The organism is Nocardioides astragali (genome assembly GCF_024436375.1).
GTDB lineage: Bacteria > Actinomycetota > Actinomycetes > Propionibacteriales > Nocardioidaceae > Nocardioides > Nocardioides astragali.
This window is the reverse complement of record NZ_JAFMZM010000002.1, coordinates 282,122-339,792: the sequence shown is the minus strand read 5'-3', so window position 1 is coordinate 339,792 and position 57,671 is coordinate 282,122. Positions and strand designations below refer to the sequence as shown.

Here is a 57,671-nt window from a genome sequence, read left to right as displayed (position 1 = left end):
GCTTTGCCGCGGCCGGGGCGGTGACGTCCTCGACGTATGTCGGCTCGAGCTGGTCCTTGCAGTGCTTGACGACCTGGTGGATCTCGGCCTCGGTGACCCACGACCCCTGCACGCGTACGGGCTTGCTGGCGCCCATCGGCAGGAAGAGTCCGTCGCCCTGACCGACCAGCTTCTCGGCGCCCGGCTGGTCGAGGATGACCCGGCTGTCGCCGAGCGAGCTCGTGGCGAAGGCGAGCCGGGACGGCACGTTGGCCTTGATCAGTCCGGTGACGACATCCACCGAGGGACGCTGGGTGGCGAGCACCAGGTGGATGCCGGCCGCACGGGCCAGCTGGGTGATGCGCACGACCGAGTCCTCGACGTCGCGCGGCGAGACCATCATCAGGTCGGCGAGCTCGTCGACGATGACGAGGAGGTAGGGGTAGGGCACCAGCGTGCGCTCGCTGCCCGCGGGCACCTCGACCTTGCCCGCCCGCACCGCCTTGTTGAAGTCGTCGATGTGGCGGAAGCCGAAGTTGGCAAGGTCGTCGTAGCGCATGTCCATCTCGCGCACGACCCAGGCCAGCGCCTCCGCGGCCTTCTTGGGGTTGGTGATGATCGGCGTGATCAGGTGCGGCACGCCCTCGTAGGCGTTGAGCTCGACCCGCTTGGGGTCGACCATGATCATCCGCACCTCGTCGGGCGTCGAGCGCATCAGGATCGAGGTGATGAGCGAGTTGATGAACGACGACTTGCCCGAGCCGGTGGCGCCGGCCACCAGCAGGTGCGGCATCTTCGCCATGTTGGCGACCACGAAGCCGCCCTCGACGTCCTTGCCGAGCCCCGCGACCATCGGGTGGTGGTCGGCGCGTGCCGTGCTGGACCGGAGCACGTCGCCGAGGGAGACGATCTCCTTGTCGACGTTGGGGATCTCGATGCCGATCGCGGACTTGCCGGGGATCGGGCTGAGGATCCGGACGTCGGCGGAGGCGACGGCGTAGGCGATGTTCTTGGACAGCGCGGTGACCTTCTCGACCTTCACCGCCGGGCCGAGCTCGACCTCGTAGCGGGTCACCGTCGGGCCCCGGGTGTAGCCCGTGACGGTCGCGTCGATGCCGAACTCCTCCATGACCTGCATGAGGCGCTCGACGACGGCGTCGCTCGCCTTCGAGCGGGCCTTGTGCACCGACCCGGGCTTGAGCACCTCGTTGCCGGGCAGGGAGTAGGTGATGTCGCCGGACAGCGCGAGCTGCTCGACGCGCTGCGGCAGCGGAGTGTGCGGCGGCGGCTCGACGGCACCGGTGTCGGCGCCCGCGTCCGGGGCAGGAACCGCCGGGGTGACCTCGGTGGGCGCGTCGGAGAATAGGTCGATGCCGTAGTCCGGCTCCTCCGCCGATCCTGCCGCGTCCTTCTTCTTGCGCCGCTTCTTCAGCTCACGCTCCGACAGCACCGGGCTGTCGTAGGCCGGGTCGCCCATCTCCGGGTCGATGTCGTCCTCGAGCATCGAGCGGCGGCGGGTGCGCACCGGCTTGGTGGCCTCGTCCGCCTCGGGTCCGGCGTCCGGGGCGGAGCGGCCCAGTGCCTTGTCGCGCAGTGCGGCCAGCCGGACCGGGATCTGGTAGACGGGCGTTGCGGTGATGATCAGCACGCCGAAGATCGCCAGCAGCGACAGCAGGGGCACCACGACGTACGACGTCTGCATGAGGTCGAGCAGCAGGCTCGAGGTGACGTAGCCGACCGCCCCACCGGCCTCCTGGAGGTTGCTGGCGTCGCCCAGCACGGGCTGCGGGTTGCCGTTGGCGATGTGCACGATGCCCAGCAGGCCGAGGCTGAAGGCGGCCCAGCCGATGACCTGGCGTCCGGCCGGGCCGTTGCGCTCCGGGTCGCGCAGGGTGCGCCACCCGGCGTAGACGAGGAACAGCGGCACCAGCCAGCCGACCTTGCCGACGGCGCCCGCGGTGACCGAGCGCGCGAAGTCCATGACCCCGCCGGGCAGCTGCCACCAGACGGCTGCGGCGACCACGGTGGCGACGCCGAAGATGAACAGCCCGACCCCGTCACGACGGTGCTCGGGATCGAGGTCGCGCGCCGACTGGCCGATCGACCGGGCGAGCGCGCCGAGGGCGTGGGCGATGCCCAGCCACACCGCGGCGATCCCACGTCCCACGGCACCGAAGGCGCGCGAGACCGGGCCCGGCCCGTTGCGCACGGCACGAGGTGCCGGACGCGCTGCGGGTCGGCGCTTGGACGCGCCTGATCGGCTCCGGCCCTTCGCAGTGCTCGTGCGCGGGGTGGGGCGCTTGCTGGTACTCCGTGATCGGGTGCTCGAACCCTTGGTGCTGGACGTGCTCGAGCTCCGCGACCCCGGCGGGGAAGACGTACGGGTCGCCATGCTCCGAACCCTACGGCTCCGTCCCACCAGTCACATGCATCACAGGGTGCGTGTCGCCGCGGGCTGGGTGGCGCGAGCTCAGCCCGCCGCGTCCCGCGGGGTGCGCAGGGGCAGGGTGAACCGGAAGGTGCTCCCCTTGCCGAGCTCGGACGTCAGCGACAGCGCACCCCCGTGGGACTCCGCGATGCGTTGCGCGATCGGCAGTCCGAGGCCCGTGCCCGGGACCGAGAGGGCGTTGGGGTTGGTGGAGCGGTGGAACGCCGAGAACACGTGCGCCTGGTCGGTGAGGGAGATCCCGATGCCGGTGTCGGTGACCTCGACGCTGACCTCGTCGTCGGCGACCGTCATCGACACCGTCACGGAGCCGTCCTCGGGCGTGTACTTCACGGCGTTGTCGACCATGTTGTCGATGACCCGGGCCAGCTCCTCGGGGTCGCCGAAGACCACCACCGGTGCCGCCCCGGCAGGAACGAAGCCCAGCCGTACGCCGGCCTGCTTGGCGCGGATGCTGAGCAGGTCCACGCTGGCCTCGCACAGCTCGGCGAGGTCGACGGCGCGGCGTACGGTCTCGCGCCGGCCCTGGATCCGGGAGTAGTGGAGCAGGTTGGCCACGAGATTGTTGAGGCGCAGGGCGTTGCGGATGATCGCGTCGAGCGACGTCAGGTCCGGGTGTCGGTCGGCGATCAGCTCGGCATGGCCCAGGATCGCCGTCAGCGGCGTCTTCAGCTCGTGGGAGATGGTCGCGATCAGCTCGCTGCGGTAGCGCGCCAGCTCGCGGAGCTCCTGGACCAGCCTCTGCTCGGTCTCGAGGACGCGCGAGGCACGGACGATCTGGCCCAGCAGCCGTCCCACCTCGAGGACGGCGTCGGCCTCCCCCTGCGTGAGGGGGCGGGAGTTGTAGGCGAACCCGAGCACGGCGTAGCCGACGAGCTCCTCCTGGGAGAGCAGCGGGCACACGACCACCCGCTCGGCCCGCACGCCGCGCATCAGCTGCTGCAGCCGCGCGAAGCTGCGCGGGAGCTGCGGCGAGTCCGGGTCGTCGACGCCGAGCTCGATGAGGAAGGGCAGGCCGTCGAGCTTCCCCAGCTCCTCGCGGAGCTCGGGCAGGTCGTGGTCGGGGACGAACGGGCGCGGCGTGCCGACGCCGAGGTGACTGCCCTGCGCGTCGCTGGGGTACGTGCGCAGCCACGCCTGGGTGGTGCCGAGGGACTCGGACACCGCTGCGACAGCGGTGGTCAGCGCCCGGATGAGGCCGTTCTGGGTGCCGGAGCCCGCCACCGTGGTGAGCATGCGGTCGAGGCGTACGCGGTCGGTCAGGCGCTCCCGCTCGCGAGCGTTGGACAGCGCCACTCCGGCCTGCACCGCGAACATCTCCAGCAGCTCGCGGTCGGCCTCGTTGGGCACCCGGGAGTCGGGGGGCAGGTCGACGGCCATGTTGCCGAGCAGCTCACCGCCGGCGGAGTAGAGGGGGGCGTACAGAGCGTGCTGGGGGTGCCACGCGTCGGGATCCGGGTCGGGCTCGAAGTCCGGGATCCAGGCCGCACGCAGTCGCTCCTCCGACATCCGGCCCGCCGGGACGAAGCGGAGGATGCCCCACTTGTCGGCCTCGCGGAACTCGTCGAGGATCTGCTCGGCCGGGGTCCGGCGGTGCAGGATCTGTGCGACGACCTCGGGAGGCCCGGCGACGTTGGTCATCACCAGCGTGTCGCCCTCGAGGCGCGCGATGGCAGCGACGCCGTAGCCGAGGACGTCGACGACGCCGTGCGCGATCTCCTCGAGGATGTCCTCGGTGTCGGTGGAGGAGTTGACGCGGCGCATCAGCTCGGCCAGACGACTCAACGCGCCCTGGTTGCGCGGCATCTCCACCTCCCCTCAGCCTCCCGCCAGGGCAGCCCTGGTCGTTCGATCCCCACGTCGATCCCCAAGTCGACCCCAGCTCGACTCCCGAGGCTGACTGTAGGGGTGTCAGGCCTCGATCACCACAGGAATGATCATCGGGCGACGACGGTGTGCTCGGTTGACCCAACGCCCCACCACGCGTCGTACGGTCTGCTGCAGCTGGTAGGAGTCGGTGGCGCCGTCCGCGACCGCCTCGTTGATCGCGTCGATGATCGGCTGGCGGATGTCGGCGAAGGTGGTCTCGTCCTCGGCGAAGCCCCTGGCATGGATCTCCGGCCCTGAGACGACCTTGCCGGTCACCGAGTCCACGACCACGATCACCGACAGGAAGCCCTCCTCCCCGAGGATGCGCCGGTCCTTCATCGAGGCCTCACTGATGTCGCCGATGGTCGTGCCGTCGACGAAGACGTAGCCGACCTCGACCTTGCCGACGATCTTGGCAACGCCGTCGACGAGGTCGACGACGACGCCGTCCTCGGCGAGCACGACGTTCTGGACGCCCGTGGCCCGAGCGAGGTCGGCGTTGGCGCGCATGTGGCGGATCTCGCCGTGCACCGGCATCACGTTGCGGGGCTTGACGATGTTGTAGCAGTAGAGCAGCTCGCCGGCGCTGGCGTGGCCGGAGACGTGCACGAGCGAGTTGCCCTTGTGCACGACGTTGGCGCCCAGCCGCGACAGGCCGTTGATCACCCGATAGACGGCGTTCTCGTTGCCGGGGATGAGTGAGCTGGCCAGGACGACGGTGTCGCCCTCCTCGAGGTGGACGAAGTGGTGGTTGCGCTGGGACATGCGGCTGAGGGCGGCCAGTGGCTCGCCCTGCGAGCCGGTCGAGACCAGCACCTGCTTCTCCGGCGGGAGGTCGGCCAGCTCCTTGGCCTCCACCATCACGCCCGGGGGGACCGTGAGGTAGCCGAGCTCCTGGGCGATCGCCATGTTGCGCACCATCGAACGACCGACGTAGCCGACCTTGCGCCCGTGGGCGACGGCCGCGTCGAGCACCTGCTGCACGCGGTGCACGTGGGACGCGAAGCACGCCACGATGATCCGTTGCTGGCTCTTGGCGAACACCCGGTCGAGGACCGGTGAGATGTCCTTCTCCGACGTGGTGAAGCCGGGCACCTCGGCGTTGGTGGAGTCGGTGAGGAAGAGGTCGACGCCCTCGTCACCGAGCCGGGCGAACTCGTTGAGGTCGGTGATCCGCCCGTCGAGCGGCAGCTGGTCCATCTTGAAGTCGCCGGTGTGCAGCACGACTCCGGCGCCGGTGCGGATCACGACTGCGAGCGCGTCGGGGATGGAGTGGTTGACCGCGATGAACTCGAGCACGAACGGCCCGAAGGTGATGGTCTGCCCCTCGGCGACCTCGTAGTGGACGGTCTCCTTGAGCCGGTGCTCGCGCAGCTTGGACCCGAGCAGGGCCAGGGTCAGCTTGGAGCCGACGAGGGGGATGTCGCCCCGCTCGCGCAGGAGGTACGGCGTCGCGCCGATGTGGTCCTCGTGCCCGTGGGTGAGGACCAGCGCCTCGACGGCGTCGAGGCGGTCGCGGATCGGGTCGAAGTCCGGGAGGATCAGGTCGACACCAGGGTGGTGGTCCTCGGGGAAGAGCACTCCGCAGTCGACGATCAGCAACCTGCCGTCGTACTCGAAGACGGTCATGTTGCGACCGACCTCGCCCAGTCCGCCGAGCGGGATGACCCGGAGGCCTCCGGCCGGGAGGGGGGCGGGCGCGCTCAGGTCGGGATGGGGATGACTCAAGGGTTTCCTCGGTTCGTGGGACTGTCTGGATGTGGGTCTGGAGCTCTGGATCGTGGGATCTAGAGGAGGCCGGCAGCGGCCAGGCCGCTGCGCAGGGCGGCGACCTCGTCGTCGTCCAGCGCTACCAGGGGGCCGCGGACGCGGCGGTTGTCGAGCACGCCCAGCAGCTCGAGGGCTGCCTTGGCGGTGGTGGCTCCGTAGTTGGGGACGCCCATGACGGCGTCGAAGGCGGGGACCAGCGAGGTGTGGATCCGCAGTGCCTCGGCGTGGTCACCGCGCACCCACGCGGCGATCATCGCCGCGAGCTGGTCGCCGGCGGCGTGGGCGACGACCGAGACGAGCCCGACGCCGCCGTAGGCGAGGTAGCCGAGGGTGGCCACGTCGTCGCCGGAGTAGACGGCGTAGCCCATGTCGACGAGCTGCGCGGTGCGCGGGATGAGACCGGTGGCCTCCTTGACCGCGACCACGTGGTCGTAGGCGCGCATCGTCTCGTAGGTCTCGAGCTCGATCAGGGTGGCGGTGCGGCCGGGGACGTCGTACAGCATCACCGGCAGTTCGGTCGCCTCGACGACGGAGGTGAAGTGGTGGCGCACCCCGACCTGGCCTGGCTTGTTGTAGTAGGGGGTGACCAGCAGCACCGCGTCGACGCCGATCTTCTCCGCCTGACGCGCGAGCTCGACGGAGTGGGCGGTCGCGTTGGTGCCGACGCCGGCGAGGACCATCGCGCGGTCGCCCACCGCGTCCTGGACTGCGCGCAGGATCTCGCCGTCCTCCGGGACGGACGTGGTCGGGCTCTCCCCCGTCGTGCCGCTGACGACGACGCCCTCGCTGCCGTGGTCGACGAGGTGCGTGGCGATCGCCGCAGTGCCCTCGAGGTCGACGGTGCCGTCCTCGTGGAACGCGGTGGCCATCGCCGTGAGGAGACGGCCGAACGGGACGTTGGAGCTCATGGCCGCAAGGTTATCGCTCCCCCGCGGTCGGTTCGTCGGCGGCGAGCCGCATGCTGGTGTCGATAGTGTGAGCCATGGCCTACGACGAGGTGCTGGCGCAGCGCATCCACGACCTGCTCGACGGAGAGGCGGGGGTGACGTCGAAGAAGATGTTCGGCGGGCTCGGCTTCATGCTCGACGGCCACATGGCGGTAGCGGCCAGCAGCGACGGCTCCCTGATGGTGCGGGCCGACCCGGACGACGCCGCTTCCTGGGTTTCCGAGCACGTACGACCCATGGAGATGCGCGGGCGGCCGATGCACGGCTGGTTGCTCGTCGACACGGAGGCGCTCGGGACCGACGAGCAGCTCCAGCTCTGGGTCGACCGCGGCACCGGCTACGTCCGGACGCTCCCGGCCAAGCCGTGACAATCGACCTCGTCCTGCCCGACTGGCTCACCGACGCCCACCGGGCGACCCTGGTCGAGCTCGCGGAGCGCAACGCCGCTGCCCATGGTGACGACCTCCTCGGCATCGTGCTGAGCGGCTCGGTCGGACGGGACTGCGCCACTGAGCGCTCGGACCTCGACGTGCTGGTGGTGCTGCGGGACGAGGCCGCTTCGGCACGTACGACGGACCGCTCTCCCGATGTCGACGAGATCCCCGAGCGGTGGAGCGACCTGCTGAAGGTCGCGCCCTTCGGCACCGAGGACTGGTGGTACCGCTGGTCGTTCGCCTGGGCGCCGGTGTTGCTGGACCGCACCGGAGGTGAGCTCGCCGATGCCGTACAACGCCAGGCGAGGCTGGCCCCCGACGAGGCCGACGAGCTGCTCATCGACCACGACCGGCTCGAAGGGTGGGTCAACTTCGCCTATCGGGCGCTCAAGAACGACCGAGACGGGCGGGCCCTGGAGGCGCGTCTCGACGCCGCCGAGTCGGTGCCGTGGCTGCTCGACGTGGTGTTCGCCACCGCCGGGCGGGTCCGGCCCTACAACAAGTACCTGCCGTGGGAGCTGCGCACGCACCCTCTCGACGGCTGGCCGGGTGACGAGCTGCTCGACCTTGTGGTGAGGTTGCTCGACGGCGACGCCTCCGCGGTCCGGGAGGCCTTCCCGCGCGTCCGCGACGCGTGTGCGGCGTACGACGCCGGGCGGGGGCACTCGCGCACCACCGACAGCATCCGGGGTTGGGGCTCCGAGCTGGAGATCTTCGCCCAGCGGTCCTAGCGCACCACGAGCCGGAACCGGTGGCGGACCGACGGACCGTCTCCGGAGAGCACGGCCGCAAAGGCACTGATACCCGATCGGCGGACCGTCCCGTTGATGACGATGCGGTCGCCGCGGACTCGCCACGTCAGCCCCTGCGGCAGGCGCCGGTCCACGCGGGCCTCGGCCACCGGACCGTGGAACCGGATGACGGCGCGGTACCTCACCCCGGCGCGGGCCTTCGGCAGTCGCGTCGTCACGAAGGACATCACCTCCGGCGCTTCGGGTGTGGCGGTCACCGTGGGGGTGGGGGTCGGGGTGGTTGTTGGCGTCGGGGTGGTTGTCGGCGTCGGGGTGGTTGTCGGCGTCGGGGTGGGGGTCGGGGTCGGGGTCGGGGTGGGTGGCGGTGTCGTGGCCGCGGTCGTCAGGCTCAGGGCGTACGCACCGAAGGATCCGTAGTCGCTGTAGCGACCGGCCTCCGTGGGACTGCCGAAGCCGGTGCCGTCGACGACCGCGGTGTAGGTGGCGACCGTGGAGGGCAGCTCGGCGGTCCAGGTGGCGTCCATCGAGGCGTCGGTGGCGACGTCGGCGACCGCATCGACCGTCGCGACCTCGAGGCCGAGCCAGTTGTAGACCGTGAGGCGGACGTCGAGGTTGGAGTAGCCGCCGGGGCCGGCCACCGTGAGGGTGGTGGGTCCGCTCGCGGTGAAGGTGAACGCGTCGGTGTCGGCGCGCGACGTGATGGTGCCGGGCGTCGGAGTGCCTGCGCTGATCCGCGTGGCTCCGAGCGGGGAGTCGGCGTGGTCGTCGGCAACGACGGGCGCCGTCCTCGCGATGATCGCGACGTCGTCCTCGCGGTTGTTGGCGCCGAGGTACTCCCCGCGCGACCAGTGGGAGGCGCGCTTGTTGTAGGACGCCCCCATGATCGGTCCCCATCCCTTGGCACCGGAGTAGTAGCTCGCCCCGCCGGTGATGCCGTCGTGGTTCAGCCCGAAGGTGTGGCCGACCTCGTGGCTGATGACCTGTCCGACGTTGTAGCCGCCGGTGCCGGAGCCGTTGGTGAAGACCCACGCCGGCTGGTAGGCCGTGGCGCCGACGTCACCGAAGACGTCGACGTACGCCACTCCGCCGCACGAGCAGCCAGCGCCCACGGAGTTGGTCGGCGTGATGACGACAGGCATGCCGTAGGTGTGGTCGAGGATGCTGGTGCGGGTGAGTGCCGAGGGATCGGGCCTACGGGTGGTCACGTTGACGTCGAACGCGGCGAAGTCCTCGGCCACGACCTTCCAGGCCAGGAAGATCTGGGCCCGCTCGGTCTCGCTGAACGTCGAGCGGTCGGCGTCGATCGAGTAGGCCGGCGACACGATCTCGCCGTTGCTCCACTGCGTGTTGGTGTAGCTCGCTCCGTCGAAGTCGAGGTAGACGGTGCGGTTGGAGCCGGGCCGGGAGGAGAGGTCGAAGACGTCGGCCGGCACCTGCTCCGCGGGCAGCGAGCTGACCGCGTCCTGCTGGGCCGCCGGGACGGCCCGGTCGACGACGAACACCTGGCCGCAGTCGTCGAGCCAGGAGGTCCCGTCCTCGGCGAGGTGGGAGAGCTCCTCACGCGTGAGGTCGTTCTGCTCGCGCACGGTCGCGGCGCTGACGCCGGCGTCGAGCGCGGCGTCGAGGCGTACGGGCTCCGTCAGGGCGTTCCCGGCGCACTCGAGATCGGCGGACGCCGTCCCGCGTGCCTCGGCCGGGACGTACGAGACCAGCGCGGTCAGGCCGACAGCAGCGACCATCACCACGCGCGCAGGCGCGGCGGAGCGGGGCGACCGGAGGGGCACGGCGAGGGGTTCCTTAGGACAGGGATCGAGACATCCGAGGAGGACGACAGTCCTTGATACCCCGTGTCGCGCCCGCTCGTGGGCACAATCCGACTATCCGTGGGTGGCCGCGGCCAGGATCACCGGCAGGACGTGGTGCTCGAGCATCGGCGCGAGGTCGTCGGGGTGGTCGCGCAGCGGGGTCCACCGGATCTCCGCGATCTCGGCCGAGGCGACGGGCTCGGCGTCGGACTCGACCCAGAACACCGTGGAGTGGAGCGTGTGGCCGGGCTCGTTGGCCGCCTCGGACAGGAACTCGCCGAGCAGGGTGGCCGACTCGATCGCGAGACCCACCTCCTCGTACGTCTCGCGCAGCGCGGCGTCGCGGGGCGACTCCCCCGGCTCGAGCTTCCCGCCCACGAGCATGAAGCGCTCGGTGCCGCGCTTGCGGACCGTCAGGACGCACTCGTCGCGCACCAGCGCCACGGCTGCGACGACGATGTCTGCGGTGGGCATCTGCATGGGGCGAGCCTTTCACGCTGGGGGTTCGTCCGGGCTCGGCCGGGCTCGGCGCTGGCTACGGCGCTGGCTACGGTGGGGTGACCGAGGCAGGAGGTGGGCGGGCGTGCGAACTCGGGCGGCTCGGGCGGCGGATGCGGCTGTGCTCGGTCATCTCATGGTGGACTCGTGGCTGGCCGCCCACCGTGGTCAGATGCCCGACGCGGCGTGGCAGAAGCGGGCGGCGGAGTGGACCCCGGACGTCTCTGCTCGCGGCTGGTCGCGCGTGCTGGCCGCCCAGGCCACGACGCCGGCGCGTGACGACGTCCTGCTGGTGGCCGAGGACGATCGCGACGCGATCATCGGTCTCGTCTACGGCGTGGTCGCCGACGACGTTCCCGGTGGCACGACCGGGGAGGTTGCTGCCCTCTACGTCGCCCCGGACCGCCAGCGTGAGGGCGTCGGCGCCTCGTTGTTGCGCGCCGTCGCTGGAGAGCTCGGCGACCTGGGCGTCGTCACGCTCCGCCTGAGTGTCCTGACCGCGAACCTGCCTGCCCGGAGCTTCTACGAGTCGATGGGCGGTCTCGAGGTCGGGCACGGCACCACCGACGAGGAGGGTCACCTCCTGCCCACCACGGCGTACGAGTGGGCTGACGTGTCGGTGCTTCGGGCAACCTGAGGGACGTCCGATCCCGCCATGGCGTGTCGCCAGGGGCTGGCCGCGGGCGTCAAGGACCCAGGTCCGCGCGATGCTCCTCGATCCACCGGATCTCCTCCAGATCACGATCCTCTGCACCGTCCGCGACCCACGTCCGCTGGGGCTCGATCCCGCGATCGGCCATCTCGCGCCGTTGCCTGATCACGGACCGGATCCTCTCGGTGACGGCGTCCACCACGTCGAAGTCCGGAAGGTCGCCGTATGCGGCGACGAAGGCGCGCACGCGTGCCCGCCGATCGGGGACGACCGGGAAGTGGTGCCAGTGGGTGGCGTGCTGGTCGGGGCGCAGGGGTGCGAACCAGCGCAGCGCGTACGCCACGTCGTCCAGGCGCGGGCCGGGGTGAAGGTAGTCCCAGTCGATCAACCCGACGACCTCATTGTCGCGCCAGATGAAGTTCCACGGGCCTGGGTCTCCGTGGCAGTACACCGTGTCGTCGCAGGCGATCGCAGGCGCACCCCACACCGCGTCCGGCGGTGGGGTCCAGTCCGCGCCCACGTCGTGGATGACTCGCAGCAGGCGCGCGGCTGACGTCAGACCCCGGTCCGTGTGCTGGTGGAACCACCCCTCGCCACCGCCCGCTCCTGGGATGAGGCGGAGCCGCTCGATGCCGCCGCGGACACCGAGGGGCTCAGGAACACTGTCCAGGCCCTTGGCTCTCAGGTGCCGCAGGAAGCTGTGCACGGTCTCGGTGCCCGGACCTGCCGGGCGAGACACGACGTCGGGACCGACCACGACGGGCCGATGCCGCGCGTTGGCCTCGGCCGCGCGGTCGGCCGCGTCGAAGGGACCCTCCTCGGCGTCGTCCCTCGCGTCGTCGCTCGCCTCGCCCCTCGCCTGGTCCCTCGCCTCGTCCATGGACGCACCTTCGTGCGTCGTCGGCGCGCGAGCAACGGGTTTGCGGCCGGTCAGTCCGTGCCTGTGGCCCGATCACCGGGTGGTGTCGGGCTGTGGGGCGGTCAGGTTCGTCGACGCTTGGGTGGTGGTGCGGGGCGCAGGGTGTGGGGGTCGGTGGTGATCTGGGTGCCGGTGGGCAGGGTCCACTCGTACGACCCATCAGCCAGGCGTCGGTAGGCGAACCGGCCGAACGTCTTGGCCCGGTGGTGCCGCCGGCACAGCGGGGCGAGGTTGTCGGGATGCGTCTGGCCGGGCGGGCCGCCCTGGTCCATCGGGACGTATTCGTCGACGTGGTCGAGATCGCAGACCTCCGCCCGGCGCCCGCAGCGCGGGTAGACACACGTCTCGTCGCGCAGCCGGACGGCCTCGGCCATCCGCGCCGGCGGGTCGTGCTGGTCCACCGCCGGCATCGCATGGATGTCGAGGACGGGCTTGATGGTCACCGTGCCCGCGGTCAGCAGCCACGAGTGCAACCGGGCCGTCAGGACGGGGCCGAGCTTGGGTGAGCGGGCGACCCCGTCGCGACGCAGCAACCCGCTCCCGTCGGGGTCGGTGTCGGTGTCGAGGAGGTCGCGGTCGGTGACGTGGAACACGACCACCGCCTCACCACCAGCCGTGCCGCCGTCCCGCCCGCCGCCACCAGACCAGCCGCGGAACGGGGTGGGGGTGGCGTAGGCGGCGTCCTCGGCGACACAGACCGCGGGGTCGTGGTCCGGGTCGAGGGGTCGGTCGGGGTCGGCGATGTCGGCAGCGGCCAGCAGGTCGAGGGCCTGCTGCGGGTCCGCGAGCACCCCCACCGCGTGCGCACGCCGGACACCGAGGTCCCCGGGATGACCCAGCGCGCGCATGGTGGCGGCCATCGTGGACACCGTCGAGTCGAACGCGGCCGCATCCGCGGTGTCGAGGGTCATGAACACCTCCGACGAGCCGGGCGCACCTTCCTCGTGGTGCACCTCCACCCGACGCGCCGCCAACGCCTGATCGTGGTCCGCGATGGCCCGGTCCGGGTCGGCGTACAGGCGGGCCTCGTGGACCAGCACCCCCACCCGGTGCGGGTTCAGCCGCCGTGGCCGCCACGACAGCAGCCGGTCCGCATGCGCTGCTGCGTCCACGTCCAGGTCGCGGGACTGCCGGGCGGCCTCCCGCCCCAGGTGGACCGGGACCCGCAGCTCCTTGACCAAGGCCCAGGTGCGTGGCAGCCGGTGGGCCAGGTCGAGCACGTCGCCGACCAGGGACAGGGTCGCCTCGTGCGAGATGTCGAGGACCGCGGCGAGCTCCGTCACCGCGAACTCCGCCACCGCTGGCGTCCCGTCACCCGCGATCGGGGTGGCCCGCTCCCCGAACAACGCCGCCGCCGACCCAGGCGTGTGGATGATGTCCGACCTCCAGCCCGCGGCGTCGTCCTCACCAGCCGGGACGTGGGCGTGCGCCCACACCAACGCAGCCTCCAGCACCTCCACCTCCGCCCGCCGGCGGACGGTCATCGCATCCCGCGCACGGTCCAGCACCGAACGCGTGCCGGCCGGGCTGTTGAGCGCCGGGGTGGTGGTGGACATGCATCCATCCTCCCAGAGCCCACCGACACTCCGACCTGCGCCAACGCATCTGTGGAGAAGTGTTCTCGAACAAGATCACGAACCCGGGAACCGGTTTCGTGACGGTCGCTGCGCGACCTCCTCAACCAACAAACCCGGCCTGCGCGACTGTCGAGATGCAGCAGAGATTGACGAGCCGCCCGCCGCGAACTTTGCAGAGATCCCCGAATTCGGCCGACGTCGTCAAGGCGTAGCAGGGAGGGGACGTTCCAGTCGCGGATCGCCCATCGACACATGTGTGCGGACATGCGGCGTGACGAGTCTGAGCGAGACGCCGCTAGTGCGCACTTTTCACATTGCCGCCCGGCGTCGCGTCTGACGCGGCATATCCAACGACGCCCCGCGTTGGCTCCGCGCCGGAGGGTGCTCTAATGCCCCTCATGGACTCCGTCGTACTCATGGGCGACCCGGCCGTCGCTCGTGTCCCAGTCGAAGAGTGCGACGAACCACTGGTCAACGCCGGCGATCTATTCGCAATGTCAGATCTCAAGAAGCAGGACGAACCACATCGCAGTCGGTTGCGCGCGGGAGTCATGGAGCGCCTCCGAGCAGCACAGACCCACCTGCCCGACGGGTTCCGACTCTGCTTGGTCGAAGGACTTCGCACATCGGACCTGCAAGCCTCCTACTTCAACAGTTACCGGGACCAGCTGATCGCTAACGAGCCCCACCTCTCTCAGCAAGAGAGCTATCTCAAAGCCAGCCGTTACGTCTCCCCGCCCGAGATTGCGCCCCATGTCAGCGGCGCGGCCATCGACCTCACCCTCTGCGACCCGGACGGCAACGAGCTTGACCTCGGGTCGCCGATCAATGCCTCACCCGAGGACTCCGACGGCGCCTGCTACTTCGATGCTCCGGTGAATGCCGAGGCTAGGCGGCACCGATCGATCCTGCGTGACGTACTCGTCGAAGTGGGAATGGTCAACTACCCCACTGAGTGGTGGCACTGGTCCTACGGCGACCGCTACTGGGCGCTGATGACCGGACGAGCCGCGGCGCTCTACGGGCCTACCACGACGCCCTGAGACCGGCCTCAACCGGCGGCAGCTCCTGCGGAGCGGGTCGACCGGCTGGGCGATGCCATTCGTCCGATCACGCCCTCATGAGCCCCGCGCGGGGATGAGCTCGCGTCGCGGGCGGCGGTGGACGGGGGTCGCATGTCACCGCATGTGGATCGGCTTGCGGCACGTCCGCCCTGCCTGCGGGCTGCCAATCGTTTGCGACCTGGACGGCGCGGACGGTGTACGGAACGTTTGCGCCGACGCGATTTCGAAGCTCCCTACGCGAGAATCACTCCAGATAGGTGAGCGTCCGCACCCGGTGCCACCCCTGCTGCGCAGCACGGGTCAGGTCCTCGCCGGTGACCACGACGCCGGTATGTATGGCCGCCATCGCGTAGCCGACGAAGCCACTCCCTCCCTCGTCGTCATCACCGTCAGCATTGAGGTTGACCCAAGCCGAGTCGAACATCGGGCGCAACTCGGGAGGTACGGACTCCTTCTCCTGCTCCTTGACATACTTGTACTCGTCAGCGTCGAAGACGACCACGCCGTCGCGAGCGCAACCGAACCGCTCATGGGCCTGGATGTCAGAGCGCGTGACCGCGGCAGCGCCTCCGAGCGCTGAGAGTGCGGCCAGCACTCGCGGGCTGGGATCGGCGTATCCAGTGAGTTCGAACGCGACAACACCACCCTCGACCTCGGCCAATGCGTACCCGGAGTAGTCCACGTCCTCCAGGTCCGGATACGGCGCGAGGTCGGCTTCGGCTTCCGCGCCGAGAAGTCGAAGCACGTCCGCACGTGTGCCACTCCGGACAAGCAGCACGGTCAGCGACTCGCCGTCGATTCCGGCGTCCTCGAACATCGCCTCGTAGCGAGAGGGGTCGCGATCCATGCAGGGAGGCTAGCGCCGCCATGCGAGGCGGCGTGGTGCAGCCACGCCGTGAGCCGTGCCAACGCACGCACATGCCGCGAGTCGGGCAGATGGGATGGCGCCCTGAGGAGTTGACGCCCGGTACGAAGCGGATGGAGTCAGGTACCGACGAACCACCCGAGCCGGCCATGCTCGTCATCCAGTATGTGGGAGAACCTGAACTCCTCATCGACGGTTGTCACGAGCGGGTTCAGGGCCCTGAGCGAACTTGGTCACCCGAGCCACTTCCCCCGAGTGGACATCCGCATGTGCCACGATCCGCGCGCCGGGCTGACCAGTCGCGGATCGCCATGCGGTCACGAGGATCTGCGGCGCGAGATTGAGGGCGTCGGGTGCAGACGGGTGCGGGCGGTGGTGCCTCTGCGGTGAAGTTGGGCCGTGCGGGGTACAGATCAGGGAAGCGCCGGCGGCGCCGTCCGGGGCGCGCCTGAGCACGGAGGAGGTCGCGCCATGTCTATGCGATCGACGCAAACCCCAGAGTCCCCAGTCCCGTCGGGTGGTCCGCCTCGCATGACAGCGAGGTCGATGGCGATCTGGGGGACGGTCGCGGTCGTCGGCGCCGTCTGCTGGGCCGTCCTGGCGCTTTCTCGCGGGGAGGAGGTCTCGGCGCTGTGGATCCTCTTCGCTGCCCTGGCCTCCTATGCCATCGCCTACCGCTTCTACGCCCGTTTCATCGCCTACCGGGTGCTCGGTGTCGACGACACTCGGGCCACACCGGCGGAGAGGTACGACAACGGCCGTGATTTCGACGTCACCCATCGTCACGTGTTGTTCGGGCACCACTTCGCCGCGATCGCCGGGGCGGGTCCCCTGGTCGGTCCGGTGCTTGCGGCCCAGATGGGCTATCTGCCCGGCACGATCTGGATCATCGTCGGCGTCATCCTGGCTGGTGCCGTCCAGGACATGGTCGTGCTGTTCTTCTCGATGCGCCGCGACGGCAAGAGCCTGGGTCAGATGGTACGCGAGGAGATCGGCGTGGTGGGCGGCATCGCCGCACTCATCGCGGTCTTCGCGATCATGATCATCATCCTGGCGGTGCTCGCGCTGGTGGTCGTCAACGCCTTGGCTGAGTCGCCCTGGGGCGTCTTCTCGATCGGCCTGACCATCCCCATCGCCCTGTTCATGGGCTACTACCTGCGAGTGCTGCGCCCCGGCCGAGTCTCGGAGGTCACCGCCATCGGGGTTGGGTTGTTGCTGCTCGCCATCATCGGCGGGGGTTACGTCGAGCAGATGGGTCTCGAGGAGGCCCTGACTCTCTCGAAGGAGCAGCTGACCCTCGGGCTGGTCCTCTACGGCTTCATCGCCTCGATCCTGCCGGTCTGGATGCTGCTCACCCCCCGTGACTACCTGTCCACGTTCATGAAGATCGGCGTGATCGTGCTGCTCGCCGTCGGCCTTGTGCTCGCGGCCCCGGTCCTGCAGCAGGAGGCGGTGACGGACTTCGCGCGCGAGGGAACTGGGCCAGTGTTCGCCGGCAAGCTCTTCCCGTTCGTGTTCATCACCATCGCATGCGGCGCGCTGTCAGGCTTCCACGCGCTGATCTCCTCCGGCACCACCCCCAAGATGGTGGCCAAGGAGAGCCAGGTCCGGATGATCGGCTACGGCGGCATGCTGATGGAGTCGTTCGTGGCTATCAGCGCACTCATCGCGGCCTCGGTGATCGACCCGGGCCTCTACTTCGCCATGAACAGCCCCGCCGGTGCCACCGGCGGCGACCCGACCACGGCCGCGGAGTTCATCGCCGGACTGGGATTCACGATCACGCCAGATCAGCTGACCGCGGCCGCCGCAGCGGTCGAGGAGCAGACGCTCATCTCCCGCACCGGCGGGGCTCCGACACTGGCGTTCGGCATGTCCCAGGTCTTCACCGAGGCATTCGGCGGCGGACTCGCCGCGTTCTGGTACCACTTCGCGATCATGTTCGAGGCGCTCTTCATCCTGACCGCGGTCGACGCCGGCACGCGGGTGGGCCGCTTCATGCTCCAGGACACCATCGGCAACGTCTGGCCCAAATACGCCGACCTCTCCTGGAAACCCGCCTCCTGGTCGGCCAGCGCCGTGGTGGTCGGCCTGTGGGGCTACATGCTCTACGTCGGGGTGACCGACCCCCTCGGCGGCATCAACCAGCTCTTCCCGCTCTTCGGCATCGCCAACCAACTGCTCGCCGCGATCGCCTTGACGCTGTGCGTGACCTTGCTGATCAAGCACGGCAAGGTGAAATGGGTGTGGGTGCCCGGCGTCGGCCTCGCCTGGGACCTCATCACCACCATGACCGCCAGCTACCAGAAGGTCTTCTCCGACAACCCCGCCATCGGCTACTTCACCCAGCGTGAGCGCTACTCCGACGCCCTGGACGCCGGGGAGGTGCTGGCGCCGGCGACCAGCACCGACCAGATGGAGCAGGTGGTGTTCAACTCCACCCTCAACGGCACCTTGCAGGCCTTGTTCGCGTTGCTCGTGATCGTGGTGGTGGCCAATGCGTTCCTCATCTGGGTCAAGGCCGTCCGCGCCGGTGGACTGCCCACCACCGAGGTGCCGTGGCACGAGTCGCACCTGGTCGCCCCGTCCGACTTCGTCGCGACACCTGCTGAGAAGGAGGCCGTCCGGGAGTGGGAGGCCGCCGGGCACGGCCCCGGATACGGAGGTCACTGATGAACGGCATCACGAGGATCGCGCGCACGCTGCACTGGTACGTCCGACAGTTCACGGGCGAGGCCAAGTGGGACGAGTACGTCGCGGAGTGCGCGACGACCGGTGAACGGCCCATGACCCGGCGCGAGTTCGAACACCGACGGGACCATCAGCGCGAGCACTCACCGCGCGCACAATGCTGCTGAGCGGTACCGCCGCGACGGCGCCCCCGCAAGGAGTGCGGGTGTTGTGACGGCGACGCCTGCGGCGGAGAGATGTTTCATGCTCCGGCCCAGTGGTGAGAGTCCCGGCGGGGGTCTGAGGACGCGTTACTCTGCCGACATGGAGCCCGTGCCCACGATGCCCACGGTCCGGGTCGCCGCAGTGCAGGCGATGCCGGTGGTGCTCGACCTGGAAGCCAGCCTCGACAAGGCGCTCGGCCTCCTCGCGGATGCGGCCGGGCAGGGCGCCCAGCTGGTCGTGTTCCCCGAGACGTTCCTCTCGCTCTACCCCTCGTACGCTTGGGCTCACCTGACGGGCGGCGACGGCAACGCGCTGTGGGAGCGGCTCTGGGTGAGCTCGGTCGAGGTCCCTGGCCCCGTCGTCGACCGGATCGCCGCCGCGTGCCGGGAGCACGATGTCCTCTGCGCCATAGGCGTCAACGAGCGCGAGCTCGAGCGCCCCGGGACCCTTTACAACACGCTGTTGTTGGTGGGTCCGGACGGCCTGCTCAACAAGCACCGCAAGCTCATGCCGACCCACCACGAGCGGCTCTTCCACGGCCTCGGCGCGGGCGACGACCTCCGTGTCACCGAGACACATCTGGGTCGGCTCGGTGGGCTGATCTGTTGGGAGAACCGGATGCCCCTGGCCCGGTGGGCCGTCTACCAGGGCGGCCCGCAGATCTGGCTCGCTCCAACAGCGGACGACTCCGACGGATGGCAGGCCACGATCAGGCACATCGCCATCGAGTCTGGCGCCTTCGTCGTCTCAGTGCCCCAGTTCATCCAGCGCGCTGCATTCGGCGACGACTTCCCCTGGCCGCTCCCGGACACCGACGTCCTCGGCCGGGGTGGCGCAGCCATCGTCGCCCCGGCGTCCGGCGAGGTCATCGCGGGGCCGTTGTACGACGCCGAGGGCATCGTCGTCGCCGACTGCGACCTCCGCCAAACGCTCTACGCCAAGCGCTGGTTCGACGCCGCGGGCCACTACAGCCGCGCCGACGTCCTGTGGCCGAAGTCGCCGCACTGACGCCAGCCGACCATCAACCAAACGTCGTGGACTGCACGGCCCGCTTGCTAGACAGACCTCCGGCCTTGATGCCTGCAAGAGGCGCTTTGGCGGCGGAATGACGCTTCTATTGCGACAGCCGCGGACAGTCGGCAGCCACGTGCTGGGCGGTGCCGGCGTCGGTCCGCGGCAGCGAATCGGGGAGCCGAGTGCATTACGGACGAGGTGAAGCGCGAAGGACATGGAGTTGTGTGTCCCCGCTCGTCTCCCAGACGAACGCGACGTGCCCGCACTCTCCGATTGCTGCGCGGAACAGTTCCGGGGGGTCGTCGGTCCGGGTCAGCCGGACCGGCCGAGTCCAAAGCTTCTGTCCTATGGGCTTGTAGCGGGCCCATACCTGGGCGACCCGCCCTTGCGCGCCCCATCCGACGACCGCGGCCCCTCGCCGGTTTACCTCGACCGCTACTGCGAGCCCCCACTTACGGGTCCTGGAGACGTCGCTAGCGAGGACGAACGGCTCGCGCCATCGGCCGTCAGGCGTGCTCCATCGCCCCATCAGATCAGCACCGTTCCACCCCGCTATGAGTGCTCGTCCTTTCCCGTCCATGCCGACCGCCTCCTCGAAGCCGACACTGCTCCACTGCCGCACCGGTGAACGCCAGTGACCGGCAGGCGACATCCGGGAGGCGAACAGTGGCCCGGAAGCCACGCCATCGAGGTCGAGGGGGCCATGGAGTGCCACCGCGGCCCCTCCGGCGCTGACCGTCATTGTGAAGATGTCGGTGCCGGGGCCGCTCAGTTCCTGCGCCTTCCCCCACTTGCCTGCTGGGCTGCGTCGGATGGCCCGTACGCCGTGCTCGCCGCCATACCTGCCGACCACCACGACCCGGCCTGCGTCGTCGATGCCGACTTCGAAGTTGGGGGATATGTCAGCAGAGGCTGGCACGCGCTGTGGCGCGGTCCATGTAGCGCCTGCGCCGTGGCGGTAAACGGCATTCAGGTTGCTTGAGGAGTCGAGCCACATCAGTACGGCGGCGCCTGACGCGTTCACCGCCAGGTGCGCTTCGTACAGCAACTCTTGCTGGGTCACCTCCGCAGAGGAGCTTGACCACTCCCCGCCAGGGACCCGATCGGGGAGTTGCAGGTCGACGACCTCGTTCGAGGACCCGCTGTTGTCCGACAGGCGCACGAACTCTTGGACCATCGTCGTCTGCACGTCCGACGCGTCGATGCCGATGTGAACACCGCCCATCGGTGAGTGCGGGTTCTGCTTTCCGTGCGCTGGGTCCTGAGGGTCGCCGAAAGCCGGGGGGTCATCAGCAGTGCGGACGACATCGTCGGCGGACGCAAAGGCGACGGTTGCCGTCCCCGCCCGGCTGACCACGACGTCCGGAGTCATCCACGGGAGATCATTGACGCTCGCGGAAGCCGTGCTCTGCTCGTGCATCGTCCACGAGCTCATCGGCCCCGATGGACACGGCACGGGGTCCTCACGTTTGAGTTCCAGCGCCGTCTCCCCCGAAGCGGTCTCCTCCGGCGCGGCGAGGTCCCCACCTCGCTTCGCCGGCTGACGCGAAGAGCCACCCGAATCACAACTCACGAGGAACACAAGAAGCATGCAGACCACGAGCCCAATCGAAGGGGCGGGCCGCGTAACCATCCTCGTTCCCCCTATCGCGTACCGAGGGCGTCATGAGTGCCGATTGGAAGCCACTCGAACTCGCGGGTCAGAGACTCATGCTCCGCCTGAGGCGGGTCGCTGTCTAGCAAACCCCGATGTAAGCCCGCGTTGTTCTCGTCTAGAGACGTCCCGTCATCGACTGAACGTTTGACTGGGCCACAAGCGGCGGAATGACCGCACCCTCAATCGGCGCGTCGGCCCTACTTTCGGCTCGTCCGAGAGAACGTTCGGGTGGGCTCGCCTGAGACGAACTAATCCGAGCCTCAAGGCCCGGTCGCCGGAGCGCACCGCCGCAAGGCCGCGCCAATGCAGGCATCAATATCACCTGGACCCGGTTTGCGCGCTGCGCCGAGGAGTGACAGCGCGCGAGGCGGTGCCGTCGCACGGCCTGTTCCGGCGCCCGTGACAGCACTACGCTGCCAGGGGTGAGGCTCAACGGTGGACTCGCGTTCGTGGCGGTCGCCGTCGTGCTCTCCGGCTGCGCCGGGAACAACGGTGATCGGGAACACGACGCGACCTCGTCAACCACCCCGTCGACCTCGCCCGACGAGCCTGGGACGAAGACGTCCGCATGCGAGGACAAGCGGGGCGACGGCGGCCCGATGGACCTTCTCTTGACCACCCTCGCCGTGGGCGAAGACGTGGTGGTGACCGCCGAGCTGGCGGAGGCCATTCCCCGCGACGACACCGTCGACGTCGGAGTCATGTTACTGAGCCAGGACTGGAACACGAGCCAGTACCTGGTCGGCAGGTGGGTCAACGGCCGTGCCCTTGGGCCTCGCAACCGAGGCAGGCTGACCAGCGGGCGCATCCCACCCGCGAGAGTGCTCGTCGAGGGGTCCACGGTCACCCTCACGTACCCGCCGTCGGTGCTCGACGGTCTCGGCGAGAACTGGACGTGGGGCGCCTGGACCGGCGCGGACAGCATTTTCCGCGACGCCAGCGGCAACAACGTCGACGCGTGCCCCGGTCCGTTAGGCGCCATGGAACGGCAACCGTTCTGACCCTTCAGCAGTCCCGGCAGCGAACGGCGCCGCCCCCCGACCGCTGACGCCACCGCCCTGAGGTCAACCGGCGGGCTGGGTGTCCAGGTGGCGGCGGATCTGTCACGGCGCCCCTGGTCGCCACTACGGGTTCAGCATCATCATGCCGTGCCCATCTGGCCCTCACCTCCGGCTTTGGCGATGAGGAGCCGGCGCCAGCGGAGGGTTCACTGCACGTAGGTGCACGGTGGACGTCGAGTCTGGCTCTGGACGGATCGCGGCAGACTCGGATGTCCCCGCCATGCGGCGGATAGACGCGGGTGAGTTCAGGCTGACAAAACGCGAGGTCTGGTCGGAACTACTCATCTTCAATGTCGACCAGAAGGCCTGTTCAGTCAGACTCCTCGATGCGCTGGGTCGCCCACCCATCTAGGCGCGTGATCTCGAGCGACGCGAGATCGACCGTTGCTGCGGTGTCTTCGGGCACCGGCGTCCAGCCGTCGGGGTCGATGCCACTGGAGATGACGTGCACGGCGTCCGGGGTGCGCCGGAAGTCCATCGCGAAGTAGTCGTCGGTGTGTCGATAGGGGATCTCCTCTGTGGAGGAGAAGAGGTTGCGTAGCCCATCTACGGGCGCCGATGCCTTGCTGTTGATGTGGACCCCGAACATGTGCGCGGGGGTCATCAGCAGCGCGTTCAGGCTCGCCTCGGGGAACTCGCTGGTGAGTACGCCGAGCGCCTGGCTTAGGCCTTTGGTGTCGTCGCCTTGCTCGGCGATGCATTGCTTGACGAATCGGAAGTACCGCTCGCTGTCGGTGTCGCCGCGGAGCGCGGCGCGAGCCTCCTGGGTAAGCAGGCCTTCCAGCCGGTCGATAGGCGCGATGTGCCCGTTGTGCCCGAATGCGTATCCGCCATCGACGAACGGGTGGGTGTTCAGCGGTGTCACTGGTAAGCCCGGTGTCGCCCACCGCAGATGCACGATGCCAGCCCGGCCGAGCCGCTGACGGGCAAGCTGCGTGTACGCCGCGTCGGCGATGGCCGATTCGGCCGAGGTCACGCTGCGGATGGTGTGGGAATCCGCGTCCAGCCAGGCCATGCCCCAGCCGTCGCCGTGCACGGCGGTGAGTGCGGTGAACGCGTCGAAATGCTCCTGCCCGAGCAACTCGAACACCGACGTCGGTCGGCGGGCGACAAAGCCGAGCAGTCGACACACGGTGGACCGGCCCCTTCGTGATGGCCTCCGAGCCGCCTCGCGGCCCAGGTCCAGGGTCCCGCGCACGGTGTGCGCAATCAACTCCGATAATCAGCGGATGGTCCGGCGCTCAGCCGGACACGAGCGCACTCGTATCCCGCGCCGACAGGCGGCGGATAGACGCATGTCCGTTGTCTGCGACGGGCGGCCGTCGGTGCCTCACTCGGTTGTCACGAAGTTCCACGGCGTAGCGACCCGCGTCGCACCGTGGGTCAAGAGGTGCAGTTGTCCTAGTAGCCGATACGTGCTCCACGCAGCCCGATACTGCACCTCATCGTCCTGCCAGCCGATGACGTGAATCTGGCGCCTGGCCCACTCGAGCGCCGACTGGAGGTCGTTCACCTTGCCAGCCAGTGCACCACCCTCCAGTGCTATCTCGATCGCATCAATGACTCCGCGGCCCACCGGATGTGATGAGACATCAATATGGAATTGACGCCCCCGCTGGCTCCACGACATGAGAACGTGACGCGCCCCCGATCGCTCGTCTCCATGCCAACGCATGGGATCGCGCGGAGTGACGTGGCTCCGCGGCGGAAACCGAAGTCCGCCGGCCTTCTCGAAGCGCCTCGACGCTGCGTATTCGGTGCAGATGCTCAGGTGCGCAGTTCGCTCGGCCTCTAGAAGATTGATCGCCGGTGAGAGGATCCGGGGGTCGCGCCACTCGCTCTGGAGTTGATCCGTCAAGTACGACCACGTGGCGTTGAAGCCGATCGGCTGCGCGAGTTGGATGCAGGACCCGAGCGCGTGCAAGCGGTAACCATCAGGAAGCGAAGCGTCGCGAACGCGTCGTGCTTCACGATCGAACCCCATCTATTGAGCGTAGGACACTCAAGCGACCGGAGGCCGCCTTGCACGTGAGCCATGCGGCTCGCGTATGTCCCGCTCGCGGCGCTAAGACGCAGTCGTCGCCGCAGATCCAGGCGTCGACCGTGCCATGCTCGGCTCGTGGAAGCCGATCCCCGAGACTCTGCTCGAACGGCCTTGGATGCGCTACGGCGGGACGGATCACCCGTGGTTCGGGCCGACGATATCGAGGCGATCGTGACGGTGGGGTGGCGACGATGGAACTCCTTCGAGCGGCGCAACGGCAAGCGGTCCTCCGGCATCGAAGTGCGCGTTGAAGATCTGGCGAAGGGACTCCGTGACAAATTTGAGCGACAGCCCAGTCTCACTGGCCCGCTCATCGAGGACTACCGCCACCTCGCCCGAACCCTCGCGACCGCGTTCGGGAATCCGCACTGATCTCGGAGTGAGCGAACGCCGCGCCGCGCGCCGACAAGCCGCGGAATATCGCACCGCTCGCATCGGGGTGAGTCCCTGGGAGTGGTGAAACTCTGGCCGCTGCGTTCGGCCGGATCGTGTCGGCCCCGACGTAGGCGGGCCACCGCGTGAGGATTTTGAGAACCGACCAAGAACTCACGAAAGGCTTTACCACGATGGCCCTGATCCAGTCGGCCCTGCGCGAGCTCGTCGAGGCCCTCAAGGGCGGTGACGGCGGAGACACAACTGGCATGAGCCCGTCACGAGTTCCCGCCGGCATTCCGCCCGAGCGCCGGTTCAGCGCCACGAGCCGCCGTATCTCAGCACTCACCTTGTCGAGATGCAGGGAACTCGCGAACGCGTCCTGCGCCCGTCGTGACTGAGCCAGTGCAGATTCGTGCATCGAGTCCTAGGACATCAGGTCGCAGATAGAGCTCGCGTGCCCGTTCATCGCCGTGATGGCCTGCAGTTCGTCGAGAGTCAGGTTCCCGCTGGCCAGCACCAAACCGGTTCCCTCCAACAGCGTCACCCACCGACCGGTGCCCCGAATGGCGTTGCCAGCCGCATCGAAGAAGCTGGGGCCAGCGATCGCGAAAATTCGAGAGGCGCCGGTGTCGTCGCGGGTCCACATGACGAACAACTGACCCGCGGCGAATCCGCGCGTCGGGTTCCCCGCTGCGTCGACGAACGTGAGGCTGTGGGTGTTCCCGCTGAGGGTTGCGGTCAGCGGGAAGGCGCAGATATCTGGGAAGGGGATCACGACCTCGAAGGGGCCGCTGCGGGTGATGATCGGCTCAGACGCCGATGAGGGTGAGGCGAGGCCCAGGACCGCCGCCAACGTCATGGCCAGAACACCTAGAGAACGACGCATTGGACTCTCCAGACGGCCGTCTGACACTCAACCTGCTGTTGAGTGTGCGGTGCCAGGCCAATAACCTTGGCGTCGGAGTTGCGCACATGCAACCCCACTTTTGAGTAATTGCTGAACTCCACTGCTGACCGGCCCCGGGCAGCCTTTATGGCGACGCGTACAGCGAACCCGGCGCGACCGTGCCGCACTGCCAGCGCAGCCCAGCGCACGCCGCGTCACTCTGGGCGCAATGCAGCGGGGTCTGGGACGCGTCCGCCGAACCTTCACGCAACTGGAACGCCTACCGGTTGAGACTCAGGTCGCTCGGCGCCGTGATACCCAGCCGTCCCGTACGCCCCGTCCGGAAAGCTTCCCGGTGAAGGGGCGACACGGGCTGGCGGGATGGGTTTCGTGGGGGTTGCTGCGCGACCTCCTCAACCAACAAACCGCGCTGCGCGACCCTCAACCAACAGGACCAGGCCCGCGAGCTCAGCCGAGAGCCGCCACGAGCGCGGCGTACGTCCCGTCCTCGTCCCCCTCGACGGACGCGACCACGACGGCCGAGGGCCGTGAGACGACGAGGGAGGCGAGCCGCTGCTCGTAGTCGGCGAGCAGGGCGTCCCCACCGGCCTCCTCGACCAGCCGGCGCACGTCCTCGTGCCAGGGGTCGTCACCGGTGCGTCGACGGAAGCGCTCCCCCACCGACCCGGCCGGGTCGCGCAGCACCACGTGGGAGAAGGCGGCGCCGGCGTCGAGCGCCACCGAGGCGAAGGAGTCCAGCCCGGTGGGGTTGGCGATGAGCTGCGGCAGCACCACGTCGCCCGAGGCGAGGTAGCCGCCGATGAGCCCTTGGGCAGCCGGCCGCACCGCCGCGCCCGTCGCGACGAACGACTCCCGCCAGCCTCCGACCCAGGTCCGGAGCAGGTCGATGTCGCACACCAGCGTGCCGGGGTGCTCGTTCGCCCAGCGGCGGGCCAGCGTCGACTTCCCGACACCCGGCGCACCGTTGAGCAGGATCAGCCGGGTCACCGTCCCAGCGCCCGGCGTACGGCCTCGAGAGCCTCATCGTCGGCCAGGCCGAGCGCGCGCACGGAGGCGACGTACGACGACGCGGCCGTCCGCACGGAGCGCTCCACACCGCGACCGGCGACGAACGTGCCCGCCCGTCCACGCGTCTCGACGACGCCGAGCGCCTCGAGCTCCTTGTAGGCCCGGGCGACGGTGTTGGCGGCGAGGTCCAGCGAGGACGCGAGGGCCCGCACCGGAGGCAACCGGAATCCGGGCTCCAGCGAGCCGGACTCGACCTGCGCCCTGATCCCCTCCCGCACCTGCTCGAAGGGCGGGACCCCGGAGGACGGGTCGACGGACAGGTTCATGCGGCGGGGTCCATCCGCTCGAGCCACACCCACTGGCAGCCCTCCCCCACCTCGCGGCGCACCTCGACCCACTCGTCCACGGGGTACTCGGGATAGAAGGCGTCACCCTCGGGCACCATGTCGACCTCGGTGAGCACCTGGTGCGTGGCGCTAGGCAGCGCGAGGGCGTAGATCTCGCCGCCACCGGCGACCATCACGTCGCCCGGCAGCCCGGACGCGAGCGCGAAGGCCTCCTCGAGCGAGTGCGCGACCAGCACGCCCTCGAACCCGGGGTCGAACGACTCGTCGCGGGTCACCACGACCGTCGCGCGACCCGGCAGCGGGCGACCGATGGAGTCCCACGTGCGCCGTCCCATGACGAGGGTGTGCCCGAGGGTCTCCCGCTTGAAGTGCGCGAAGTCGTGGGGCAGGTGCCACGGGATCTCACCCTCGTTGCCGATCACCCGGTTGCGGGCGTGGGCGGCGACGAGCACGACCCGCTGGTCGGGGCGCAGGGCGCTCATACAGCCCCCTCAGACCGCAATGGGCGCCTTGATGCCCGGGTGCGGGTCGTAGCCCTCGACCGTGATGTCCTCGAGGTCGAAGCCGTCGATCTCGGTGATGTCGGGGTTGAGCACCAGCCGCGGCAGCGCCCGCGGCTCCCGGGAGAGCTGGAGCCGGGCCTGCTCCACGTGGTTGAGGTAGAGGTGGGCGTCACCCATGGTGTGCACGAACTCCCCCACCTCCAGGCCGGTGACCTGGGCGACCATGTGGGTGAGCAACGCGTAGGACGCGATGTTGAACGGCACGCCCAGGAACGTGTCGGCCGAGCGCTGGTAGAGCTGGCAGCTGAGCCTGCCCGGGCCGGTCTCGGACGGCGCGACGTAGAACTGGAAGAGCGTGTGGCACGGCGGGAGTGCCATGTCGTCGACGTCGGCGACGTTCCACGCCGAGACGATGTGGCGACGCGAGTCGGGGTTGGTGCGGATGCGGTCGACCAGTCGCGCGACCTGGTCGACGTGCCGCCCGTCCGGGGTCGGCCACGAGCGCCACTGGTAGCCGTAGACCGGGCCGAGGTCGCCGTTGTCGTCGGCCCACTCGTCCCAGATCGTGATCCCGCGGTCCTGCAGCCACTTCACGTTGGTGTCGCCGCGCAGGAACCACAGGAGCTCACCGAAGACGGACCGCGTGTGCACCTTCTTGGTGGTCACCAGCGGGAAGCCCTCGGAGAGGTCGAAGCGCATCTGGTGTCCGAAGACGCTCAACGTGCCGGTGCCGGTGCGGTCGGTCTTCTCCACGCCTTCGTCGAGGATCCGCTGGAGGAGGTCGAGGTAGGCGCGCACGGGACGACTCTACGACCTCGGGACGCGCGCCTCGGCCACGACGCACGCGACGTCGAAGACGAGCTCCGAGTCGGGGTCGGCGCCGTCGCGCCACGGCTCGCCCAGCGCGTCGTACGCCGCTCGCAGGCGGTCCTGCACGTCCTCGGACTGGGCACGCCACAGGACACCGAAGTTGCCGACCGAGGTGAGCCCCGACCAGAGCGCGTCGGGGGCGATGCGCCACTGCCACGCGTTCGTGCCGGCCGTCGTCACGGCGAGCCCGGTCTGGCTGAGGATGCCGGCGAGCCCCTCGGCCGACCGCTCGAAGTCCCGCTCCGGTGGCAGCCGGGGAACAGGCGCGCGCACTGCCCCGACCTCGTCCAGGAGGCCGTTCCACATCAGCGCCTGAGGTGGCGGCGTACTGCCCCAGATGGTCGCCCGCAGCACGCCACCGGGCGCGGCGACGCGGGCCAGCTCACGTGCGCCGGCGCGCGGGTCGTCGACGTGGTTGAGCACGAAGCTGGCGATGACGACGTCGAAACCGTCGTCGGCGAAGGGGAGCTCGGGCAGCCCGGCCCCGATGACCTCCTCGCCGAGCAGCGACTCGGCGAGGGCGGCCATCTCCGGATCCGGCTCGACGCCGATCGCCTCGGCCCCCGCGTCGCGTGCCGCGCGCACGAGCGCGCCGGTGCCGCACCCGACGTCCAGCAGGCGGCCGCCGTGCGGGAGCCCGTCCAGCAGGCTCGGGATCGCGCCCGCACACAGTCCCGCGAAGCTCTGCGCATAGGCCTGCGCCACACCGGTCCACAACGCTTCCGCCACGACGCGCGACCCTAGGGCATCCGGACCGACAGGGATCACCGCAGCCTGATCGTGCCGTCCGCCTCGAAGATCGTGCGCGGCTGCCCGCAGGAGAAGTCAGCGGTGCACACCACGATGGCGCGACGGCCGGACTCCGACAGGCGCACACCGTCCAGCACACTCTCGCGACGCGAGGAGTCGAGCAGGTGGACCCAGCCGCCGCCGGGCACGGGGGCGCTCTGGACGACGACGTCGTACGGCCCGAGCGCCAGGAAGGGCGGCGGGTCCGCAGGATCGTCGAGTGTGGCGGGTGCGTCGTCCACCTCGTGCACGTCACCGTCCGAGTCCACCTGCACCACCTGGCCCGAGCTGAGCCGGGCCGCAGCACCGGAGCCCCAGGCCGCGAACTCCACGACCGCCGGCAGCTCGACGACCACCTCCTCGAGGTGCAGCTCGCCCTCGGCGTACCAGATCACCGGCAGCGGGTTCGCCTCCTCCCGGACCTCGTGGGGTGCTGGCCGGGCGGCCCACCACGCCCACCCGGCGGCGAGTGCCACCGCCACGGCCAGCCAGGCGAGTCCGCGGAACGCGGAGCGGCGTCGACGCGCGGAGCGCCTCTCCTCGGCCCTCGCCAGCCACACCTCCGGCGCGTCGCGGGGATCGAAGGGACGTACGCCGTGCGGCACCGCCTCGCCAGGGCGCGTGGGCAGCCCGGCGCGCTCGCGCACCTCGGCCCACAGGCTGACGTCGACCTGTTCGTCGCGGACCCGCCGCGACCACGAGCGGCGGCTCGCCAGCAGCGTCTCCGCCACCGCCAGCCGGGCGTCGTCAGCCGGCACCCCCTCGCCCTCGAGCCCGCCGACGAGGTCGCCCCAGCGGGCGTCGAGGTATCGACCGAAGTCCGAGTCGGTCGCCCTTCCCTCTGTCCGCCCCATCTCCCACCTCGCTCGACTGGTGCTTCGGAGCGGGCCGGCGGGCGGACGGGCCTAGGCGCTGAGCGACATCGGTCCGTAGACCTGCCGCTCGTGCTCGAAGAGCGTCACCGCGGCCACGCCCTGCTCGGCCAGCTCGGCCCAGATCTCGCCCACCCACGACTCGGCGTCGCCCTGCGTGCCGAAGCGCTGGTCGGCGTACTCCGCGACCGCCACCTGCACCCCCTCCGCGTCCTCGAGGCGCCACCACCACGGGCGCTCGGACGCCGACGGCGGACGGAACGTCGGGGGCTGTCCGGGAAGCACGTCAGGACTCCTTCACCGACGGGTCGACGAAGGGCGGCTTCACGAGCTGGAAGATCTCGCGTCGGCCTCGGATGTCGACCCCGACCTGCGCGTCCTCGGCGACCATCACCGGGATCAGCGCCAGGCCGATGCCCTTCTTGAGGGTCGGCGAGAACGTGCCGGACGTGATGTCGGCCAGCGGTACGTCGTGGGTGAGGGTCACGCCCATGCCCGGGCGCGGGATGCCGCGGTCGACCGCGACCAGGCCGCGCAGGCGACGCTTCGGACCCTCCTCCTTGACCTTCATCACCGCGTCGCGGCCCCAGAAGGCGTCCTTCTTCCAGCCCACGGCCCACGACAGGCCCGCCTCGACCGGGTTGGTGTCGAGGCTGATGTCCTGGCCGTGGAGCGGATAGCCCATCTCCGTGCGCAGCGTGTCGCGGGCGCCGAGGCCACAGGCCGTGATGCCGTGCTCCTCGCCGGCGGCCATCAGCTCGTCCCAGAGCTGGCCGGCGACGTCGTTGGCGACCACGAGCTCGTAGCCGCGCTCGCCCGTGTACCCCGTGCGGCAGACGACGACCCCGGTGTCGCCCGGCCCGAAGGCGGCCTCCACGAAGGACATGTACTCGTGCCCGGCGGGCAGGCCGACCTTCTGGAGCACCTCGTCGGAGCGGGTGCCCTGGACGGCGAGGACGGCGTAGTCCTCGTGGTGGCTGACGACCTTCACGCCCTCGGGAGCAGCGGCCTGCAGGCGCTCCACGACCTCGGCGGTGTTGGCCGCGTTGGGGATCAGCAGCACGTGCTCGTCGTCGTGCCAGTAGGCGATGAGGTCGTCGACGATGCCGCCCGACTCGTCGAGGCAGAGGGTGTACTGCGCCTTGCCGGGGCGGATCTTGGCCAGGTCGTTGGAGAGCGTCGCGTTGACGAAGTCGACGGCGCCGGGACCCGACACCATCACCTTGCCGAGGTGGCTGACGTCGAAGATGCCGACGGCCTCGCGTACGGCGGTGTGCTCCTTGACGACGCCGGTCGCGTACTCCAGCGGCATCGACCAGCCGCCGAACTCGGCGAACTTGGCACCGAGGGCCTCGTGACGGTCATGGAGGGGCGACTGCTTGAGCGTTGCGGCCATGCGGCGAACCTACCTCAGCCGGGGCCCCGGAACGCCTCGCCTAGCATGCGCAGGTGACCACGTACTCCCTGCGCAGCGCCAGCCCCGCCAAGACCCGTGCCGACGCCGTGGTGGTGGGGGTCGTCGCAGGCGACAAGGGCCCGCGACTGTGCGATGCCGCCGACGACGTCAGCAAGGCCTACGGCCGCAAGCTGCGGCCGTTCCTGTCGACCATGGGCGTGACCGGCAAGGCCGGGGAGGCGGTCAGGACGCCGACGCGCGGCGAGGTCAACGCACCCCTGCTGGTCTTCGTCGGCCTCGGCGACGATCCCACCGACCCCGTCGCCGTACGACGTGCCGCCGGCGTCGCGGCCCGCAACGTCCCCAACGCGGCCTCGGTCGCCCTCGCCCTGCCGACCGAGACCCCCGCGCTCGTCGCCGCCGTCGTCGAGGGCCACCGCCTCGGCGGCTACACCTTCACGACCTACAAGTCGGCGAAGAGCGAGACCACGGAGCCCGCCGACGTCGTCGTCCTGAGCGCGATCGCCCGCCGCGCCGAGGCGCTCGAGGCGCTGGAGCGCGCGGAGGTCGTGGCCGACGCGGTCGAGCTGTGCCGCGACTGGGTGAACACACCGCCCCAGGACTGCACTCCCCCGCTGCTCGCGGAGCTGGTGACGGCCGCCCACAAGCAGGTCACCAAGGGACGCGGCGCCCCCAAGGTCAAGCTCGAGGTGTTCGACCACGAGCAGCTGGCAGACATGGGGTGCGGCGGCATCCTGAGCGTCGGCGACTCCTCGGCGTCACCGTCGCGGCTCGTGCGGCTCACCTGGGAGCCGAAGGACGCGGTCGCCCATCTCGCGCTGGTGGGCAAGGGCGTCACCTTCGACTCCGGCGGCCTCACCATCAAGCCGTCGTCGAGCATGCAGAACATGAAGGGCGACATGGCCGGCGCGGCCAGCGTCGTCGTCGCCACCTTCGCCATCGCCCGCCTCGGCCTCCCCGTCAAGGTGACCGCCATCGCCCCGATGGCCGAGAACATGGTCTCGGCCACCTCCACGCGCCCCGGCGACGTGATCACCATGCACGACGGCACCACCGTCGAGATCGCCAACACCGACGCCGAGGGCCGGATGCTCCTCGGTGACGCGCTGTCCCTGGCGGTCGACGAGAAGCCCGACGTCGTGGTCGACATCGCGACGCTGACCGGTCACATGCAGCTCGCACTCGGTGACAAGGTCGGCGCCGTGATGGGCACCGACGACCAGGTGTCCGCCGTCCTCGCGGCCGGTGTCGCGGCGGGCGAGCAGCAGTGGCCGATGCCGATCCCCGAGGAGATGTCGGAGCGGATCACCGGCTCCAAGGTCGCCGACCTGCTGCAGCACGACTGGGTGCGCTGGGGCGGCGGTCTCTACGCCGCGGCGTTCCTGCGCGAGTTCACCGGCGGCCTGCCTTGGGCCCACCTCGACATCGCCGGCAAGGAGATCAACACCGGCGGCCCCTACGGGCACGTCACCTCGGGCGCGACCGGGTTCGGGGTCGCCACGTTGATCGAGTACGCCCGGGCGCTCGCCGACGCCTGACGGCTACAGGCCCTGGGCCTTCTTGCGCGCGTTGTAGTCGCGCATCCGCTGCGGCACGCCCACCAGTGCGGCGTCGTACGACGGCACCCTGTTGCGGTTGGCGAAGTCGTGGGCCCACTTCACGCTCGGCACGCGCCGTCGTGTCCACTCCCCGTCGTGGGCGACCAGCAGGAGGGTGACGTCGCTGACCGCGGTCCGCGGCTCGACGAAGCCCTCGACGCCCTGGCGGGTCGCGACGAACTTCTCGAGGTGGCGGACGTCCTCGCCGTCGGACGCGCGGACCCTGGTGGAGCCGGTGCGCGCGGCGTCCTGCGCCGGACGGCTGGTGCGGCCCTTGCGCCGGAAACGATCGAACATACCCATGGCGGACATTGTGCCGGGGCACCCCTCACCGCGCCCATCATTCGAGCCGTCCGGTCCACCTGACCCGGTGTGGACAGCCTCACAAAGAGTGCAAAGATGGGCGAGGCCTCACGTCCGGGTGAGCGTCCGGATGAGCGAACGAGTGGGTGGAGGAAATCAGTGGCGGACGGTGAGTTCGACGTCCTCGTCCTCGGGGCTGGTTCAGGTGGTTATGCCTGTGCCCTGCGGGCGGCCCAGCTGGGCCTGAAGGTCGGGCTGGTCGAGAAAGGCAACCTGGGCGGCACCTGCCTCCACGTCGGTTGCATCCCGACCAAGGCACTCCTGCACGCCGCGGAGGTCGCCGACTCGGCGCGGGAGGCCAGTCAGTTCGGCGTCTCGGCCACCCTCGACGGCATCGACATGGCAGGCGTCAACGCCTACAAGGACAAGGTCGTCGACCGGCTCTTCAAGGGCCTCACCGGCCTGATCAAGTCGCGTGGCATCACCGTCATCCAGGGCACCGGCGTCCTCACCGGCCCCCGGACGGTCACCGTCGACGGCACCGACTACACCGGCCAGAGCGTCGTCCTCGCGTCCGGTTCCTACAGCCGTACGCTTCCCGGCCTGGAGGTCGACGGCACGAAGGTCATCACCTCCGAGCACGCCCTGCGCCTCGACCGCGTGCCGGCCTCGGCCATCGTGCTGGGCGGCGGCGTCATCGGCTGCGAGTTCGCCAGCGTCTGGAAGTCCTTCGGCGCCGACGTCACGATCATCGAGGCCCTCCCCCGACTCGTCGCGGTCGAGGACGAGGCCTCCTCCAAGGCGCTCGAGCGGGCCTTCCGCAAGCGCAAGATCAACCTCCTGACCGGGACCCCCTTCCAGAGCGTCAAGACCACCGACACCGGGGTGGCGGTCACCGTCGAGGGCGGCGACGTCATCGAGGCCGAGGTGCTGCTCGTCGCCGTCGGGCGCGGGCCGTCCACCGACGACCTGGGCTACGCCGAGCAGGGCATCGAGATGGACCGCGGGTTCGTGCTCGCCGACGAGCGCTGCCGCACCAACGTCGAGGGCGTGTACGCCGTCGGCGACATCGTGCCCGGCCTCCAGCTCGCGCACCGCGGTTTCCAGCAGGGCATCTTCGTGGCCGAGGACATCGCCGGCCTCGACCCCCGCCCGGTCGACGAGGCCGGCATCCCGCGGGTGACGTACTCCCACCCCGAGATCGCCTCGGTCGGCCTCGACGAGGCCACCGCCCGCAAGCTCCACGGTGACGCGGTCACCACGGTCACCTACGACCTCGGCGGCAACGGCAAGAGCCAGATCCTGCAGACCCAGGGGTTCGTCAAGCTCGTCGGCCTCACCGACGGTCCGGTCCTCGGCGTCCACATGGTGGGAGATCGCGTCGGCGAGCTCATCGGCGAGGCCCAGCTCATCTACAACTGGGAGGCACACGCCGACGACGTCGCGCCGCTCGTGCACGCCCACCCCACCCAGAACGAAGCGCTCGGCGAGGCCCACCTGGCCCTCGCCGGCAAGCCGCTCCACGCACACTCCTGACCAGACCGAACAACCCCGAGCTACACCCACCCCACGCGAGCGAAGGAACCACATGGCCTCCGAAGTCACCCTCCCCGCACTCGGCGAGTCCGTCACCGAGGGCACCGTCACCCGCTGGCTCAAGCAGGTCGGTGACGCGGTTGCCGTCGACGAGCCGTTGCTGGAGGTCTCCACCGACAAGGTCGACACCGAGATCCCCTCCCCTGTCGCGGGCACGCTGCTCGAGATCAAGGCCAACGAGGACGACACCGTCGAGGTCGGCGCCGTCCTGGGCGTGATCGGCGAGCAGGGCGAGTCCGGTGGTGACGCCTCCGGGTCCGCCGAGGCCGAGGCGCAGCCCCAGGCCGAGGAGGAGCCGGCCCAGCAGGAGGAGCAGGCTCCCGAGGAGACCGCCGACGCCGCTCCCGAGCCGGAGCAGGAGGAGGCCCCCGCCCAGGAGCAGCCCGCCGCGGCGCAGGCCCCGAGCGACGCCTCCACCGAGTCCGGCGGTGGTTCCGCGGGCGGGTCCGGTGGTGGGTCCAGCACGCCCGTCACCCTGCCCGCGCTCGGCGAGTCCGTCACCGAGGGCACCGTCACCCGCTGGCTCAAGAAGGTCGGCGACGAGGTCGCGGTCGACGAGCCGCTGCTCGAGGTCTCCACCGACAAGGTCGACACCGAGATCCCCTCCCCCGTCGCCGGCACACTGCTCGAGATCAAGGCCGAGGAGGACGAGACCGTCGAGGTCGGCGCCGAGCTGGCGATCATCGGGTCCGGCCAGGCCGCACCCGCCCAGTCGCAGCCCGAGCCGGAGCCCGAGGCCAAGCAGGAGCCCGAGCCGGAGGCCGAGCAGGAGGCCGAGCAGGAGCCGGCCCCCGAGCCGGAGCCCGCGGCCGCGCAGCAGCCCGAGGCCACGCCCGCACCCCAGGCAGCGCCGCAGCAGGCAGCGCCCGAGCAGGCAGCGCCCGAGCAGGCAGCGCCCGCCGCAGCCGCCGCTCCCGCTGCGAGCGAGGGCGGGCGGGACCAGACGGCGTACGTCACCCCGCTGGTGCGCAAGATGGCCGACCAGCACGGTGTCGACCTCGGCGCGGTGCAGGGCACCGGCGTCGGTGGCCGGATCCGCAAGCAGGACGTCCTCGACGCCGCCGCCCGGGCCCAGGCCCAGGCCGCACCCGCCGCCGCTCCGGCGGCGGCCGCACCTGCTGCCGCGTCCGCGCCGGCGGCTGCGTCGACCACTCCGTCGCCGCTGCGTGGCACCACCGAGCCGCTCTCGCGCCTGCGCAAGGTCATCGCCACCCGCATGGTCGAGTCGCTCACCGAGGCCGCCCAGCTGACGCAGGTGATGGAGGTCGACGTGACGTCGATCGCCCGCCTGCGTGAGGCGTCCAAGGCGGACTTCCTGGCCCGCGAGGGCGTGAAGCTGACCTACCTGCCGTTCTTCGCCAAGGCCGCCATCGACGCGCTCAAGCTGCACCCCAAGCTCAACGCCGCGATCGACGCCGAGAAGGGCGAGGTGACCTACTTCGACCGCGAGAACATCGCGTTCGCCGTGGACACCCCGAAGGGGCTGCTGACGCCGGTCGTCAAGGAGGCCGGTGACCTCTCGATCGCCGGCCTGGCGAAGAAGATCGCCGACGTCGCCGAGCGCACCCGCACCAACAAGATCACCCCCGACGAGCTGTCCGGCGGCACGTTCACGATCACCAACCTCGGCAGCTTCGGGGCGCTCTTCGACACCCCGATCATCAACAAGCCGCAGGTCGCCATCCTCGGCCCCGGTGCCGTCGTGAAGCGTCCCGTCGTGATCGACGACCCCAACCTGGGCGAGACGATCGCGGTGCGCCACATGGTCTACGTCTCGCTGACCTACGACCACCGCCTGGTCGACGGCGCCGACGCCGGCCGGTTCCTGCAGGAGGTCAAGAAGCGCCTCGAGTCGGGCCAGTTCGAGGTCTGAGCCCAGTCCCGACCCGACGTCGTACGACGCCCCGTCCGCCACGAGCGGGCGGGGCGTCGGCACGCCCGCGACCCCCCGAAAACCCGAGGCGGAGTGTCCGTGCCACCACCTAGCCTGAAGGCACCGTGACGATCACCGACACCATCCGCTCCACCGACGCGACCATCCCTCCGACGTCGGGACTGCCGGCGCACCGCCAGCCGGTCGACTGGCGCCGGGTGCGCCGTCCGCTGACCTACCTCTGCTTCTCGATGTCGCTGATGGGCGCGATCGCGGCCTCCCTCGGCTCGATGGTCGCCGGCCGGCTCGCCGAGGACCCCACCGAGGCGCTCCTGCTCCTCCTGGGCCTGTGCGTGGTCGGCGGCGCGATCATCGACACCGTCGCCAAGACCATCTGGGCCACGATCTGCGACCGCGCCGAGGGCCAGCTGCGCTCCGACCTCCTCGACGCCGCGATGGCGCAGCCGCTGTCCGAGCTCTCCGAGCAGGCCGTCGGCGAGGTGCTCGACCGCATCGACGACGACACCTGGGAGGTCGGCCAGCTGATGCGCTGGGGCGTGTGGCAGGCCGCCCGCACCTTCCTCGCCTCCGGTCCGCTGTGGGTCGTCGCCAGCCTGACCTGGTGGCCCGCGGTCTTCCTCTTCCCGCTCACCGCCCTGGCCACCTACCTCGTCGTACGCCGGCTCCTGCCGCAGGTCGCGCAGAAGAAGGTCATCGAGGAGGCTGCCTGGACCGACCACGCCGCCTCGACCGAGGAGGGCGTGGCCGCGCGCGACGACCTCCGTACGTCGCTGGGGCAGGCCCACGTCCTGCGCCGCAACGCCCACCTCGCATCCATCGTCCACCGGACGCTCGACGCCGTCCTCGCGGTCGAGGTGCGGATCACCCGTCGCAGCGGTGGACTCCTCCACGGCGCGCTGGCCGGCGTCGGCGTGCTCGGCGTCGCGCTGGTGCTCTCCGGCGACCTGACGACCGCCCGGCTCGTCACGCTCTTCCTCGTGACGACGATGTTCGTCGGTGGCGTCGACATGCTCGCCCGCCACCTCCCCGACCTGCAGGAGGGCTTCGGCGCGGTGCTGCGCCTGCGCAGCATGCTCGCCTCACCCGCCGAGCCGGTCGGCGGGCGACCGGTCCCCGAGGGTCCGCTCGACGTGGAGTTCCGCCACCTCGACTTCTCCTACGGCACCGGCACCTTCGCCCTGCGCGACGTCGACCTGTTGCTCTCCGCCGGTCACACCTGTGCCCTCGTCGGTCGCACGGGTTCGGGCAAGTCGACCCTGGCCTCGCTCCTCTCCCGCGCCGTCGAGCCGCCGAGGGGCACCGTGTTCCTCGGCGAAGTCGACGTGCTCGACCTCGACCTCCAGCAGCTGCGGTCCGCAGTCGGCGTGGTCACCCAGCGCACCGAGGTGCTGGCCGGCACGCTGGCCGACAACATCACCCTCTTCGACGACGTCCCCCGCGACACCGTCGAGGCTGCCGTCGCGGAGCTCGGTCTCACCGACTGGGTGGCCGGCCTGCCGCTGGGGCTCGACACCGTCCTCGGCCCCGGTGGCACCAGCCTCTCCGCCGGCGAGGAGCAGCTCGTCGCCTTCGCCCGGCTGCTCGTGCGCGACGTGAGCGTCGTGGTGCTCGACGAGGCCACCGCCCGGATGGACCCGGTGACCGAGGCCCGCGTGGTCCGGGCCGCCGACCGACTCATCTCCGGACGCACCGGCATCCTGGTCGCCCACCGGCTGTCCACGACCGAGCGCGCCGAGCTCGTCGCCGTCCTCGAGTCGGGACGGGTCGTCCAGCAGGGTCCGCGCCACCGCCTCGCGTCCGCGGACGGACCCTTCCGCGAACTGCTCGACGCCGCTGCGCACGAGCCGGTCGTGGAGGAGCACCACCACGACGACTCCGCGATCGGGTCCGTGCGGCGCAGCACCGCTCCCCCGCCCCCGCCCGAGCTCGCGCCCACGCCGAGCCTGGCCCGACAGGTGCTCCACACGATCAGCATCCAGCCCCAGTGGGGCCTGCTCGGCGCGTTCTTGTTCCTCATCGCCTCGCTCACCGGTGCCTTCGGCGCCGTGACCGGGTGGGTGTGGGGACACATCGTCACCGATCTCCAGCAGGGTGAGCGCCCGGAGCTGCTCGTCCTCGCCCTCGTCGCGTCGCTGGTGGCCGGTCCGTTGCTGCTCGCCCAGGCCTTCCGCACCTACCCCCACTGGTGGGTCGAGGTACGCCTGCGGGTCCGAGCCTCCGTGCTGCACGGCCAGACCTCCCAGCGACGGCTCGTCCGTACGCCCCCCGGCGAGGTCGTCGCCCGCACCATGGACGCCGACCGGCTGGCCCGCTACACCGACCGTTGGGTCGACTTCGTCAACGGCCTGATCGTCGCCGCGATGACGGCGATCATCGCCCAGACGTGGGTCGCCGGGGCGGTCCTGCTGACCGTCATGGTGGTCTCGGCGCTGGCCTCGACCCTGGGCCGCCGGGTCGCGGGACGCTCGGCTGCCGCCGCGTCCACCGCACGCGCCCGCTTCGGCCAGTCGCTCGTCTCCGCGCTCGAGTCGGTGCGCACCGTCAAGCTCGCAGCCGCGACTCCCCAGGTGCACGCCCACCTGCGCCAGGTCGACGGCGGCCGCGTCGACGCGGCCGTGCGCGAGCACCGGGTCCAGGCCCTGCTCGACGGCGTGCCCATCGTCATGGTCCAGCTCGGCGTCGTCGCCGCCTGGGCCGGCCTGCTCACGGGCCAGTGGGGACTCGCCACCGCCCTGCTGGTGGCCAACGCCGTCAGCGGGTTCGACTGGTTCGGCCGCGTCGCGGGGTCCGTGGTCACCGAGGCCCCCGGCACCCGCGCCTGGATGAACGCCACGAGCCGGCTGGCCGGCGGTGGCGACCTGATGGACCTCCCGCCCGGCGTCGACCTCGTCCACGGCACCGGTCCCGAGCCCGATGAGCCCCAGCGCGACTCGCTGCGCACGCTGAGGCTGCGCGAGCTCTCGGCGGTGCACGACGACGGCACGCTCGGCGTCCAGGAGATCGACCTCGAGGTGCACGCCGGCGAGCTGGTCCTGCTGCTGGGCCAGGTGGGCTCGGGCAAGTCGAGCCTCCTCGGGGCGCTGGCCGGGCTGGTCAGCACCACCGGCGACATCCTCTGGAACGACGAGGTCGTCGCCGACCCGCAGACCACGATGCGCCCCGCCCGCGTGGCGCACGTCGCCCAGGTACCCCGGGTGCTGTCCGGGTCCTTCACCGGCAACGTCGCCCTCGACCACCCGCACCGGTCCGTCGTGCCGGCTCTCGAGTCGGCTCGCATGGGTCGCGACGTCGCCGAGGCCGGCGGGCCCGACGCCCTCGTGGGCCACCGCGGCGTACGCCTCTCCGGAGGTCAGGTGCAACGCCTGGCCCTGGCTCGCGCCCTGGCCAGCGAGAGCGACGTCCTGCTCGCGGACGACGTCTCCTCCGCGCTCGACGCCACGACCGAGGTCGAGCTGTGGAAGGCGCTCCGCGAGCGCGGAGCCGCGGTCATCGGCGCGACCAGCAAGTCCGCGGCGCTCGCCCAGGCCGACCGGGTGGTGGTCCTCGACGCGGGCCGCGTCGTCGACCAGGGACCGTGGCACGAGCTGTCGCTGCGCTGGGGGCACCTGGCCGGCTGACCGCCCGCGGGGACGGCGGCCGTCGCTTGGCCGTCGTGCTTGGGTGGGGGCATGCGTGTCGTGATAGCCGGAGCCTCGGGCTTCCTCGGGACCCACTTGACCGCACAGCTGCGCTCGCACGGGCACGAGGTCACCCCGCTCGTACGTCGTGAGGCGCGTGAGGCGCGCGAGTCACGCTGGGATCCCTACGCGGGCGTGCTCGACCAGACCGTCGTCGACTCGGCTGACGTCGTCGTCAACGTCGCGGGCTCGCCGCTCTTCGGCAACCCACACTCCTCCCGTTACCGGCAACAGCTCTTCGAGAGCCGCATCGTGACGACGCGGGTGCTGAGCGAGGCGGTCGCGCGGGCCGGTGGACGCCCAGCCCTGCTCGCCAACAACGGCACGTCCTACTACGGCGACCACGGCTCGGACGTTCTCACCGAGGACTGCGAGAGCCGGGGCGACGCGCTGCTCACACGCCTGGCCCGGGAGTGGCAGGCGGCGACCGCGCCGGCGTCGGAGGCGGGTGCGCGCGTCTGCGTCCTGCGGACCGCGCCCGTGCTCGACCGGGCCTCCGTCACCCTCAAGCTCCTCAAGGGGCTGTTCTGGTGCGGCTTGGGGGCGCGGCTCGGTGACGGGCGTCAGTACTTCCCCCTCATCTCCCTGCGCGACTGGGTCGGGGCGGCCGTCTACCTCGCCGAGTCCCGCGACGTGTCGGGTGTGTTCAACCTCTGCTGCCCGCACACCCCCACCAACCTTGCGTTCACAGAGGCCCTCGCGGCTGCGCTCCACCGCCCGGCCTTCCTCGCCGCACCGGCGGGCGTGCTGCGCCTGGGAGCCGGTCAGATGGCGCCGGAGCTGCTCAACTCGCTCAACGTGCGCCCGGCCGCACTGGAGCGGGCCGGCTACGACTTTGAGGACGAGGACGTACGCGAGGTGCTGGCGGCTGCGCTGGCCTGATCCCTGGCCTCCGCGACCAACCAGGCCCCGGCCCGGCGCACCAGCACGATCCGTCGCGTCGAGGCACGGTCGGTCGGCAGCGCGATCGGCGACGTGCCAACGCCGACGGCCCGCCCGCCCACGACGCGGTCGGTGACCACCAGCACGAGCCTGGACCCCGACCGCTCGACCACCTCGAGCGCGAGCACCTGGGTGGCGAGGTCTGTCACCGTCAGCCCGCGCTCGCGGTAGTGACGCAGCAGTCGCAGGTCCGCCGCGCCCGTGCGGGAGCCGTCGACGTAGAGCTCTCGCAACGCCTCGGTGTCGCCCGCCGCCCACGCCGCGGCCCGCCGCTCGTCCCACGCCGCGAGGATCCCCGCCGGTCCGGGCCGGCTCTCGCCGGCGGCCGACGCGGGCGCCTCGACCCCCGCGGGGGCGGGCGAGTCCCCGGTCCGCACCAGCCCGACGGCCAGGGTTGCCAGCACGCAGGCGCCGGCCAGCGTGGTGAGGACGGGGAGCAGGCGTCGAGGGTCCACCGCGCCACCCTCGCCGATTTCAGCGGCCCGTGCCGGAGGTCATCCACAGGCACGACGGGGTGGGTCGTGGGCGTAGGGTCGGACCCATGCCGCTGGAGTATGAGGTCGCCGGTCTCGGCGACGACGCTGTCGACTACGTGGCCGCCTGGGACGTGCAGCGCAAGGTGCACGAGGCCGTCGTCGCCGGCTCCCGCCCCGACACCGTCCTGCTGCTCGAGCACCCGCCCGTCTTCACGGCCGGCAAGCGCACCGCCCCGCACGAGCGCCCGCTCGACCCCGGCGGAGCTGCCGTCATCGACGTCGACCGCGGCGGCAAGATCACCTTCCACGGCCCCGGCCAGCTCGTGGGCTACCCGATCGTGCGGCTCCCCGACCACGTCAAGGTCGTCGACTACGTACGCCGGGTGGAGGAGGCCCTGATCGCGGTCTGCGCCGACTTCGGGGTCACCACCGCCCGCGTGCCCGGACGCAGCGGCGTCTGGCTCCGCGCCGACGAGCGCGGACCGGAACGCAAGGTGGGGGCGATCGGCATCCGCGTCAGCCGGGGCGTGACCATGCACGGCTTCGCGCTCAACTGCGACGTCGACCTCGGCTGGTACGACCGGTTCGTGCCGTGCGGCATCGCCGACGCGGGCGTCACCTCGCTGACCGAGGAGCTGGGCCGCGACGTCACCATCGCCGACGTGCTGCCGAGCGTCCGCCTGCACCTGTCGGCGTACCTGTCGTGGCTGCCCTACGACCCGACGCCCGACTACGAGCCACGTCCCGAGCCGGGCCGCGGTCCACGGATCGAGCTCGTCCGACCGTGAGTTGGGAGCGTCTGCCCACGCCCGTAGAGTGAGGCGTGTGACGACGACCGCTCCCACGCCCGAAGGACGCAAGCTGCTCCGACTGGAGATCCGCAACGCGGAGACGCCGATCGAGCGCAAGCCGGAGTGGATCAAGACCCGGGCCAAGATGGGCCCGGAGTACACCTCGCTGCAGAACCTGGTGAAGTCCGAGGGCCTGCACACCGTCTGCCAGTCGGCCGGTTGCCCCAACATCTTCGAGTGCTGGGAGGACAAGGAGGCCACGTTCCTCATCGGTGGCGACCAGTGCACCCGCCGCTGCGACTTCTGCCAGATCGACACCGGCAAGCCGCAGCCGCTCGACCGTGACGAGCCGCGGCGGGTCGCGGAGTCGGTGCAGAAGATGGGGCTCAAGTACGCCACCATCACGGGCGTCGCCCGCGACGACCTGCCCGACGGTGGCGCCTGGCTGTACGCCGAGACGGTCCGCGCGATCCACGAGCTCAACCCCGGCACCGGCGTCGAGAACCTGATCCCCGACTTCAACGGCAAGCCCGACCTGCTCACCGAGGTCTTCGAGTCGCGTCCGGAGGTGCTGGCCCACAACGTCGAGACCGTGCCCCGGATCTTCAAGCGGATCCGCCCGGCCTTCCGCTACGACCGCTCGCTCGACGTCATCACGCAGGCCCGCGACTTCGGTCTCGTCACCAAGTCCAACCTGATCCTCGGCATGGGCGAGACCCGCGAGGAGGTCAGCCAGGCGCTGCGCGACCTCCACGAGGCCGGCTGCGAGCTGATCACCATCACCCAATACCTCCGCCCCTCCCCGCGCCACCACCCCGTCGAGCGGTGGGTCAAGCCGGAGGAGTTCGTCGAGCTCAAGGCCGAGGCCGACGAGATCGGCTTCGCCGGGGCGCTGTCCGGTCCGTTGGTCCGCTCGTCCTACCGTGCCGGACGGCTGTACGGTCAGGCCATGGACGCGCGCGCTGCGGCCGCCGTCTGACACTGCTCGTCCCCCTGATCTCCCGTTCCACCCGTTTCGAATTTCCGCTCGATCCCAGACAAGGTCATCGCATGTCGACCCCCGCCTCCACGCCCACCTCGCGCCGGGCACAGATCACGCAGACCTACCAGATGGCCAAGCGCAGCGACCCGCGCCTGGGCTGGATCCTCCTCGGCACGTTCCTGGTCGGCGCGGCACTCGGCTTCGGCCTGATGTGGCTGCTGCCGGGCAGCGGTGTCCTGTCGCTGGTGATCTCGATCGTCGCCGCGCTGATGATCGGCATCCTCCTGGCGCTGCTGGTCTTCGGCCGCCGCGCGCAGAAGGCGGCGTACACCCAGATGGAGGGCCAGCCCGCAGCCGCGGCCGGTGCCCTGCAGATGCTGCGTCGCGGGTGGAAGGTGGACCCGGTCGTGGGCTTCAACAAGCAGCAGGACGTCGTGCACCGCGTGGTCGGCCCGCCCGGCATCGTCCTGGTCGGCGAGGGCTCCAGCCCGACCCGGGTCAAGCAGCTGCTGGTCATCGAGCGCAAGAAGCACGAACGGGTCGCCTACGGCGTGCCGATCCACGAGGTCGTCGCCGGTCGCGGCGAGGGCGAGGTGCCGCTGCCCAAGCTGGTGCGCCACGTCCAGAAGCTGGGCCGCCAGGTGAAGCCGGCGGAGATCACCGACATCCTCCAGCGCCTCAAGGCGCTCGACGCCCAGCGCGGCAAGCTCCCGCTGCCCAAGGGCCCGGTCCCGAACTCGATGAAGGGCATGCGCTCGCAGCAGCGCGGTCGCTGAGCCACGATGCGGTGCGCGGCTAGATCGTCACGGTCCGCGTCCCCGCGGCGACGTCGTGGAGACCGCGACCGTCGAAGGTCAGCAGCGGCGGGATCAGCAGGGCGACCAGGACGGTGCGCACCAGCGCGCGCAGCAGCGACACCGGCTGCTCGGAGCCTTCGGTGCGCACCACCCGGATCCGGGTGGCGAGCTTGCCGAACGAGGCGCCGGTGACCGCGGTGAACAGCGCGGACTCGAGGACGAAGAGCGCCAGCGTGCCGAGCCCGTTGGGGTTGCCCGCGAGGACACCGACGGCGACGAGGCCCTCGACCACGGCCAGGCAGGTCACCCAGTCCACGAACAGCGCCAGGATGCGCCGACCCCAGGTCGCGGGCGTCAGCTCCGCGGGGGCGTACGTCGGGTCGGTCTGCGGCACGCGCTCAGCGTAGGTGGGGTGACATCGAGGTTTCCCGGCGGCCACCTCTCGGACGACATGTAACACGCCCGAAACAAACGGGATACGGTCAAGAAACTGCCCCCGCCTAGCGTGGCCCCACGGTGCAACGAGGCACCGCTCGTGACGCTGCAACTTCGACGTGCGCTGAGCGCCGTCAAGGAGGACCGAATGTTCAACAATTCCGATGAGCTGCTCAAGTTCATCAAGGACGAGGGCGTCGAGATGGTCGACGTCCGTTTCTGTGACCTGCCGGGCATCATGCAGCACTTCACGGTGCCGGTGTCCTCCTTCGACCAGAGCGTCTTCGACGACGGCCTCGGCTTCGACGGCTCCTCGATCCGTGGCTTCCAGGCCATCAACGAGTCCGACATGTCGCTGTTCCCGGACCCGACCACGGCGTACATCGACCCGTTCCGCAAGTCCAAGACGCTGAACGTCAACTTCTTCATCCACGACCCGATCACCGGTGAGGCCTACAGCCGCGACCCGCGCAACATCGCCCGCAAGGCGCTGGCCTACCTCGACTCGACCGGCATCGCGGACACCGCCTACTTCGCCCCCGAGGCCGAGTTCTACATCTTCGACAACGTCCGCTACAGCACCGGCGTCAACGAGGGCTATTACCACATCGACTCCGTCGAGGGCTGGTGGAACTCCGGCAAGGAGGGCGAGGAGAACAAGGGCTACAAGACCCGCCTGAAGGGCGGCTACTTCCCCGTCGAGCCCTACGACCACTACAGCGACCTGCGCGCCGACATGGTCAAGAACCTCGAGGCGAGCGGCCTGCTGGTCGAGCGCGCGCACCACGAGGTCGGCACCGCGGGACAGGCGGAGATCAACTACCGCTTCGACACGCTGCTCAAGGCAGCCGACGACGTGATGAAGTTCAAGTACCTCATCAAGAACACCGCCTGGGAGGCCGGCAAGTCGGTCACCTTCATGCCCAAGCCGATCTTCGGTGACAACGGCTCCGGCATGCACGTCCACCAGTCGCTGTGGAAGGACGGCGAGCCGCTGTTCTTCGACGAGACCGGGTACGCCGGCCTGTCCGACACCGCCCGCTGGTACATCGGCGGCATCCTCGAGCACGCCCCGTCGCTGCTGGCGTTCACCAACCCGACGGTGAACTCCTACCACCGCCTGGTCCCGGGCTTCGAGGCGCCGATCTCGCTGGTCTACTCCTCGCGAAACCGCTCCGCCTCGGTCCGCATCCCGATCACGGGCGCCAACCCCAAGGCCAAGCGCGTCGAGACGCGGTTCCCCGACCCGTCGGCGAACCCCTACCTCGCGTTCGCGGCGCTCATGCTCGCGGGCCTCGACGGTGTCCAGAACAAGACCGAGCCGGCCGCGCCGATCGACAAGGACATCTACGAGCTGCCGCCGGACGAGATGGCCGAGATCGCCCAGGTGCCGACCTCGCTCGGTGCCGTCCTCGACGCCCTCGAGGAGGACCACGACTACCTGACGGCCGGCGGTGTCTTCACCGACGACCTGATCGAGACGTGGATCCACTTCAAGCGGACCCAGGAGATCGCTCCGGTCCAGCAGCGCCCGCACCCGCACGAGTTCGAGCTCTACTACGACATCTGATCTCGGGCACTAGGGGCGGTCTCGAAAGTCGGTCAATGTCCGAAGAAAACCGCCTCTGACCTGCAGAAACGCCGCCGAACGACCTTCTGGTCGTTCGGCGGCGTTTCGCATCTGCTGCTGTTGGCTTGTTACATCCTGAGTACACGGGAGCGCGTAGTGCCGCCTCCCGACAAGCCAGCTGCGGCCAGGAACAGCCATCGCTCGGAACGGTTGCTTGCTGTTCGCAACAGCGTCTTCGTGTGCACTATGCGTGTACTCCGCCGCCGCCGTTGCCCACGACGTCGAGATGAAGCGGAACGGAAACGGTCCGTGGCGACTACTCACGTGGGCTTGGCTCAGCGTGGCGAACTCGTCGAGCCAAGCCGACGAACCGAAGCCCAAGACTTCGTCCGCTGCGCCGCTCTGGGTGTGATCACTGCTGCGTCGCTCTTCCTACGGCGTTGCGCGGCGGTGGATCGCCTCGGTGATCGCGTATGCCGTCTCTACAAAGGTCTCTGCCTGCCGGTCGGACAAACTTCGTGCGGAGGCCTCCTCCAGTGTCCGCCACAGCGCAGCGATGGGTTCGCGCATGTCGCGGCCCTTGTCGGTCAGGTGGACCACCATGACCCGTCGGTCCTGTGCGGACGGCTCGCGAACGACCAGCCCGGCGTCCTGCATGCGGCTCAGGGACTTCGAGACGGTCGAGTGGTCCAGGCCGACGCTCTCCAGCAGCTCGGACTGGGTCTGTCCGTCACGGTCGAAGAGCTGCATCAGCAACAGCTCCTGTCCGGGATGGAGGTCCATCCCGCGGAGCAGCGCGCCCGCGTAGGCGCGGTGGGCGCGCGCGAGCTGGAAGATCGCGTAGCTCATCGGTCCCGCCGCGGCCGTCGTGGGGACGTGGGGCATGGCTCTCCATTCTCAGCCGGCGTGAGTGGCGTAGTCGGTGTAGCCGGCCTCTCCCCCACCGTAGAAGGTGGCCGGGTCGGGCTCGTTGAGCGGCGCGCCCACGCGTAGCCGTTCGACCAGGTCCGGGTTGGCGAGCGCCAGGGCGCCGACGGAGACCAGGTCGGCCTTGCCGTTGGCGATGTCCTGTGCGCGGGTGGTCACGTCGGTACCGCCCCGGTTGAGGATCAGCGTGCTCGGCCACTGTGCACGCAGGGTGTCCAACAGTGCCTCGTCGCCCGCGTGCATCACGTGCAGGTAGGCGAGCCCGAGCGGGCGCAGTGCCTCCACGAGCACCGGATAGAGCTCGGCGGTGTCGGACTCGGCGATGTCGTTGTAGGGGTTGCCGGGCGAGATGCGCAGGCCGGTGCGCTCCGCGCCGATCTCGTCGGCCACGGCGGTGACGACCTCGACCGCGAAGCGGATGCGGTTCTCGAGCGAGCCTCCGTAGCGGTCGGTGCGCTGGTTGGTGTTGTCGGACAGGAACTGGTGCAGCAGGTAGCCGTTGGCGCCGTGGATCTCCACACCGTCCGCGCCGGCCGCGATCGCGGCCGCGGCCGCTTGCCGGAAGTCGTCGACGGTCGCCACGACCTCATCCCCCGACAGTGCGCGGGGCTCCGGCATCTCCTGGGGACCGGACGCGGTGAACATCATGCCCGCGGGGCGGATCGCCGACGGGGCGACCGGCTGGCGCCCGTGCGGGGTGTTGTCGGGGTGGGAGATCCGTCCGACGTGCATCAGCTGGATGACGATCCGGCCGCCTGCCGCGTGCACGGCGTCGACGACCGTGCGCCACCCGGCGATCTGCTCGTCATTGTGGATGCCGGGAGTGAGGAGGTAGCCCTGGCCGTCCGCGGAGGGCTGGGTCCCCTCGGTGATGATCAGGGCGTGCGACGCCCGTTGGGCGTAGTACTCCGCGTTCAGCTCGGTCGGGACGCCTTCCTGCGTCGAGCGGTCACGAGTCATGGGAGCCATGACCAGGCGGTGCGGCAGGGACATGTCCCCGAGGGCGTGTGGGGTCCAGAGCGATCTCAACATGTTGTGGTCCTTGGGTACGGCGATGACCGGGTGGCCACCGGAACAATGGGTAGGTGGATCTCGGTGGGCACGGTCAGTCGACGGTGAGCACGAGCTTGCCGCGCACGTGCCCGGCGTCGCTGACGTGCTGCGCTGCGGCGGCCTGGTCGAGCGGGTAGGCGGTGACGGTGGTGGCGAGCGTGCCGGTCGCCACCTCGTGGGCCACGGCGGCCAGGCGCTCCGTCGAGGCACCGCCGGATCCCCGGGCGAACGTGACGCCGAGCCGCTGGGCGTTCAAGTCGGCGATGGTGACGATGCGCTCGGCGCCCCCTCGCAGGGTGATGGAGTCCTCCAGCGCCCCCTTCCCGGCGAGGTCGAACACCGCGTCCACCCCGTCGGGGGCGAGTGCCCTCACCCGCTCGACGAGACCCTCGCCGTAGGTGGTCGCGGTGGCGCCGAGCGCGGTGAGGTAGTCCTGGTTGGTGGGGCCGGCGGTGGCGATGACTCGTGCTCCGCGGGCGGTGGCCAGCTGGACGGCGAGGGTGCCGACGGCTCCGGACGCGCCGTGCATCAGCACGGTCTCGCCTGCGACGACACCCAGCAGGTCGAGGACGCGCTCGGTGGTCTCGCTCGCCACTGGCAGCGCAGCCGCGTCCTGCCACTCCAGATCGGCGGGCTTGGTCACCACGCGGGTGGCCAGGGCGTACTCGGCGTACGCGCCCGTGTCCGACCACCCCAGCACCTCATCGCCCACCTGCAGACCGGTCACCCCTTCACCCAGGGCGTCCACCACGCCGGCGAGCTCGCCACCCGGAACGGCAGGCAACGGGGTGGGGCGTACGGCCTCCATCATCCCGGAGCGGATCTTGCCGTCCACGGCGTTCAGCCCGGCCGCCTTCACCCGGACCCGGACCTGCCCCGGGCCGGGCTGCGGAACCTCGACGTCTGCCTCCCGCAGCACCTCCGTGCCACCGAACCGGTCGAAAACTATTGCCCTCATAGTCACTCCATCCCTTGAGCTTACGTTTGTGTGGCTGGCCACCTACTAAGGTTAACACAATCGTGTGGCTAGCCAAGTATTCGGCCAGATGAGAGCCCAACGCCGCCTGGAGCACGCGCACATCGACCCGTACCCCCGGCCAGAACCGCTTCGCTCCCGCGAAGCTGGACACGACGCCCTGATCGTCAGCGCGTGTCAGAGGCCTGCGGGTTCGCCCCGTCGCAAGACTTCCGCCAAGTGCAGTCCCCGCGTCGTCGAGACGGCTTCCAGCTGTGTCCGACAGGAGAACCCGTCGGCCAGAAAAACCGTGTCTGCGCTCGCGTCACGCAGGGCCGGCAGTAGTTGTGTCTCGGCGACTGCCAGGGATATGTCGTAGTGCCCACGCTCGGCCCCGAAGTTGCCCGCCAGGCCGCAGCAGCCGCCCACGGTTCGTACGCGAGCGCCGCCTCGTTCGAGTAGGGCCCGATCGGTGTCCCACCCCATGACGGCGTGGTGGTGGCAGTGCGGTTGCGCGAGGACCTCCACCGCGGACAGGTCGGGAGGAAGGTAGTCGGAGTCTGCCGTGAGCAGCTCAGCCAACGTGACGACTGACTCCGCCACCAACAGCGCCTCCGGGCTGTCTACGAGCTCCGTGAGGTCGGATCTGAGGGTTGCCGTGCACGACGGTTCGATGCCAACCACCTTCATTCCGCCTGACACATACGGCAGAAGGCCATGCATGGTCCGCTCCAGCTGCCGTCGCGCGCCATCCAACTGACCGGTTGAGATCCATGTCAGCCCACAGCACAACGATCGTGTAGGGAGATGCACCCGGTAACCGGCGTCCGTGAGGACTTCAATGATCGCCTCGGCGATCTGAGGACTGAAGTTGTCGGTGAACGTGTCGACGAAGAGGACGACCGACTTGTCGGGCTCTGTCGAGGTGGCCCCGATCCGAGACACCGAGTCGGCCGCACCGACGACCGAGGATCGCCAATGTTTGCGGCGCGCGCGAGTGGCGATCTGCGGGATGTCCCTACGGCTGTCGATCCCGGCGGTCCACGCGAGCGGCTTTCGCAACATGTCTGCGTTACCCACCCGGTTGAACAGCCACGGGACATGATGAGCGAGCTTGAGCCACGTCGGGAGGCGACCCAAGGAGTAGTGGCTCCTCGGACGCAGACGACGCCGGTACTTCTTGTGGAGAACCTCAGACTTGTACGTGGCCATGTCGACGCCGGTCGGGCAGTCCGACTTGCATCCTTTGCAGGCCAAGCACAGATCCAGCGCCTCGTGGACCTCGGGCGACCGGAGACCGTCCGGTCCGAGATGTCCCGCCATGGCGTCCTGTAGCACCCGGGCCCGTCCACGAGTCGAGTCCTTCTCGTCGTGGGTCGCTTGGAATGACGGGCACATGACGCCATTGCCCGGGTTCGGAGCGACACATCGTCCGACACCCGTGCATCGATGGACAGCGCCGAACAGATCTTGCGCATCGTGCGGGTAGAGAAATTCGAGTGTGCGCGGCTTGGTCGATGGTGTCGTGTAGCGAACGTCCGCGGTCGCAGCGGCGGGTTCGACGATGACGCCCGGGTTGAGAAGGCTTGTGGGGTCAAAGACCCTCTTGACCTCACGAAAGAGGTCGATGGCGTCCTTCGAGTACATGTACTGGAGAAGGTCGCCTCGAGCTCGGCCGTCGCCGTGCTCGCCCGAGATGGATCCCCCGTGGGCCGCGACGAGGCGAGCCGCATCCCCGAGAAAGTCCCGAAAACGCTGCCTGCCTGAGTCGTCGTCGAGATCGAAGTCGATACGGACGTGGACACATCCGTCCCCGAAGTGTCCGTAAGGCACGCCATGGAAGCGGTAGCTCCTCAGGAGCGCCTCGAACTCGGTGAGGTAAGCGGCGAGACGGCTGGGCGGCACCGCCGCGTCCTCCCACCCGGCGTGTGCGGGCCGCCCACTCGGCGTGCGCGCCACCAGACCGGACCCGTCCTCGCGAATCTTCCACAGAGCCGCGTTCTCTGCAGGCAGGCGAACGAGTCGCCCGTCGAGTGCTCCGCTCGCGGCCCGGACGGCACCTGCGGATGCGAGAAGCTCGTCGAGGTTGTCGCCGGCGAGCTCCACGAACAACCAGCCGCCCCCGGCGGGGAGTTCGGGCACGGCTGCGGGACCACGTGTGGCGGCGACGACGTCGGTGATCCGACGATCGAGCCCTTCGCACGCAATCGGGGAGAACGGCAGGATGTGCGGGACCGCGTGCGCGGCGGCGATCATGTCGGTGAAGCCGAGGACGATCATGACTCGATGGGGCGCATCTCGAACGAGGCGTACATCGGCTTCCAGGATGACACCGAGAGTTCCCTCTGTCCCGACCAGCGCCTTGGTGACGTCGAAGCCGTTCTCGGGCAACAGGTGCTCGAGCGAGTATCCGGAGACTTGCCGGCCGAACTGTCCGAACTCGGTTCGGATCGTCGCCAAGGAACCGGCGACGGTGTCGCGCAACTCATCCAGCGTCCGGGAGTTCGAGTGTTCGGGCGAGGCGAGGGTTCCGGTGCGGATGTGCTCACCGGACGCGGTCAGAACGTGGAGCCCGCGAACGTTGTCACTGGTTCTCCCGTATCCCAGAGCTCGCGACCCACACGCGTTGTTGCCGATCATTCCCCCGATCGTGCACCGGGTGTGCGACGACGGATCGGGACCGAACCTGAGGTCGTGAACGGCCGCGTGGCGTTGAAGAGTTGCGTGGGCGACACCTGGCTGGACACGAGCCGACCGCTGTTCAGTGTCAATGCTCAACACCGAGTTCAGGTGCTTGCTGTGGTCGATGATGATGCCTGTGCCGATCGCGTTGCCGGCAATCGATGTTCCTGCACCTCGACTGGTGAGTGGGACATCGTGATCGCGACAGGCGCGCACGATTGTTTCAACTTCGTCCGCCGTTCGCGGGAAGGCCACCCCTGCCGGCACGAGTCGATAGACGGAGGCGTCTGAGGAGTAGAGGGATCCCGTGAGGGAGCTGTCGTCGACGACGACCCCATCCCGGCGCATCTGGGCGAGGGCTCCGACGGTGTCTCCGCGCTCCCCAAGTGTTTCGGCCACTACGTCCTACCTGTTGGCGTTTCCGCGTCCGAACCCTCGAAGGCTGCGATAGGCCACTCCACGGCTGTCACCTCACCATCCGAGAATCGGCGCGTGGACTGATGGAGGCGACCACCGCGCCTCAACCCGGACTGCACTCACATCATCGCCGGACAGTCGACGCGAGGGAACTGTTGACCTCCCTATCCGGGATGAGCGACTTCGGACGATCTACCAAGAGCCGGACTGAAAAGCGGCACGGTAGCCCCGAACTACAAGACGTCTTCAGCAACGGGGATGATCGGCAGCGTGACGTAAGAGCCGCTACCCAGGTGCACTGTTTGCATGGCCACCCTCATCTCACCCGTGGTGGGACCGTCCAGCGTGTTCAGGTTGCGGTCCCAGCGGGGGAACGAGCTGGACGTCACGTCAACACGGATGCGATGGCCCTTCTTGAACAGCATGCTCGTCGACCACAGGTCCACCTCGACGGAGCGGACCTCGCCGGGCACCGCCGCCACACGGGTGATTCCGTCGCAGACGTTGTAGGAGGCGCCGTCCGGATGTACGTCACACACGCGGACGACCCAGTCAGTCGTTGAAACATCTGTGGAGACCAGGATCGTCGCCGTGACCCGCCCGGTGACCTCGACAGCCTCTGACAGAGGGTCGGACGTGAACACCAGGACATCGTCACGGGACTCGATGCCCGACTGGTCGAAGGTCCCCGCGGGCGGGTGCTCGAGCAGCGTGCACCCACCCATAGTCCGCACCGGGTCGGCAGGGTCGTACGTGAAGGATTCCTCACCACTCTGACCGGAGGGGACCTCGCCGCTGAGACCGCTCTGTACCAGGTAGAACCGCGTGTCCCTGGCGCGCTCCAGCGGCCAATCAGGCTCTGCGCGCCAGCGGTTGGCACCCATCGTGAAGATCTTGACTCGATGCTGGTCCTCGCTCGGCTGGTCCTCGCTCGGCTGGTCCTCGCTCGGCTGATCCTCGCTCGGCTGGTCCACGAGCCGCGCGTGCAGCCAGTCGAACGTCAGGCTCGCCAGCGAGGGCCCCAGGTCCACCCCCGCGCCGCTGCCAGCAGTGCCGAAGTTCAGCTCGCCCTGCTGGGGCGAGGACGACATGTGGTTCCAGGGTCCGATGACCAGACGATCCTCGGGTCCGCCGTGGACGAAGTTGTCGATGGTGCCCTGCAGGAACACGTCGAACCAGCCGCCCATGTTCAGCACTGGCACCTCGACGCTCGACTGGTGATGCGACACATCGGCGGCGGCCACATCAAAGGTCGGCAATCCCAACCGAGCAACAAGTGGGTCCGTCTCAGCGGTTGTTCCTGTCGGCAGCTCGTCGTAGGTAGGCCCGGGCAGCCCATCGGCCGCCGCGATGAGCTCGCCGAGGGCGCGCTCCGACGCCTCGGCGTCATCCGTGTGCCGGCGCATGAGCGCGTCGAAGCCGGCATAGACGCTCCAAGGCCGGCAGAGGCCAAGCTCACGCGCGCCCCCTCGAGTGGTGAGCCCCTCTGCAGTGCGAAAAGTGATAGACGGGGCGATCGCGCCCAGTGCTGGCGGGCGCTGAGCTGCGGCCTGCCACTGGACGTTGCCCAAGTAGCTCGGTCCCCACATGCCGACTCGGCCTGTCGAACCCTCCATCCGGGCGGCCCACCCGACTGTGTCAGCGCCGTCCTGTGCCTCCGAGGCGAGCGGGACGAAAAGCTCTCCTTCGGACGCATAACGCCCACGCACGTCCTGGATCACTGCGATCAAGCCGTGCCTGACCGCAAGAAGCGGATCGAGCAGCATGGTCACATATGGATCAGACTTGTCGTACGGAGTCCTCGCCACGATGACCGGCCACGGGCCGTCTCCCGCAGGCTTGTAGACATCCGCCCGGAGGACAGTCCCATCACGCATCTCGACCGGAACGTCGTACTCGATGCAAGCGCCAGACATCCACTCTCACCCTTCCTGCATGGTCTCGCTGCAAGGCCCCGGTGGGGGCCGCCCCGATGGTTCTGGGTGTCGGGGTCAGCGCGCGGCGGTGCCCTCGACGTAGTCGGTGTCGTGGGACTTCACCCAGGCCATCAGCTTGCGGAGCTCACGGCCGGTCTGCTCGATGGGGTGGGTCTCCCCCTTCTTGCGGAACTCGGTGAACTCCGGGGAGCCGTTGTCCATGTCGGTGATGAAGCGCTCGGCGAAGGCACCGCTCTTGATGTCGGCGAGCACGTCCTCCATGTTCTTCTTCACGTCCGGCGTGATGACCCGGGGACCGGAGACGTAGTCGCCGAACTCGGCGGTGTCGGAGACCGACCAGCGCTGCTTGGCGATGCCGCCCTCGTACATCAGGTCGACGATCAGCTTGAGCTCGTGGAGGCACTCGAAGTAGGCCACCTCGGGCTGGTAGCCGGCCTCGGTGAGGACCTCGAAGCCGTACATCACCAGCTGCGAGGCACCGCCGCAGAGCACGGCTTGCTCGCCGAACAGGTCGGTCTCGGTCTCCTCGGTGAAGGTGGTCTTGATGCCGCCGGCACGCAGGCCGCCGATCGCCTTGGCGTAGGAGAGGGCGAGGTCCCAGGCCTTGCCGGACTCGTCCTTCTCCACCGCGACCAGGACCGGGACGCCGCGGCCGTCGACGTACTCACGACGCACGAGGTGGCCGGGACCCTTGGGGGCGACCATGAACACATCCACGCCGTCGGGCGGGGTGATGTAGCCGAAGCGGATGTTGAAGCCGTGGCCGAACACCAGGGTGTCGCCCGGGGTGAGCGCCGGCTCGATCTCCTCGGCATAGAGCTTGCGCTGGTGCTGGTCGGGGGCGAGGATCACGATCAGGTCGGACTCCTCCGCCGCCTCGCGAGGGGTGAGGACGCGCAGGCCCTCGGCCTCGGCCTTGTCACGGCTCTTCGAGCCCGGCTGCAGGCCGATCCGGACGTCGACGCCGGAGTCGCGCAGCGACAGCGCGTGGGCGTGGCCCTGGCTGCCATAGCCGATCACGGCGACGTTCTTGCCCTGGATCAGGCTCAGGTCGGCGTCGTCGTCGTAGAACATCTCAGCCACTGGGGGCTCTCCTTCTGCTGGCTCGATCGAGCGAGGCTGCATGGCTCGCGACGCCGATCGACGCCAGCCACTGTTGCGGTCAACCGTCGTTCAGAACTTGGCGCAGGACTACCGACACCGGCAGAAGACTCGACCCGAGATTTACTACTCGTGTCGAAGAAGATCGAGAGGCTCTGCAGGGCGAGCGTGGGTCATCGCGAGATCGGTGCCTGGTCGACCGGCTGATCCCGGAAGACCCACCTGAGGGTCTCGGGAAACACGGCGCCAGCGTGCCGGAGGGAGTGTCCCCCGTTCCCGAACTCGAACTTCGAGTCGTAGCGGCGGTAGGCAAGGGCTGAGGCGAGGTCCTGGTTCGCGAGCGGAATGCTGCCGAAGATGGCGTCCACGTCCCTTGAGCCTGTCTGGTGCCACACCCGTATGGGCTTGCGCGGCGTCTGGCGAATCATGGCTGGCAGCTGGTTGGCCCCACGGATGGCGATGAAGCTGCCGCAGTGAGAGATGACCACACCGAAGTCTTGGGGGCGGTGGAACGCCGCGGTGAGTGCGCAGGCGCCCCCTGAGGACATCCCGCAAATGGCTCGACCGGCGGGGTCATCCGTGAGGTTCACGCGCGTGCGGACGACCGGGAGCAACTCCTCGACCACGAATCGGGCGTAGTCACCGTTGACACTGTCGTACTCGATGCTCCTGTTGTCGTCTCCCCCGTAGAAGGGGTAGCCGGGGCCGGTCTCGCCGGGGTTGACGAAGAGTGCAGCCGTCATGGGGATCTCGCCGCGGTGAATCAGATTGTCCAGCACATGAGTGGCGTTGACCTGGAAGCCGAAGTAGGACGACCCGTCCTGAAAGACGATCAGATTGACGGTGTCGTGCTCGTCGACCCCGTGCGGGAGGTACAACCACACGTCACGTTCGACGCCCGGGTACACCAGATGACTGGTCCAGCGAAACTTCAACAGCTGTCCCGCCGGGACGCCCTCCTGAGGCAGCGAGTCCGGTGACAGCGAGTAGTCGGACGTCCGGTCCCAGGACCGCACATAGACCGCCTTGTCCTGCCCAGAGATGTCCAGCTGGAAGAAGAGGGCCCACTCCTCCTCCTCGCTCATCTGCGCATCGGTTGTGTCAACGGCACGCATCTCGACGGTGGCACCTTGGGGTCCTGTCATGGTTCACACATCTTTCGCCTCGGCACGGACATACGTACGGGCAGGATGCCTGCTCGACGATCCTGCCACCATGAACACCGGACGAAGTCGCCAGACAGCGTTTGCTACAGGTGATGAGTCCTACCTTCTCCTGACAGCGGTCGCGGGTCCGATCCCAGGCGCAGGTGAAGCCCTCAACATGTTCAGCCCAGCGACGCCAGGGGTCCAGCATTCGGGCCGTCCCGCCCCCCGCCGCCGACGGAGGTCGCCGAACCTCAGCAGCTGAGACGAGGGGTTGTGAAAAGCGCAAGCACGATCCGCCATCGTTGGTCGATTCACGCTGGTGCCAGACACGCGTGCGACCGACGATCGGGTACCCAGCGCGTCACGAGCGCCCCGAAGGGACGCCGATTCCTCCTACGGCTGTCGAACCCTGCGAGCAACCTCTGCGATGACTTCGTCCCGTGACAACCGCTGCCTCGACGGCTCGACGCCCCGCTTCATCTTCGTCAGAACCCCAAACCCGACGCCTGATCTCCCGCTCAGTGCCGCGCTTCGGGCACATCAGTGCCGTGCCGGCTGTGTGTTGCTTGGGCTTCGGCGCGACCATCGGATTTCATCCGACGCGTGTAGGAAGTCGACCACTCCAATTCCATCCCGTGATGGTAGTGACCCACCGCACACCCGCGCATGCTGTGTGGCGTCGGACATATGCCGACCAGGTCGCCGGAGCCCTCCCGGCGTGCAGCCTCGGCGCATGCACCCGGACTGAGCATTCTCGGACCGGCGGTCGAACCCGCACACCTCGAAGGAGACTCGCAATGCTGGCAGTGACACGAGACCGCGCGAGCGGTCGGCGCAGGACAACCTGGGTGGTGATTGCGATGTGCGTCGCACTGCTGACCGCATGTGGAGGCGAAGGCAACTCGTCGTCGTCCGAGTCGGCCAAGTCCGACACCTTGACGATCGCGCTCCCGGGCTGGACGCCGGAGAGCTTCGACCTTCCCCTGAACTGCTCCAGCCCCCTGTTTGAGCTTGCCTACGAGCCGCTCATCCGTATCTCGGAGTCGGGCGACTA

The 57,671-nt window shown here is 69.5% G+C and carries 51 protein-coding genes (2 of these 51 running past the window's edge); 20 read left to right on the top strand and 31 right to left on the bottom strand.

Translation table 11 applies throughout. The features are described 5' to 3' along the window. The 4 genes from J3P44_RS06675 to dapA all read right to left on the bottom strand — a co-directional run. Positions 1 to 2,371, bottom strand: partial view of an FtsK/SpoIIIE family DNA translocase gene (locus tag J3P44_RS06675; protein WP_255889483.1) — the 5' portion only. The gene continues 257 nt to the left of window position 1, outside the view; only the first 2,371 of its 2,628 coding nucleotides appear in the window; the start codon lies at positions 2,369 to 2,371; its stop codon lies off the left edge, out of view. A gap of 78 nt (positions 2,372 to 2,449) precedes the next feature. Next, positions 2,450 to 4,231 carry a GAF domain-containing sensor histidine kinase gene (locus J3P44_RS06670; RefSeq protein ID WP_255889482.1) on the bottom strand — a complete coding sequence of 594 codons (1,782 nt, stop codon included), beginning with the start codon at positions 4,229 to 4,231 and terminating at the stop codon, positions 2,450 to 2,452. A gap of 105 nt (positions 4,232 to 4,336) precedes the next feature. Next, complete coding sequence (locus J3P44_RS06665) at positions 4,337 to 6,022, bottom strand: ribonuclease J (protein WP_255889481.1); 1,686 nt, start codon at positions 6,020 to 6,022, stop codon at positions 4,337 to 4,339. A gap of 59 nt (positions 6,023 to 6,081) precedes the next feature. Beyond that, the gene (dapA, locus tag J3P44_RS06660; protein WP_255889480.1) at positions 6,082 to 6,972 is read right to left on the bottom strand and encodes a 4-hydroxy-tetrahydrodipicolinate synthase; all 891 of its coding nucleotides are present in this window, start codon (positions 6,970 to 6,972) and stop codon (positions 6,082 to 6,084) included. Between the two features lie 74 nt (positions 6,973 to 7,046). Here dapA and J3P44_RS06655 point away from each other — a divergent pair, with 74 nt between their 5' ends. After that, entirely contained in the window at positions 7,047 to 7,379 is a 333-nt protein-coding gene (locus J3P44_RS06655) for a TfoX/Sxy family protein (protein ID WP_255889479.1), read from the top strand. Next, positions 7,376 to 8,176: a nucleotidyltransferase domain-containing protein gene (locus J3P44_RS06650; RefSeq protein ID WP_255889478.1), complete on the top strand. Its 801-nt coding sequence runs from the start codon at positions 7,376 to 7,378 to the stop codon at positions 8,174 to 8,176. The genes J3P44_RS06655 and J3P44_RS06650 overlap by 4 nt, the downstream gene beginning before the upstream one ends. Here the strand turns inward: J3P44_RS06650 and J3P44_RS06645 are convergent. Together J3P44_RS06645 and J3P44_RS06640 are read right to left on the bottom strand one after the other, a co-directional pair. Then, positions 8,173 to 9,981 (bottom strand): zinc-dependent metalloprotease family protein, encoded by a 1,809-nt coding sequence (locus J3P44_RS06645; RefSeq protein WP_255889477.1) that lies wholly within the window; start codon positions 9,979 to 9,981, stop codon positions 8,173 to 8,175. The two genes, J3P44_RS06650 and J3P44_RS06645, sit on opposite strands and share 4 nt — an antisense overlap. A 93-nt stretch (positions 9,982 to 10,074) precedes the next feature. Next, positions 10,075 to 10,482 carry an NUDIX hydrolase gene (locus tag J3P44_RS06640; RefSeq protein ID WP_255889476.1) on the bottom strand — a complete coding sequence of 136 codons (408 nt, stop codon included), beginning with the start codon at positions 10,480 to 10,482 and terminating at the stop codon, positions 10,075 to 10,077. 103 nt (positions 10,483 to 10,585) lie between these two features. On the opposite strand from J3P44_RS06640, the gene J3P44_RS06635 reads away from it, so the two are divergent. Beyond that, entirely contained in the window at positions 10,586 to 11,137 is a 552-nt protein-coding gene (locus J3P44_RS06635) for a GNAT family N-acetyltransferase (RefSeq protein WP_255889475.1), read from the top strand. Between the two features lie 49 nt (positions 11,138 to 11,186). On the opposite strand, the gene J3P44_RS06630 is transcribed toward J3P44_RS06635, so the two are convergent. Continuing rightward, positions 11,187 to 12,032, bottom strand: coding sequence for a phosphotransferase (locus tag J3P44_RS06630; RefSeq protein WP_255889474.1), 846 nt, complete (start codon positions 12,030 to 12,032; stop codon positions 11,187 to 11,189). Between the two features lie 101 nt (positions 12,033 to 12,133). After that, positions 12,134 to 13,627: an HNH endonuclease signature motif containing protein gene (locus J3P44_RS06625; RefSeq protein ID WP_255889473.1), complete on the bottom strand. Its 1,494-nt coding sequence runs from the start codon at positions 13,625 to 13,627 to the stop codon at positions 12,134 to 12,136. Between the two features lie 419 nt (positions 13,628 to 14,046). Here J3P44_RS06625 and J3P44_RS06620 point away from each other — a divergent pair, with 419 nt between their 5' ends. After that, a complete protein-coding gene (locus J3P44_RS06620) occupies positions 14,047 to 14,691 on the top strand; it encodes a M15 family metallopeptidase (RefSeq protein WP_255889472.1) in 645 nt (214 codons plus the stop codon). Between the two features lie 265 nt (positions 14,692 to 14,956). Here the strand turns inward: J3P44_RS06620 and J3P44_RS06615 are convergent, their stop codons facing one another. After that, entirely contained in the window at positions 14,957 to 15,559 is a 603-nt protein-coding gene (locus tag J3P44_RS06615; RefSeq protein WP_255889471.1) for a DUF6461 domain-containing protein, read from the bottom strand. A 549-nt stretch (positions 15,560 to 16,108) separates the two neighbouring features. Between J3P44_RS06615 and J3P44_RS06610 the strand changes: the two genes are divergently transcribed. The 3 genes from J3P44_RS06610 to J3P44_RS06600 all read left to right on the top strand — a co-directional run bounded on the left by J3P44_RS06610 (position 16,109) and on the right by J3P44_RS06600 (position 19,480). Further along, positions 16,109 to 18,250: a carbon starvation CstA family protein gene (locus J3P44_RS06610; protein WP_255889470.1), complete on the top strand. Its 2,142-nt coding sequence runs from the start codon at positions 16,109 to 16,111 to the stop codon at positions 18,248 to 18,250. Next, complete coding sequence (locus J3P44_RS06605) at positions 18,250 to 18,435, top strand: YbdD/YjiX family protein (RefSeq protein WP_255889469.1); 186 nt, start codon at positions 18,250 to 18,252, stop codon at positions 18,433 to 18,435. The genes J3P44_RS06610 and J3P44_RS06605 overlap by 1 nt, the downstream gene beginning before the upstream one ends. A 136-nt stretch (positions 18,436 to 18,571) precedes the next feature. After that, positions 18,572 to 19,480 carry a carbon-nitrogen hydrolase family protein gene (locus J3P44_RS06600; protein ID WP_255889468.1) on the top strand — a complete coding sequence of 303 codons (909 nt, stop codon included), beginning with the start codon at positions 18,572 to 18,574 and terminating at the stop codon, positions 19,478 to 19,480. 193 nt (positions 19,481 to 19,673) lie between these two features. Here the strand turns inward: J3P44_RS06600 and J3P44_RS06595 are convergent, their stop codons facing one another. Then, positions 19,674 to 21,077: a hypothetical protein gene (locus tag J3P44_RS06595; protein WP_255889465.1), complete on the bottom strand. Its 1,404-nt coding sequence runs from the start codon at positions 21,075 to 21,077 to the stop codon at positions 19,674 to 19,676. A 488-nt stretch (positions 21,078 to 21,565) separates the two neighbouring features. Here J3P44_RS06595 and J3P44_RS06590 point away from each other — a divergent pair, with 488 nt between their 5' ends. Beyond that, entirely contained in the window at positions 21,566 to 22,144 is a 579-nt protein-coding gene (locus tag J3P44_RS06590; RefSeq protein ID WP_255889464.1) for a hypothetical protein, read from the top strand. A gap of 370 nt (positions 22,145 to 22,514) precedes the next feature. Here the strand turns inward: J3P44_RS06590 and J3P44_RS06585 are convergent, their stop codons facing one another. Together J3P44_RS06585 and J3P44_RS06580 are read right to left on the bottom strand one after the other, a co-directional pair. Beyond that, positions 22,515 to 23,336, bottom strand: a complete 822-nt coding sequence (locus J3P44_RS06585; protein WP_255889463.1) for a class II glutamine amidotransferase — start codon at positions 23,334 to 23,336, stop codon at positions 22,515 to 22,517. 198 nt (positions 23,337 to 23,534) lie between these two features. Further along, positions 23,535 to 24,188, bottom strand: coding sequence for a hypothetical protein (locus tag J3P44_RS06580; RefSeq protein WP_255889462.1), 654 nt, complete (start codon positions 24,186 to 24,188; stop codon positions 23,535 to 23,537). A 201-nt stretch (positions 24,189 to 24,389) separates the two neighbouring features. Between J3P44_RS06580 and J3P44_RS06575 the strand changes: the two genes are divergently transcribed. Together J3P44_RS06575 and J3P44_RS06570 are read left to right on the top strand one after the other, a co-directional pair. Then, complete coding sequence (locus J3P44_RS06575; RefSeq protein WP_255889461.1) at positions 24,390 to 24,620, top strand: hypothetical protein; 231 nt, start codon at positions 24,390 to 24,392, stop codon at positions 24,618 to 24,620. Positions 24,621 to 24,814: 194 nt separating this feature from the next. Then, positions 24,815 to 25,021: a hypothetical protein gene (locus J3P44_RS06570; RefSeq protein WP_255889460.1), complete on the top strand. Its 207-nt coding sequence runs from the start codon at positions 24,815 to 24,817 to the stop codon at positions 25,019 to 25,021. 26 nt (positions 25,022 to 25,047) lie between these two features. On the opposite strand, the gene J3P44_RS06565 is transcribed toward J3P44_RS06570, so the two are convergent. The 9 genes from J3P44_RS06565 to gcvT form a co-directional block, all read right to left on the bottom strand. Continuing rightward, on the bottom strand, positions 25,048 to 25,482 hold the full coding sequence (locus J3P44_RS06565; protein ID WP_255889459.1) for a hypothetical protein: 435 nt from the start codon (positions 25,480 to 25,482) through the stop codon (positions 25,048 to 25,050). Between the two features lie 495 nt (positions 25,483 to 25,977). Then, a complete protein-coding gene (locus tag J3P44_RS06560; RefSeq protein ID WP_255889458.1) occupies positions 25,978 to 26,517 on the bottom strand; it encodes an AAA family ATPase in 540 nt (179 codons plus the stop codon). Beyond that, positions 26,514 to 26,864 (bottom strand): GntR family transcriptional regulator, encoded by a 351-nt coding sequence (locus J3P44_RS06555; protein ID WP_255889457.1) that lies wholly within the window; start codon positions 26,862 to 26,864, stop codon positions 26,514 to 26,516. The genes J3P44_RS06560 and J3P44_RS06555 overlap by 4 nt, the downstream gene beginning before the upstream one ends. Beyond that, positions 26,861 to 27,367 carry a dihydrofolate reductase gene (locus J3P44_RS06550; protein ID WP_255889455.1) on the bottom strand — a complete coding sequence of 169 codons (507 nt, stop codon included), beginning with the start codon at positions 27,365 to 27,367 and terminating at the stop codon, positions 26,861 to 26,863. Before J3P44_RS06550 ends, J3P44_RS06555 begins: the two co-directional genes overlap by 4 nt. A 9-nt stretch (positions 27,368 to 27,376) precedes the next feature. Then, complete coding sequence (locus tag J3P44_RS06545; RefSeq protein ID WP_255889454.1) at positions 27,377 to 28,186, bottom strand: thymidylate synthase; 810 nt, start codon at positions 28,184 to 28,186, stop codon at positions 27,377 to 27,379. 9 nt (positions 28,187 to 28,195) lie between these two features. Further along, a complete protein-coding gene (locus J3P44_RS06540) occupies positions 28,196 to 28,987 on the bottom strand; it encodes a class I SAM-dependent methyltransferase (protein WP_255889453.1) in 792 nt (263 codons plus the stop codon). A 35-nt stretch (positions 28,988 to 29,022) separates the two neighbouring features. Further along, positions 29,023 to 29,901: a hypothetical protein gene (locus tag J3P44_RS06535; protein ID WP_255889452.1), complete on the bottom strand. Its 879-nt coding sequence runs from the start codon at positions 29,899 to 29,901 to the stop codon at positions 29,023 to 29,025. A gap of 51 nt (positions 29,902 to 29,952) precedes the next feature. Then, positions 29,953 to 30,204, bottom strand: coding sequence for a hypothetical protein (locus J3P44_RS06530; RefSeq protein WP_255889451.1), 252 nt, complete (start codon positions 30,202 to 30,204; stop codon positions 29,953 to 29,955). A 1-nt stretch (position 30,205) separates the two neighbouring features. Then, positions 30,206 to 31,315 (bottom strand): glycine cleavage system aminomethyltransferase GcvT, encoded by a 1,110-nt coding sequence (gene gcvT / locus J3P44_RS06525; RefSeq protein WP_255889449.1) that lies wholly within the window; start codon positions 31,313 to 31,315, stop codon positions 30,206 to 30,208. A gap of 53 nt (positions 31,316 to 31,368) precedes the next feature. Between gcvT and J3P44_RS06520 the strand changes: the two genes are divergently transcribed. Then, the gene (locus J3P44_RS06520) at positions 31,369 to 32,874 is read left to right on the top strand and encodes a leucyl aminopeptidase (protein ID WP_255889448.1); all 1,506 of its coding nucleotides are present in this window, start codon (positions 31,369 to 31,371) and stop codon (positions 32,872 to 32,874) included. Between the two features lie 3 nt (positions 32,875 to 32,877). Here the strand turns inward: J3P44_RS06520 and J3P44_RS06515 are convergent, their stop codons facing one another. Next, on the bottom strand, positions 32,878 to 33,237 hold the full coding sequence (locus tag J3P44_RS06515; RefSeq protein ID WP_255889447.1) for a hypothetical protein: 360 nt from the start codon (positions 33,235 to 33,237) through the stop codon (positions 32,878 to 32,880). A 159-nt stretch (positions 33,238 to 33,396) separates the two neighbouring features. On the opposite strand from J3P44_RS06515, the gene lpdA reads away from it, so the two are divergent. The 4 genes from lpdA (at position 33,397) to J3P44_RS06495 (ending at position 41,286) form a co-directional block, all read left to right on the top strand. Beyond that, positions 33,397 to 34,773 (top strand): dihydrolipoyl dehydrogenase, encoded by a 1,377-nt coding sequence (gene lpdA, locus J3P44_RS06510; protein WP_255889446.1) that lies wholly within the window; start codon positions 33,397 to 33,399, stop codon positions 34,771 to 34,773. Between the two features lie 52 nt (positions 34,774 to 34,825). Further along, positions 34,826 to 36,706 (top strand): 2-oxoglutarate dehydrogenase, E2 component, dihydrolipoamide succinyltransferase, encoded by a 1,881-nt coding sequence (sucB, locus tag J3P44_RS06505; protein ID WP_255889445.1) that lies wholly within the window; start codon positions 34,826 to 34,828, stop codon positions 36,704 to 36,706. Between the two features lie 125 nt (positions 36,707 to 36,831). After that, positions 36,832 to 40,344, top strand: coding sequence for an ATP-binding cassette domain-containing protein (locus tag J3P44_RS06500; RefSeq protein ID WP_255889444.1), 3,513 nt, complete (start codon positions 36,832 to 36,834; stop codon positions 40,342 to 40,344). A 51-nt stretch (positions 40,345 to 40,395) separates the two neighbouring features. Then, positions 40,396 to 41,286 (top strand): TIGR01777 family oxidoreductase, encoded by an 891-nt coding sequence (locus tag J3P44_RS06495; RefSeq protein ID WP_255889443.1) that lies wholly within the window; start codon positions 40,396 to 40,398, stop codon positions 41,284 to 41,286. Here J3P44_RS06495 and J3P44_RS06490 read toward each other — a convergent pair. Next, on the bottom strand, positions 41,232 to 41,801 hold the full coding sequence (locus J3P44_RS06490; RefSeq protein WP_255889442.1) for a hypothetical protein: 570 nt from the start codon (positions 41,799 to 41,801) through the stop codon (positions 41,232 to 41,234). The genes J3P44_RS06495 and J3P44_RS06490 overlap by 55 nt on opposite strands. Before the next feature lie 86 nt (positions 41,802 to 41,887). Here J3P44_RS06490 and lipB point away from each other — a divergent pair, with 86 nt between their 5' ends. The 3 genes from lipB (at position 41,888) to J3P44_RS06475 (ending at position 44,371) form a co-directional block, all read left to right on the top strand. Further along, the gene (gene lipB / locus J3P44_RS06485) at positions 41,888 to 42,610 is read left to right on the top strand and encodes a lipoyl(octanoyl) transferase LipB (RefSeq protein ID WP_255889441.1); all 723 of its coding nucleotides are present in this window, start codon (positions 41,888 to 41,890) and stop codon (positions 42,608 to 42,610) included. 37 nt (positions 42,611 to 42,647) lie between these two features. After that, positions 42,648 to 43,592 (top strand): lipoyl synthase, encoded by a 945-nt coding sequence (gene lipA, locus J3P44_RS06480; RefSeq protein WP_255889440.1) that lies wholly within the window; start codon positions 42,648 to 42,650, stop codon positions 43,590 to 43,592. Positions 43,593 to 43,663: 71 nt separating this feature from the next. Continuing rightward, positions 43,664 to 44,371, top strand: a complete 708-nt coding sequence (locus J3P44_RS06475) for a DUF4191 domain-containing protein (protein ID WP_255889439.1) — start codon at positions 43,664 to 43,666, stop codon at positions 44,369 to 44,371. Between the two features lie 19 nt (positions 44,372 to 44,390). On the opposite strand, the gene J3P44_RS06470 is transcribed toward J3P44_RS06475, so the two are convergent. Further along, the gene (locus J3P44_RS06470; RefSeq protein ID WP_255889438.1) at positions 44,391 to 44,786 is read right to left on the bottom strand and encodes an RDD family protein; all 396 of its coding nucleotides are present in this window, start codon (positions 44,784 to 44,786) and stop codon (positions 44,391 to 44,393) included. Between the two features lie 189 nt (positions 44,787 to 44,975). On the opposite strand from J3P44_RS06470, the gene glnA reads away from it, so the two are divergent. Continuing rightward, positions 44,976 to 46,397, top strand: a complete 1,422-nt coding sequence (glnA, locus tag J3P44_RS06465; protein WP_255889437.1) for a type I glutamate--ammonia ligase — start codon at positions 44,976 to 44,978, stop codon at positions 46,395 to 46,397. Between the two features lie 432 nt (positions 46,398 to 46,829). Here glnA and J3P44_RS06460 read toward each other — a convergent pair whose 3' ends face one another. The 7 genes from J3P44_RS06460 to J3P44_RS06430 form a co-directional block, all read right to left on the bottom strand. After that, positions 46,830 to 47,282: a MarR family winged helix-turn-helix transcriptional regulator gene (locus J3P44_RS06460; protein ID WP_255889436.1), complete on the bottom strand. Its 453-nt coding sequence runs from the start codon at positions 47,280 to 47,282 to the stop codon at positions 46,830 to 46,832. Positions 47,283 to 47,294: 12 nt separating this feature from the next. Further along, complete coding sequence (locus tag J3P44_RS06455; RefSeq protein ID WP_255889435.1) at positions 47,295 to 48,356, bottom strand: alkene reductase; 1,062 nt, start codon at positions 48,354 to 48,356, stop codon at positions 47,295 to 47,297. 73 nt (positions 48,357 to 48,429) lie between these two features. Then, positions 48,430 to 49,335 carry an NADP-dependent oxidoreductase gene (locus J3P44_RS06450; protein ID WP_255889434.1) on the bottom strand — a complete coding sequence of 302 codons (906 nt, stop codon included), beginning with the start codon at positions 49,333 to 49,335 and terminating at the stop codon, positions 48,430 to 48,432. A gap of 195 nt (positions 49,336 to 49,530) precedes the next feature. Beyond that, a complete protein-coding gene (locus J3P44_RS06445; protein WP_255889433.1) occupies positions 49,531 to 52,413 on the bottom strand; it encodes an FAD-binding and (Fe-S)-binding domain-containing protein in 2,883 nt (960 codons plus the stop codon). 251 nt (positions 52,414 to 52,664) lie between these two features. After that, positions 52,665 to 54,308 carry a CocE/NonD family hydrolase gene (locus J3P44_RS06440; RefSeq protein WP_255890009.1) on the bottom strand — a complete coding sequence of 548 codons (1,644 nt, stop codon included), beginning with the start codon at positions 54,306 to 54,308 and terminating at the stop codon, positions 52,665 to 52,667. 114 nt (positions 54,309 to 54,422) lie between these two features. After that, positions 54,423 to 55,451, bottom strand: a complete 1,029-nt coding sequence (gene ilvC / locus J3P44_RS06435) for a ketol-acid reductoisomerase (protein ID WP_308212226.1) — start codon at positions 55,449 to 55,451, stop codon at positions 54,423 to 54,425. 191 nt (positions 55,452 to 55,642) lie between these two features. Next, complete coding sequence (locus J3P44_RS06430) at positions 55,643 to 56,554, bottom strand: alpha/beta hydrolase (protein WP_255889432.1); 912 nt, start codon at positions 56,552 to 56,554, stop codon at positions 55,643 to 55,645. A gap of 629 nt (positions 56,555 to 57,183) precedes the next feature. Here J3P44_RS06430 and J3P44_RS06425 point away from each other — a divergent pair. Then, positions 57,184 to 57,671: the 5' end (the start) of an ABC transporter substrate-binding protein gene (locus J3P44_RS06425; RefSeq protein ID WP_255889430.1), read on the top strand. The gene runs 1,312 nt beyond the window's last position; only the first 488 of its 1,800 coding nucleotides appear in the window; the start codon lies at positions 57,184 to 57,186; its stop codon lies off the right edge, out of view.

Coding starts and splice junctions, on each gene's coding strand:
- J3P44_RS06670 (WP_255889482.1), bottom strand. CDS start 4,231: ATGCCGCGCAACCAGGGCGCGTTGAGTCGTCTGGCCGAGCTGATGCGC.
- dapA (WP_255889480.1), bottom strand. CDS start 6,972: ATGAGCTCCAACGTCCCGTTCGGCCGTCTCCTCACGGCGATGGCCACC.
- J3P44_RS06655 (WP_255889479.1), top strand. CDS start 7,047: ATGGCCTACGACGAGGTGCTGGCGCAGCGCATCCACGACCTGCTCGAC.
- J3P44_RS06640 (WP_255889476.1), bottom strand. CDS start 10,482: ATGCAGATGCCCACCGCAGACATCGTCGTCGCAGCCGTGGCGCTGGTG.
- J3P44_RS06630 (WP_255889474.1), bottom strand. CDS start 12,032: ATGGACGAGGCGAGGGACCAGGCGAGGGGCGAGGCGAGCGACGACGCG.
- J3P44_RS06625 (WP_255889473.1), bottom strand. CDS start 13,627: ATGTCCACCACCACCCCGGCGCTCAACAGCCCGGCCGGCACGCGTTCG.
- J3P44_RS06620 (WP_255889472.1), top strand. CDS start 14,047: ATGGACTCCGTCGTACTCATGGGCGACCCGGCCGTCGCTCGTGTCCCA.
- J3P44_RS06615 (WP_255889471.1), bottom strand. CDS start 15,559: ATGGATCGCGACCCCTCTCGCTACGAGGCGATGTTCGAGGACGCCGGA.
- J3P44_RS06610 (WP_255889470.1), top strand. CDS start 16,109: ATGACAGCGAGGTCGATGGCGATCTGGGGGACGGTCGCGGTCGTCGGC.
- J3P44_RS06605 (WP_255889469.1), top strand. CDS start 18,250: ATGAACGGCATCACGAGGATCGCGCGCACGCTGCACTGGTACGTCCGA.
- J3P44_RS06600 (WP_255889468.1), top strand. CDS start 18,572: ATGGAGCCCGTGCCCACGATGCCCACGGTCCGGGTCGCCGCAGTGCAG.
- J3P44_RS06595 (WP_255889465.1), bottom strand. CDS start 21,077: ATGCTTCTTGTGTTCCTCGTGAGTTGTGATTCGGGTGGCTCTTCGCGT.
- J3P44_RS06580 (WP_255889462.1), bottom strand. CDS start 24,188: ATGGGGTTCGATCGTGAAGCACGACGCGTTCGCGACGCTTCGCTTCCT.
- J3P44_RS06570 (WP_255889460.1), top strand. CDS start 24,815: ATGGCCCTGATCCAGTCGGCCCTGCGCGAGCTCGTCGAGGCCCTCAAG.
- J3P44_RS06565 (WP_255889459.1), bottom strand. CDS start 25,482: ATGACGTTGGCGGCGGTCCTGGGCCTCGCCTCACCCTCATCGGCGTCT.
- J3P44_RS06555 (WP_255889457.1), bottom strand. CDS start 26,864: ATGAACCTGTCCGTCGACCCGTCCTCCGGGGTCCCGCCCTTCGAGCAG.
- J3P44_RS06550 (WP_255889455.1), bottom strand. CDS start 27,367: ATGAGCGCCCTGCGCCCCGACCAGCGGGTCGTGCTCGTCGCCGCCCAC.
- J3P44_RS06535 (WP_255889452.1), bottom strand. CDS start 29,901: ATGGGGCGGACAGAGGGAAGGGCGACCGACTCGGACTTCGGTCGATAC.
- gcvT (WP_255889449.1), bottom strand. CDS start 31,315: ATGGCCGCAACGCTCAAGCAGTCGCCCCTCCATGACCGTCACGAGGCC.
- J3P44_RS06515 (WP_255889447.1), bottom strand. CDS start 33,237: ATGGGTATGTTCGATCGTTTCCGGCGCAAGGGCCGCACCAGCCGTCCG.
- sucB (WP_255889445.1), top strand. CDS start 34,826: ATGGCCTCCGAAGTCACCCTCCCCGCACTCGGCGAGTCCGTCACCGAG.
- J3P44_RS06495 (WP_255889443.1), top strand. CDS start 40,396: ATGCGTGTCGTGATAGCCGGAGCCTCGGGCTTCCTCGGGACCCACTTG.
- lipB (WP_255889441.1), top strand. CDS start 41,888: ATGCCGCTGGAGTATGAGGTCGCCGGTCTCGGCGACGACGCTGTCGAC.
- J3P44_RS06475 (WP_255889439.1), top strand. CDS start 43,664: ATGTCGACCCCCGCCTCCACGCCCACCTCGCGCCGGGCACAGATCACG.
- glnA (WP_255889437.1), top strand. CDS start 44,976: ATGTTCAACAATTCCGATGAGCTGCTCAAGTTCATCAAGGACGAGGGC.
- J3P44_RS06460 (WP_255889436.1), bottom strand. CDS start 47,282: ATGCCCCACGTCCCCACGACGGCCGCGGCGGGACCGATGAGCTACGCG.
- J3P44_RS06455 (WP_255889435.1), bottom strand. CDS start 48,356: ATGTTGAGATCGCTCTGGACCCCACACGCCCTCGGGGACATGTCCCTG.
- J3P44_RS06450 (WP_255889434.1), bottom strand. CDS start 49,335: ATGAGGGCAATAGTTTTCGACCGGTTCGGTGGCACGGAGGTGCTGCGG.
- J3P44_RS06440 (WP_255890009.1), bottom strand. CDS start 54,308: ATGCGTGATGGGACTGTCCTCCGGGCGGATGTCTACAAGCCTGCGGGA.
- J3P44_RS06430 (WP_255889432.1), bottom strand. CDS start 56,554: ATGAGCGAGGAGGAGGAGTGGGCCCTCTTCTTCCAGCTGGACATCTCT.